This is a genomic window from Actinomadura miaoliensis (assembly GCF_039536785.1).
Taxonomy (GTDB): domain Bacteria; phylum Actinomycetota; class Actinomycetes; order Streptosporangiales; family Streptosporangiaceae; genus Spirillospora; species Spirillospora miaoliensis.
The window spans coordinates 337-55988 of the sequence record NZ_BAAAZG010000011.1 but is presented as its reverse complement, the minus strand read 5'-3'; the positions used below and the strand labels follow the sequence as shown (position 1 = coordinate 55988).

Sequence of the window (55652 nt, the reverse complement as noted above, 5' to 3'; positions counted from 1 at the left end):
CCGGCGGCGCCGCGGCGGCCGTCGCACGACCCGAACGACCCCGAGGTGCAGCGCGAGCGCGAGCTTTTGAAGCTGGCGGTGCAGCGGCCGGCCGTGCTCGGCCCGCAGTTCGACCAGATCCCCGCCGAGGACTTCCTGGCGCCGCCGCACGCGGCGGTGCGGCAGGTCATCGCGGCCGCGGGCGGCGTGACCGCGCCGGTGAGCGCCGCCGAATGGGTCGGTCTGCTGCGCGAGCACGCGCCGAACGAGCAGGTCAGGGAGCTGGTCACCCGGCTGGCGGTGGAACCTGTTCTCTTCGCCGGTGATTCGGACGACCGATACGCCGCAGACCTCCTGGCCCGAATCCAGGAACGCCAGGTCACGCGCATGATCGCCGATGCCAAATCTAAACTCGCGCGGCTGAATCCGGCCGAGCAGGTCGAGGAGTACAACCGGCTGTTCGGCGATCTTGTCGCGCTTGAGCAGCAGAGACGGGAGTTGCGCGAGCGCGGCCTTGGCTCCCAGTGAGTCACGGGACCGCAAAAATGGGTCCTGTGATCTAGGCCCTTCGTACCGCAGACTGTCACCGTGGGCCCTTCGGTGCTGCCAAGCGAGGCGCCATCGGTTGACCAGGTGGCGGACCTCGTCGCGCGCGGCAGAGAGCGCGGCGGTGTGACGGTCGACGACGTCGCCGCCGCTCTCGATCGCTCGGACTTGCCGGACGACTCCCTGGAACGGGTCGTCCGGATGCTCGCAGAGCAGGGGGTAGAGGTCCTCGAGTCTCCGCAGGAGACCGAGGACGTCACGCGAGCGGATGAGGGAGACCTCGGCAAGCGGGCGCCGACGAGCGACCTGGTTCGGATCTACCTGCGGGAAATCGGTCGCGTACCGCTGCTCACGGCAGAAGATGAAGTCGAACTCGCGAAATCGATCGAGGCGGGCCTGTTCGCCGAGGAGAAGCTGCGGCACACCGCCATCCTCTCCCCGATGGAACGGCTCGATCTCGAACTGCTCGCCCGCGAGGGGGCGCGGGCGAAGCAACGCCTGATCGAGGCCAACCTGCGCCTGGTGGTGTCCATCGCCAAGCGCTACGTCGGCCGGGGCATGCTGTTCCTCGACCTGATCCAGGAGGGAAATCTCGGACTGATCCGCGCGGTCGAGAAATTCGACTACACAAAGGGGTTCAAGTTCTCGACCTACGCCACCTGGTGGATCCGCCAGGCGATCACCCGCGCCATCGCCGACCAGGCCCGGACCATCCGGATCCCGGTGCACATGGTGGAGACCATCAACAAGCTGGTCCGCGTGCAGCGCCAGCTGCACCAGGACCTCGGCCGCGAACCCGCCCCCGAGGAGATCGGCCGGGAGATGGGGCTGCCGCCCGCCCGCGTGGTGGAGATCCAGCGCATCGCCCAGGAGCCGGTGTCCCTGCAGTCGCCCATCGGGGAGGAGGACTCCGACCTCGGCGACTTCATCGAGGACGCCGACGCCGTGGTGCCGATCGAGGCCGCGGCGTTCATCCTGCTGCAGGACCAGCTGGAGGACATCCTGGGCACGCTGTCGGACCGCGAGCAGCGCATCATCCAGCTGCGCTTCGGGCTGACCGACGGCCATCCCCGCACCCTTGAGGAGGTCGGCCGCGAGTTCGGCGTGACCCGGGAACGGATCCGGCAGATCGAGTCCAAGACCCTGGCCAAGCTGCGCCATCCCTCGCGCGCCCAGATGCTCCGCGAGTACCTGGACTGACCGGCCGGCGTCCGGGGCCGGGGCGGCGCCTCCGGCCCCGGGCACCGGCCCGCCGGGGCAAGGGATGTGACGGAACGGTCGTAACCTCCCACTCTTCCGTCTCGTGGATTACGGTGGGAGCCATGCTGATCGTGACGACTGACGGGCTGGCCGGGCATGAGATCCGCGGTGCGCTCGGCGAGGTCATGGGGGTCGCCGTCCAGACCGATCAGGGCCGTGCCGCGGCGCCCGGCGGGGCCAGCGCCACCTTCCGCGTGACGGGCGAGCAGCCGGGCGCGGGCCTGGCCGGGCTGCGCCGCCAGGCGATGGAGCGTCTGGGCGAGGACGCGCGCCGCAAGGGCGCCAACGCGGTGGTGGGCATGCGGATGGACTCCGTCGCGCTGGCCGGAGGCGGTCACGAGGTGTGCGCCTACGGCACCGCCGTGTGGGCCGAGCCCGCCGCGGGCGCCCCGCGCGACCAGGCCGCCGCGCAGCAGTCCCCGGCCATGCCGCACATGCCGCCGTACGGGGACCCGCAGCCGGGCGGACCGCCCATGGCCGCCCGCAACCTCACCATCGGCGTCCACGACCGTCCCCGCTGACCCACGGCGCCGCGCAGGCTCAGCCGCTGCTTCAGGCGTCGGGTCAGGCGCCGGCGGCGCGTTCGGCGCGGATGCGGGTGACGACGTCGCCGGCCGCGGTCTTGATCGAGTCCAGTTCCCGCAGGTATCCCCAGTAGTCGGGGTGGGCGCCGGTCAGCAGGCCGGGGGCCTTCTCCAGACGCTCGACCAGGGCGTCCAGCGCGCGGGCGTGGTGCGGCGCCGGGCCGCCCGGCGCGGCGACGGCCAGCCGCTGGGCGTCCCGGACGGCGAACCGCACCGCGTCGGCGGGCTTGCCGGGGTCGGCGGCGGCCTCCTCCAGCTGCGTCACCCGTCCCGTCACCTGCCCGGCGCGGCGGTCGGCGGCGTTCAGCTCGGTGCGGGCGGCGGTGAGCGCCTGCTGCGCCTGCCTCCACTCGGCGCGGCCCGCGTGCGCCGACGCCTCGGCGAGCCGTTCGCGGGCCCGCTCCACGGCCGCCTCGACCGCCTCCGGCGCGCCCCGCAGGTCCTGCCAGCAGGCCTGCGAGTAACCGCGCAGCAACTGCCGCATGGCCTGCCGCACCGCCTCCACCCGGCCCGCCACCACGTCCACCCGGGTGCGCACCGAGGTGATGCCGTTGCGCACCTTCTCGGCCTGCCGGGGCAGCTCCTCGGCGGCCTCGCGGGCGCGGTCGGCGATCTCCCGCACCTCCTCGGCCTTCTCCATCGCCCCGGCCAGGCCGAGCCCGCCCAGCCCCTGCGAGCCCACCAGCGCCAGCGCCTCGCGGGCCCGCGCCAGCTCCGCCTCCGGCTCGGCGGCGTCGAACCCCGCCTCGCGCGCCCGCGCCACGGCCGCGTCGGCGGCGGCGACCGCGTCGCGGGCAGCCGTCAGCCGCGGCGGCAACTGGTCGAGCGCGGCCTCCAGGCGCCGCATCCGCGGCGCGAGCCGCTCGGCGAACCCGTTGAGCCGGCCGGTGACCTCCCTGAGCCGGTCGGTGACGGCCAGGAACGCGCGGCGGGCCGCGTCGTACTCGGCGGGCGTGCGGTCCTCGGTCAGGTCGTGCGCGTCCACGACGCCGATGTAGGCGACGGCGGCGGCGTCGGCGTTCTGGCTCAGCCCCTCGAACTCCGCCCGGACCGGGGCGGCCGCCGCCCCGTCCAGGTCCGCGAACAGCGTCACGCGGCCCTCGACGTACTTCTGCGCCTGGTCCATGTCGTAGAACGCCGTGGCGGCCGCGTCCCTGGCCTCCGCCGCCGCGTCCGCCGCCTGCGCGCCCCGGCCTCGCCGGCGGGCGTCCCCCGCTCCCAGCAACGGTGCCCTCCCTTCGCTCCGCTCCAGTCTCGCCCAGCCGCCCGTCCCGTACACCTTCCGCCCGTTGTGTTCCCACCGGAACCTGGGGGCCGACCGGCGTACGGGGAACGGATAGCATCGCTCCAACGTCGGTATAGCGAAGCGTCGAGACGGCGCGGCGCGCATCGGCGCCGGCAGCCAGCGATCATGGAGGCACCGTGGGCGTCAGTCGCAGCGGGGGCGGCAGCGCGTTCTCGAGCGGTCTCCCGGCGGCCACGGTGTCCGGCGAGCCCCTCCGGGCCGCGGCGGACCACGGGTCGCGCACGGCCGGGCGGGCGCTTGCGCGGCGGCCGGCAGCGCCATGGAATTCGGCGTGAAATCTGATCAACGAGTCTCCGAGGGAGTGGACCGACCATGGGTGTGTCACTCGCCAAAGGCGGCAACGTCTCGCTGACCAAGGCCGCGCCGAGCCTGACCGCCGTCGCCGTGGGCCTGGGCTGGGACGTGCGGGCCACCACCGGCGCCGACTTCGACCTGGACGCCAGCGCGCTGATGCTGGGGCCCGACGGCAAGGTGCTGTCCGACCAGCACTTCGTCTTCTTCAACAACCTGCGCAGCCCCGACGGCTCGGTGGAGCACACGGGGGACAACCTGACCGGTGAGGGGGAGGGCGACGACGAGGTCATCAACGTCGACCTGTCGGCCGTCCCGGCGGGCTGCGAGCGGATCGTGTTCCCGGTGTCGATCTACGAGGCCGACGCGCGGGGGCAGAGCTTCGGGCAGGTCCGCAACGCCTTCATCCGCATCGTCAACCGCGCCGACGGCAACGAGCTGGCGCGGTTCGACCTCAGCGAGGACGCCTCCACCGAGACCGCCATGGTCTTCGGCGAGCTGTACCGCCGCGGCGGCGAGTGGAAGTTCCGCGCCGTCGGTCAGGGGTACGCCTCCGGCCTGGCCGGGATCGCCATGGACTTCGGTGTCAATGTCGGCTGAGCCGCCGGCCGCGGCCGGCCCGGCTCCGATCGTCGGTTCCCCCCAACGAGCAGAAATACGCGCATGATTCTTCGCACCTTCGGGTGGTCCTTCGCCGTCACGATCCTCGGCCTGATCGTCGCCTTCCTGTACGACGGCGGCGTGGGCCTGGCGCTGGTGGCCGTGCTGGCCGTACTCGAGATCTCGCTGTCCTTCGACAACGCCGTCGTCAACGCCAAGGTGCTGGAACGGATGAGCCCGTTCTGGCAGAAGATCTTCCTGACCGTCGGCATCGCCATCGCCGTGTTCGGCATGCGGCTGGTGTTCCCGCTGGTCATCGTGGGGATCACCGCCTCGCTCGGCCCGATCGAGGCGTTCGACCTGGCGCTGAACGACTCGCACCGCTACCACGAGCTGATGCGCGACGCCTACCCGACGATCGCGGCGTTCGGCGGCATGTTCCTCATGATGCTCTTCCTGGAGTTCGTCTTCGAGGAGCGGTCCGAGAAGTGGCTGCCGTGGCTGGAGGCCCCGCTGGCCCGCATCGGCAAGCTGAACCAGCTCGCGGTCGTCGTGGCGGGCGGCGCGCTGGTGGTGGTCGCCAACTACTTCGCCGACGACCCGGGCGACGTGATGATCGCCGGAGTGCTCGGCATGCTGACCTACATCCTGGTCAACGGGCTGGGCGAGCTGTTCTCCGAGGCCGGCGGCGTCGACGACGATGACGACGAGGACGACGAGGCCGGGGAGCGGGCGGCCGAGCCCGCGCGCCGCGGCGGCCCGAGCGAGCTCGCCCTGGCCACCGGCAAGGCGGGCTTCTTCCTGTTCCTCTACCTGGAGGTGCTGGACGCCTCGTTCTCCTTCGACGGCGTCATCGGCGCGTTCGCCATCAGCACCGACCCGATCGTGATCGCGCTGGGCCTGGGCATCGGCGCCATGTACATCCGGTCGCTGACGGTGTTCCTGGTCCGCAAGGGCACCCTGCACGAGTACGTCTACCTGGAGCACGGCGCGCACTGGGCGATCGGCGCGCTGGCGGTGTGCATGCTGGTCGGCATCGGCCACCACGTGCCCGAGTGGATCACCGGCGGCCTGGGCGCCGGACTGATCATCGCCGCGTTCCTGTCCTCGATCCTGCGCAACCGGCGCGAGGAGTCGGGCGCCGCGCCCGGCGGCCCGAGCGGGGACAAGGAGCTGCACTCCAGCCAGGTCTGACCACCAGCTCCGTCCACCCAGGGGCCGATCAACAGATCCGATCAACAGGTCCGAGCCGCACCCCGCACCGCTCACGCGAAGGAGCCGATGATGTCGATTTCGCTGCAGAAGGGGCAGAAGGTCTCCCTGACCAAACCCGGGGGAGGCGGTCTGACCCGCGTCAAGATGGGGCTGGGCTGGGACGCGGCGCCCCGCAAGGGGCTGTTCGGCCGCGCCAAGCCGCAGTCCATCGACCTGGACGCCTCCTGCCTGCTGTTCGACGCCGCCGGGAACCTGGCCGACTCGGTCTGGTTCCGGCAGCTGCGCAGCAAGGACGGCTCGGTGCTGCACACGGGCGACAACCTGACCGGTGAGGGGGAGGGCGACGACGAGGTCATCAACGTCGACCTGACCGCCGTCCCGGCGAACGTCACCCAGCTGGTGTTCACCGTCAACTCCTTCACCGGCCAGGACTTCTCGCAGATCCAGAACGCCTTCTGCCGCCTGGTCGACGAGACCACCGGCCAGGAGATCGCCCGCTACGAGCTGAGCGGCTCCGGGCAGCACAACGCCCAGATCATGGCCAAGGTCTCCCGGGACGGCGGCGGCTGGGCGATGACCGCGATCGGTGCCACCGCCACCGGCCGCACCTTCCAGCACCTCCTCCCGGCGGTCTCCGCCCACCTGTGACGGACGGGCACACCGACGGGCACACCAACGGGCCGGGCGCGCGCCGTCTCACGGCGGCCGCGCCCGGCCGTTGTGTTCGATGCGCGCGGCCGCGCCGAGAGCGCGTTTCACGCCCGCGCCGGGACGGACGGGAACGTATCGGCGGTTCCGCTCGTTAGCGGACATACTCTGAAGTGTCCGTGGGCGTCCGAAACGGCGGCGGCCCAAGGCCCGGCCGCCGGCGCCCATGCGGCGGCGTGGTACGGCGAGGGCGGGGCCCTTTCGGCGATGGGGAAGGACCCGGCGTGCGTCATTTCGACCACATCGACATCGGGCATCGCAAGCACCTGTTCTACCGGCACCCCCGGCCCTTCGGCCGGCACGACGACCCCGACGTGCTGGCGGTCGCGCTCGGCGCCACGCTGTACTGCCCGGCCACGCGCCCGTCCCTGGCGCGCGACATCGTCAAGGCGGCCCGGCGCGGCGTGGCGAGCATGGTGGTCTGCCTGGAGGACGCCATCGCCGACGCCGACGTGGCCGCGGCGGAGGCCAACGCCGTCCGGGCCTTCCGGGAGCTGTACGACCGCGACCCGGGCGCGGCCGACGACGAGCCCGGAGACGCCGCCCACGGCCGCGGCAACGGCCGGCCGCGCCGCGGCCCCGACATCCCGCTGCTGTTCGTCCGGGTGCGCACGGCCGAGCAGATCGGCGACCTGGTCGACCGGCTGGGCCCCGCCGCGGACCTGGTGAGCGGGTTCGTCCTGCCGAAGTTCACCGCGGCCGCCGGCGGCGCGTTCCTGGACGCGCTGGAGGACACCGCGGCCCGCACCGGGCGGCGGCTGCTGGCCATGCCGGTGATCGAGAGCCGTGAGGCGATCCACCGCGAGACGCGCGCCGACATGCTGCAGGACGTGGCGCGGCTGCTGGCCAAGCACCGCGACCGGGTGCTGGCGGTACGGCTGGGCGCGACCGACCTGTCGGCGGCCTACGGGCTGCGCCGGCCCCCGGACCTGACCATCTACGACATCCGCCCGGTCGCGGACGTCATCTCCGACGTCGTCAACATCCTGGGCCGCGCCGACGGCACCGGGTACGTGGTGACCGGCCCGGTGTGGGAGTACTTCTCGGCGGGCGAGCGCATGTTCAAGCCGCAGCTGCGGCAGTCGCCGTTCGAGCGGCAGCGCGCGGCCCCGCTGCGGGAGCGGCTCATCACCTCCGACCTGGACGGGCTCATCCGCGAGGTGCACCTGGACAAGGCCAACGGGCTGCTCGGCAAGACCGTCATCCATCCCAGCCATGTCGCGGCGGTGCACGCGCTGTCGGTCGTCACCCACGAGGAGTACTGCGACGCCGCCGACATCCTCGGGGTGGCCGGGGGCGGCGCGATGGCCAGCGCCTACGCCAACAAGATGAACGAGGCCAAACCGCACCGGGCGTGGGCCGAACGGCTCATGCTGCGGGCGCGTGTTTTCGGGGTGGCGGCCGAGGGCGTCACGTTCGTGGAACTGCTGGAAGCGGCGGGCCGCCGGTGAGCCCCGGGGGCGAGGGCCCCGGGCGCGTCTGGCCCGGGGAGTGGGTCGCTGCGCGCCTGGGCGTGCGGCTCGTCGACGGGGAGCGGCCGGCCGGAGTGGGGCTGGCTGACCTGGTGGGGTTGGCGGTACGCCGCAATCCGCGTCGCGCGCATCTGCTGGTGTCGTCCGTCCTGGGCAAGCACGTGCCCACCGATCCGCGACTGGTGTACGGGGCCGGGCTGCTGCTGGGACGCCTCGTGCGCGCGCGCCTGCGGCCCGAGCCGTTGGGCGCCGCCCTGCTCGCGGAGGCGCTCTCCCAGCAGGACGGGGCCGCCGCGGCGTTGCGGGACGCGCACAAGGGGCCGCATGCGCCCGTGCAGGCCGTGGTGTTCGGATACGCCGAAACGGCCACGGCCCTGGGGCACGCGGTCGCGGACGCCCTGGGCGACGCGTACTACCTGCACTCGACGCGGCGTCTCGTCCCCGGCTTCACCCCCTACGGCGCGTTCGAGGAGGAGCACAGCCACGCCACCAGCCACCTGATGCTGCCCGGGGATCCCGACGCGTTCGGCCGTGAGGCCCCCGTGGTCCTGGTCGACGACGAGCTGTCCACCGGCACGACGGCGCTCAACACCATCCGCGCGCTGCACGCCGTACGGCCCCGGCGGCACTACATCGTCGCCGCGCTGGTCGACCTGCGGGACGACCGCGCGCGGGCGAGGACGCGAGAGCTCGCCGCCGACCTGGACGCCCGCATCGAGACCGTCTCACTGGCCGCAGGACGCGTCGAACTGCCCGCGGGCATCCTCCCGGCGGGGCAGCGCCTCGTCGCCTCGCTGTCGCACGATGCGCGCCGTACAGGAGGCGCCGCGCACGCCGTGCGGCGCGTCGACATCGGCTGGCCGGACGACCTGCCCGACGGCGGGCGGCACGGCTTCGGGCCCGACGACGGCCGGCGGCTCGCCAAGGAGCTGCCCGCCATGGCCGGCCGCCTGTCCCGCGCCCTGCCCGCCGGGCGGCGCCGCGTGCTGGTGCTGGGCTTCGAGGAACTGATGTACGCGCCGCTGCGGCTGGCCGAGGCCCTCGCCGACGCCCGGCCCGACCTGAGCGTCCGCTACTCGACCACGACGCGCTCGCCCGTGCTGGCCGTCGACGACCCCGGCTACGCCATCCGCACCCGGCTGGTGTTCCCCGCCCACGACGACCCGTCCGACGGCCCCGGGGAACGCTACGCCTACAACGTCGCGCGCGGCTTCGACGCGATCGTCCTGGTCGTCGACGACGCCGGCGACACCCCCGCTCTGGCCGCCGGGCTGCTGCGCCGCCTCGCCGAGATCGCCGACGTGCTGCTGGTGACCGTCCCCGCCCATCGGAGGCAGAGCAGATGACCCCCGCGCCCCTGTACGGCCCGGACTTCGGCAGCTACCCGGCCGAGGACGTGGCCTGGCTGCTGAAGGACCTGTCCGGCGTCCGCCTGGAGGCCCCCACCGAGGAACGCGAGGCCGCGATCCAGGCGGGCCGCGCCCACTACGCCGAGTCGCTGCCGGTGGAGTACCAGCCCGGCCCCGAGTACCGGCGGCTGTTCCACCGTGCCCTGGAGGAGTCGGCCGAGCGCGTCGCCCACGCCGTCGGGCTGGTCACCGAGCTGGTGCTGGCCGCGCGCGGACCCGACGCGGTACTGGTGTCGCTGGCCCGCGCGGGCACCCCGGTCGGGATCCTGGCGCGGCGCTGGGCGCGGTTCGCGCACGGCCTGGACCTGCCGCACTACGCGATCAGCATCGTCCGCGGCCGCGGCATCGACACCGTCGCCCTGCGCCACCTGGCCGCGCACCACGACCCGGCGCGGATCATGTTCGTGGACGGCTGGACGGGCAAGGGCGCGATCCTCCGCGAGCTGACCGCCGCGCTCGACGGGCACGCCGCCGCCACCGGCGTCCGCTTCCCCGCCGACCTGGCCGTGCTCGCCGACCCCGGCCGCTGCACGCCCCTGCACGGCACCCGCGACGACTTCCTCGTCCCCTCGGCCTGCCTGAACTCCACCGTGTCCGGCCTGGTCAGCCGGACCGTCCTCAACGACCGGCTGATCGGCCCCGGCGACTACCACGGCGCCAAGTTCTACGCCGAGCTCGCCGCCGACGACGTGTCGGCGGTGTTCCTGGACGCGGTGTGCGCCCGCTTCCCCGACGTCGCCGAACGCGTGGCCAAGGACGCCGCCGAGGCGCTCGCCGCCGACCGCGCGGCCGGCCGCGCCGCCGACTGGTCGGGCTGGGAGGCGGTCCGCCGCGTCGGCGCCGAGCACGGCGTCGACGACCTCAACCTCGTCAAGCCGGGCGTGGGGGAGACCACGCGGGTGCTGCTGCGCCGCGTCCCGTGGAAGGTCCTGGCGCGCGCCGACGCCGGAGCCGAGCTGGACCACATCCGGCTGCTGGCCGCCGAACGCGGCGTCCCCGTGGCCGAGGTCGACCCGGCGGCCCTCCCGTACGCCTGCGTCGGCCTCATCCACCCCCGCTTCGCGAAGGGACGCGCCCAGTGAACGACGTCCTGGTGTGCTCCGACCTGGACCGCACCCTGATCTACTCGGCGGCCGCGCTCGGCCTGCGGGGCCGCGACGCGGACATGCCGCGCCTGCTGTGCGTGGAGCTCTACCAGGGCGCCCCGCTGTCCTACGTCACCGAGACCGCCGCCCGCGACCTGGAGGCGCTGGCGGACGCGGCCGCCCTCGTCCCGGTGACGACCCGCACGCCCGAGCAGTACGCCCGCGTCCACCTGCTGGACAAGCCGCCCGCGTACGCGATCTGCGCCAACGGCGGCCACATCCTCGTGGACGGCGTGGACGACGCCGACTGGGCCGCCGCCGTACGGGCCCGCGTCGCCGACGGACGCGCCCCGCTGGCGGAGATCCGCGCCCACCTCGCCGCCACCGCCGGCGACTTCGTGCTGAAACGGCGCGTCGCCTCCGACCTGTTCGCCTACCTGGTGGTGGACCGGGCCGCCCTGCCGCCCGGCTGGTTCGACGACCTCACCGGCTGGTGCGCCGGACGCGGCTGGCGCACGTCCCTGCAGGGCCGCAAGATCTACTGCCTGCCCGAGCCGCTCACCAAGGCCGCCGCGGCCGCCGAGGTCGCCCGCCGCGTCGGCGCCGGGACGATGCTGGCCGCCGGCGACTCCCTCCTGGACACCGAACTGCTGGACGCCGCCGACGCCGCGATCCGCCCCGCCCACGGCGAACTCCACGACACCGGCTGGACGGCCCCCCACGCCACCGTGACCGCCGCCCAGGGCATCGCCGCGGGCGAGGAGATCGCCGCCTGGCTCCTGGCCCGCGCCACGGCCGGCCCGCAGCCCCGGCCGTCCGCTCCCTGGCGCACCTTGTGATCGTTCACCGTGCACTCCGCCGGAATGGGGGGAAACTTCATCCGTCCGGGGGTCGCCGTGACGGCGTTGGAGGTTCACAATCGCGGTATCCCTCGATGCGTTGAGGCGCGGCGGCCCCTTCGCGGGTGGCCAGAACGCGATCGGGAGGTCACGCTTAGCTCATGGGCACCCGGTTGACCGGCGACGAGACGACGCTGTGGAAGGCGGCGGCCCGGGTGCTGGACGCCAACTGGACGGGGACGGGCACCATCCCGTCACCCGCCCTGTACCCGCACCAGTGGGCCTGGGACTCGGCGTTCGTCAGCATGGGCCTGGCCAGGCACCGCCGCGACCGCGCCGAACGCGAACTCCTGTCGTTGTTCCGCGGCCAGTGGGCCACGGGGCTGCTGCCGCACATCGTCTTCAACACCCGGATGCCCCGGCACGCCTACTTCCCCGGGCCCGACCTGTGGCGCAGCGACCTGCAGGACGCCGCGCCCCGGGACGTCCCCACGTCCGGCCTCACACACCCCCCGCTGCACGCCCTGGCCGCCCTGCGCCTGCACGAGTGCGCGGGCCCCGCCGACGCCGACCGCAGCCGCGCCTTCCTCGCCCGCCTCTACCCGATGCTCGTCGCCCAGCACCGCTATCTGGCCCGCTGCCGCGACCTGGGGGCCGGAGGGCTCGTCGCCATCTGCCACCCCTGGGAATCGGGCCTGGACAACAGCCCCGCCTGGGACGGGCCCCTCGGCGCCCTGCAACTGCCGCCCGTCGCGTACGCGCCCGAGCACGTCCCCCGCACCCTGCCCACCGGCGAGGACTACGACCGCTACGTACGGCTCGTCACCCTGCTGCGCGGCGCCGGATACTGCGACGAATACCTGCGCGACACCCACCCCTTCGCCGTCGAGGACCCCCTCGTCAACGCCACCTACCTGGCCTCCACCCACGCCCTCGCCGAGATGGCCGAGATCATCGGCGGGGACCCGGTGCCGCACCGCGAGACCGCCCAGCGCGTCCACCACGCCCTGCTCGACCGCCTGTGGGACGGCGACACCGGCTGCTTCCGCGCCCGCGACCTGCGCGGCGGCCGGCTGCTGCCCGCCGTCACCGTCGCCTCGTTCGGCCCCCTGCTCGACCCCGACCTGCCCGGCCCCGTCGTCCGCGACCTGGTCGACCTGCTGCTGTCGGCCCGCTTCGCCGGGGCCGCCGGGTACCCCGTGCCGACCTGCGACATCCAGGCGCCCTCCTTCGACCGCGGCGGCTACTGGCGCGGCCCCACCTGGATCAACACCAACTGGCTGCTGTGGCACGGCGCCCTCGGCCACGGCCTCACGGTCGTCGCCGACCTGCTCTACGGCGCCACCATGCGGCTGGTGCGCCAGTCCGGCTTCCGCGAGTACTTCGACCCGTTCGACGGCACCGGCCGCGGCAGCCACGACTGCAGCTGGTCGGCCGCCCTCGTCCTGGACCTCCTGGGCGCCCGCCGCGCACCCCGCGCCGCCTGAGCCGCTGATCGCCTACCGTGGGATCATGCGCCTACGCCGCACGGCCGCCGCCCTCCGCCCGGGCCGCCTCCCCGCCGAGATCCGCGACGCCCTCACCCTGGAACGCGGCGAACGACCCCTCGCCTCAGCGGCCACCCGGGGCGGCTCGTACGTCGTCGCCACGTCCGCGGCCCTGCACCTGCCGACCGCCTCCGGCGGCTTCCACCGGCTGCCGTGGGAGCGCATCGACCAGGCGTCCTGGCAGGACGGCCACCTCCACGTCCACACCACCGGCGGCGGCCCCGAGTACCGCGTCCGGCTGCCCGACCCCGGATCGGTGCCCGAGACCGTCCGCGAACGCGTCACCGCCACCATCGTGGTCAGCCGACACGCCCGGCTGCCCGGCGGCGGATCCGTCCGCATCGCCGGACGGCGCCCGCCCGGCGGCGGCGACGTGCGCTGGTCCATGGTCTTCGAGGCCGGACTCGACCCCTCCGACCCGGGCCTGCGCGCCCAAGCCGAGCAGATCCTGGAGGACCTGCGCCGCCAGACGGGCCTGTGACGCCCCCGGCGCCGTCACTGCGACGCCGACGTCTCCTGCCGCGGATCGCGGTACTCCACCGGCGTCTCGGCGCCGTGATGCTGCCCCGGAATCCGCTTCTGCGCGGCCCCGGCCAGCTCCCCGGCCTTGCCCTTGGCCGCCCCGGCCAGCTCCTCGCCGCGCGCCCGCAGCACCCCCGCCGTCTCCTGCACGGTCGGGTTCTCCATCAGCCGCCGCGACATCCGCTTGATCTGCTCGTACCGCTCGCGCCCAGCCCTGGTGCCCAGGACGTAGCCGACCGCGGCACCCGCGATGAAGGTCGCTCGGTACTTCATGCCCACCCCCGGTGTAGAGGATCGTGTGGCACGACATACCCGCCCACGGCCGCCCCAGTCTCCCCACCGGATATGCCTGCGCGAACAGGTCCCCGAATGCGCTAACCTAGACGCGCCGACCAGGGGAGCCCCCTGGAAGGCAGGACGATCCCGCGTAGCTCAATCGGCAGAGCGTCCGGCTGTTAACCGGCAGGTTACTGGTTCGAGTCCAGTCGCGGGAGCTGGGGCACCCCTACTCAGTGCGGCTTCGCTGCACTTTCGCTCGGGGTGCTCCCTTCGTATCCCCCGGGGGGCGACCCCCCGGAACCCCCCGCTGCGGCTCGCGTAGAACGCTCGCCGCGTGTGGCTGATCCCCCCTGCGGCTCCACCGCAGGATCCCTTTACTCGTCGCGGCTTCGCCGCAACTTCGCTCAGGCCCGTCAATCTCCCGGGTGAGCGGCTCGCGGAACCTCCCGGCTGCGGCTCGCGTGGAACGCTCGCCACGCCCGGCTGATCTTCTCCCTGCGGCTCCAGCGCAGGATCCCCTTGCTCGTCGTGGCTTTGTCGCAACTTCGCCCGGGCCGGTCAATCTTTCGGGTGAGCGGCTCGCGGAGCGCCCCGGGTGCGGCTCGCGTGGAGCGCTCGTCGCGTGTGGCTGATCTTCTCCCTGCGGCTCGACCACAGGATCCCCTTGCTCGTCGTGGCTTTGTCGCAACTTCGCTCAGGCCGGTCAATCTTTCGGGTGAGCGGCTCGCGGAGCGCCCCGGGTGCGGCTCGCGTGGAGCGCTCGTCGCGTGTGGCTGAATCTTCTCCCTGCGGCTCCACTGGGATTTTCTGCTTGTTGCGGCTTTGCTGGGGTTCGTTGATTTTCCGGGGAATGGGTGCGGAGAGGGGAGCGGTGGCGTGCCTCGGTGGGGGAGGCGCGGCCGCGTTGGTGGGTGTGGCGGTGGGGTCAGGTGTTGCGGTGTTGTACGAAGCGGAGCATGTTGCCGGCGGGGTCGCGGAAGGCGCAGTCGCGGACGCCGTACGGCTGGTCGATCGGCTCCTGCAGGACCTCGGCGCCTGAGGCCTGGATGTGCTCGAACGCGGCGTCGCAGTCGTCGGTCGAGAAGATCACGCCGTGCAGCATGCCCTTGGCCAGCAGCTCGGCCATGGCCTGCTTGTCGCTCGGCGAGGCGTTCGGGTTGGCGATGGGCGGCTCCAGCACGATCTCCACGTCGGGCTGCGACGGCGAGCCGACGGTCACCCAGCGCATCCCCTCGAAACCGACGTCGTTGCGGACCTCGAACCCGAGCACGTCCCGGTAGAAGGCGAGCGCCTTGTCGTGGTCGTCCACGGCGATGAAGCACTGTGACAGCTTGATGTCCATGTGTTCACGCTACGGGCGGGCGGCCCGTCCCGCTTCTCCGTTCCTGATCGGCCGCGTGAAGATCTTCGCGACGCACGCCGGAATGGCCGCACCCTGGTCGTGGGCGCGGGCCCGGTACGCGCTCGGGCTCTCGCCCACCAGCTCGGTGAACCGCGTGCTGAACGACCCCAGCGACGTGCACCCGACCGCGAAGCAGACCTCCGTCACCGACATGTCGCCGCGCCGCAGCAGCGCCTTGGCCCGCTCGATCCGGCGCGTCATCAGGTAGCTGTACGGCGTTTCGCCGAAGGCGGCGCGGAAGCTGCGCGAGAAGTGGCCCGGCGACATGTGGGCCGCCCGCGCCAGCGCCGGGACGTCGAGGGGCTCGGCGTAGTCGCGGTCCATCAGGTCGCGGGCCCGGCGGAGCCGGACCAGGTCTTCGAGCGTCACCTGACCAGCATGGCACGGCCTGGGTGCCGTGCTCGGGATCGGGCTTGTTTGGGGGGTGGTGGGCGGCTTTGGGCTGGTCGGGGTGGGTATGCGAGTTGAGAAGGGTGGCGTTCCGCGGCGGCGGGGCGGTCTGTGCGGGGGGTCGTGATGAAGGCCAAGCACTGGAACGTCGACATCTTCATCGGGGAGAGCGACGACGACACCGAGACGCGGGCTCGGGCCGTGTTGAACGCGGGGGGCAGCGTCACCGTGACGGGGTACGGGCAGGCGCGGCGCAACCCGATCGACCGGCCGGTGCCCGAGATCGGGGACGAGCTGGCCGCCAGCCGGGCGCTGACCGACCTGGCGGACCGGCTGCGCGGGGTGGCCGGCGAGGACATCGCCCGGATGGCGGGCCCCGCGTATCCCACCACCTAGGCGGCGGGTTCGGGGAGGATCTGGCGGGTGCCGGGGGTGCCCGTGCCACGCGGCCGCCATTCCCGAGGGTAGCCGACCGAGACCTCCTCGAACCGCACGCCGTCGTGCCACATCGTCCGGGGGATGTGCAGGTGGCCGTAGACGACGGCGGCGGCACGGAACCGGACGTGCCAGTCGGCCGTGCGCTCGGTGCCGCACCACAGGGCGAACTCGGGGTACCACAGGACGCGGGTGGGGTGGCGGGTCAGCGGCCAGTGGTTGATCAGGACGGTGGGGTGGTCCAGGCCGGTCAGCCGCCTCTCGGTCGCGGCCAGGCGGGCGTGGCACCAGGCGTCCAGGGTGGGGTACGGGTCCGGGTGCAGCAGCTTCTCGTCGGTGCAGACGACCCCCGCCTCGTAGGCCGCCTTGAGGGCCTGCAGTTTGGTGGACGTGCCCTCCGGGCGGAAGGTGTAGTCGTACAGCAGGAACAGCGGCGCGACGATCACCGGGCCGCCCTCGCCCCGCCAGAGGGGGTAGGGGTCCTCGGGGGTGGTCACGTCGAGTTCGCGGCACATGTCGACGAGGGCGTGGTAGCGCTCCTCGCCGCGCAGCCCGACGGGGTCGCCCGGCGGCGTCCACAGCTCGTGGTTGCCGGGGCACCAGATGACCTTGGCGAAGCGGTCGCGGAGGGTGGCCAGGGCCCAGCGCACGTCGGCGAAGCGGTCGGCGACGTCGCCCGCGACGATCAGCCAGTCGTCGGGGGACCCGGGACGCAGGCCGTCGACCAGTTCGCGGTTCTCCGGATGCCCCACGTGCACGTCGCTGATGGCGAGCAGTCTGCCGGTCATGGATTCCATCTCACGGGGTCGCGGCGCGCCGATCAAGTCCCGCCCGCTGGCCGTACGGATCGGGCCGCTGGGCGGACGGCGCGCGGCCACTGGCCGACCGGGCGGGTCCGCTGGCCGCATCCGCCCGCCGAACCGGATGACGCGGCGCGGCGGGTCGGCCTAGATGGCATGCGGGACGGGCGATTCGGGGGCACCCCGCCCAGGCCCCGCCCCGAGAGAGGATCCCGAGATGCTCACCACGTTCCTGCTACCGGCGTCGGTCGGCGGCAAGCCGTCCGACGTGCGGCTCGGCCACGACCTGATCGGCGCATGGCGGCGCGACGGGGTCGTCCAGGTCGCCGTCGACCCCGTCCAGGCCCAGCGGACCGTCACCGCGATCACGGCGGCGCGGCGGTTCTTCTCCATGCCGCTGGAGTACAAGGCGCGGCACGTCAGCCCGCTCAGCTACAGCGGCTACGTCACCTCGGGGGACGACGGCGCCGAGGTGTTCACCGTCTGCAAGGACGTGCCGGAGGGCGACGTCCGGGTGCGCGAGCGCTGGCCCTGCCACGGTCCGGTGCCGTGGCCCGACCTGGAGTACCGGCTGGCCATGCGGGCGTTCATGGACGAGCTCGGCGGCATCGGCGACCGGCTGCTGCGGCTGGCCGCGCTGGGTCTCGGCCTGCCGTGCGCCGACGAGCTGACCCGGCTGACCGCCGACGGCTGGCACCACATGCGGGCGCTGCGCCTGCCCGCCCGCGCCGGGGGCGGCCCGGCCGCCCATCCGGTGCACGGCCTGCTGGTGATGGCGGCGCTGGACGAGACGGGCGGGCTGTACGTGCGGCGGCCCATGGACGGGCGCGCCGAGGCGTGGTCGTTCGTGCGGCCCGAGCCGTACACGCTGGCCGTGTTCCCCGGCGAGGTCATGGGGTTCCTCACCGGGGGCGTGCTGCCGTCCACGTGGCACCGGGTCGCGTCGGCGGAGCGGGACCGGTACGCGCTGACCTACTTCCACGAGCCCAGCTTCGAGGCCGAGCTGCGCCCCCTTAAGGGCGGTGGCCGCCTGCACTACGGGACGCACCTGACCAAGACGTTCATGCGCTCCTACCCCGAGCGGGAGGCGACGCGGCGGATCCGCGAGGACGGCCGCCTGGAGGTGCTCGGACGGCTGCGCGACGCCGCGTCGGTGCCGTGAGCCGGGCTAGCGTTGCGCCATGGACGTCGTCATCGCGGTGGTCGCGGCTCTCACGCTCACCTGGGCGCCGGTGCTGCTGTGGTGGCGGGCCCGGGGACGCCGCGGCGACCTGGGCGGCCCGGCGCAGCGCGCCACGTTCGAGACCCTGCACACCGCCTCGCGCGCGGCCCCCGAGCTGCGCGCGGGGCTGACCGGGCAGGGCGCGCAGAAGGCGGCGCGGCATCTGCGCGCCCTGCTCGGCTCGGCCGCGCTGGCGATCACCGACGGGGAGCGGGTGCTGGCCTGGGACGGGGCGGGCGAGCACCACGCCGAGCAGGCGCTCGACCACGCGTCCGGCACCCTGGACGGCGGGCGGGTGCGGGTGCTCGGCCCGGACGGCGTGGACTGCGGCCGCCTGGACTGCCCGGTGCGGCGCGCGGCGGTGGTGCCGCTGACCACCGACGACCGGGTGGTGGGCACGCTGGCCGTCTACGGGGAGGAGGTGCCCGCCGGGCTGATCCGCGCCGCCGAGGAGGTGGCGCGGTGGGTGGACGCCCAGCTGGAGCTGGCCGAGCTGGACCGGTCGCGGACGCTGCTGATGGAGGCGGAGATGCGGGCGCTGCGGGCGCAGATCTCCCCGCACTTCATCTACAACTCGCTGACCACGATCGCCGCGTTCGTGCGCAGCGACCCCGAGCGGGCCCGCGAGCTGCTGCTGGAGTTCGCCGACTTCACCCGCTACTCCTTCCGGCGGCACGGCGACTTCACCACGCTGGCCGAGGAGCTGCGCTCGATCGACCGGTACCTGCTGCTGCAGCGCGCCCGGTTCGGCGACGACCTGCGGGTGACGCTGCGCATCGCGCAGGAGGTGCTGCCGGTGGCGGTGCCGTTCCTGTGCCTGCAGCCGCTGGTGGAGAACGCCGTCCGGCACGGCCTGCAGGACCGGTCCGGGCCGGGACGGATCACGATCGTGGCCGAGGACGCCGGGTCGGACTGCGTGATCAGCGTGGAGGACGACGGCGTCGGCATGGACCCCGAGGCGCTGCGCCGCGTCCTGGCCGGGGAACGCGGGACGGGCGCCGTGGACGGGGAGGCGCCGGACGCGGCGGGCATCGGGCTGGCCAACGTCGACGCGCGGCTCCGCCAGGTGTACGGGGACGGCTACGGCCTGGAGGTCGACACAGGCATCGGCGCCGGGACGAAGGTCACGGTGCGGGTGCCCAAGTACGCGCCGGGCGTCACGGCCCCCTGGCAGGGACAGACCCGGCCGAAGCCCGCCGAAGCGGGTTGACAGGGCGTTCTACGATATCGCCGAGATGTGACGTGCGACACCGGGGAGGCTGAGTGCCGGGCGGCCTGCGCGTCCTGGCGGTGGACGACGAGGCGCCCGCCCTGGACGATCTGGTTCATCTGCTTCGGGCCGACCCGCGCATCGGCACCGTGCACACCGCCCGGGACGGGGCGGGCGCGCTGCGCTGCCTCGACAGGGCGCTGGCCGAGGGCCGTCCCGTCGACGCGGTGTTCCTCGACATCCGCATGCCCGGGCTGGACGGCACGGTGCTGGGGCGGGTGCTGGCGCAGTTCGCCCGCGCCCCGCACATCGTGTTCGTCACAGCGTTCGAGGAGCACGCGGTCGACGCGTTCGAGATCAAGGCGACCGACTACATCCTCAAGCCGGTGCGGCCGGAGCGGCTCGCCGAGGCGATCCGCCGCGTCTCGCAGAGCGGCGGCCCGGCCGGCGCGGGCGGCCCGGGGGCGCCCGCGGGCGGCGAGGGGCACGCGCCGCGTCCCGAGCCGGAGCCGATGCCGGTGGAGCTGGCGGGGGTGACCAGGTTCGTCGCGCCCGCCGAGGTGCTGTACGTGGAGGCGCAGGGAGACTACGCGCGCCTGCACACCCCGAACGGCAGCCACCTGGTGCGCATCCCGCTGGCGGCGCTGGAGGAGCGGTGGCGGGACGCGGGGTTCGTGCGCGTGCACCGCAGCCACCTGGTGGCGCTGGCGGGCATCGAGGAGCTGCGGCTGGACTCGGGCCGCTGCACGATCCTGGTCGGCGGCACCGAGCTGCCGGTGAGCCGCAGGCACGTGCGCGAGCTGCGCGACCTGCTCGTCCGCAACGCCCGGCGGCCCACATGACCGAGCCGGACGGGCGCGGCGCGGCCCGGACCGACGAGCGCGAGACGACGCCTCCCCGACCCGCGGGCGAGGCGGAGGGCGACGCGCCCGCGCCGGGGCGGACGCGGGTGACCGGGCCGCGCGCCCGGGCCTCGCGGCGGCTGCGGCATCCGGTGACGCGCGAGATCGACGAGCAGACCGGGCTCGGCGAGGCGTACATGCGCTCGCTGGTGCAGGCGCAGCTGCGGCTCGCGGTGCGGCTGTGCACGGTGCTGGCGGTCGTGGTCGGCGGGCTCCCCGCGCTGTTCGCGCTGTTCCCGGAGCTGCGCGACCAGCGGGTGGCGGGCCTGCCGCTGGCGTGGGTGCTGCTGGGCGGTCTGGTCTACCCGTGGTTCGTGGCGTGCGGCTGGTGGTACGTCCGGCAGGCCGAACGCAACGAGCGCGACTTCGCCGACCTGGTCGACAACCCCTGGGCCGACCGGAATCCGTGATGAATCCCGCCTACGGCCTGGCCGGGATCGCGGTGGTGGTCGCGGCCACCGTGCTCATCGGCACGCTCGGCCTGCGCATCTCCCGCACCACCTCCGACTTCTACGTGGCGTCCCGCACGGTGACGCCGCTGCGCAACGCCTCGGCGATCGGCGGGGAGTACCTGTCGGCGGCCTCGTTCCTGGGCGTGGCCGGGCTGATCCTGGCGTTCGGCGCCGACATGCTGTGGCTGCCGGTCGGCTGGACCGGCGGCTACCTGGTGCTGCTGGTGCTGGTGTCGGCGCCGCTGCGCCGGTCGGGCGCCTACACCCTGCCCGACTTCGCCGAGGCGCGGCTGGAGTCGATGGCGGTGCGCCGCGTCACCAGCGTGCTGGTGGTGCTGATCGGCTGGCTGTACATGATGCCGCAGTTCCAGAGCGCCGGGCTGGTGCTGCGGACGGTGGCGGGCGCGCCGGTGTGGGCCGGCCCGCTGCTGATCACCGTCGTCGTCGCGGTGAACGTGCTGGCGGGCGGCATGCGCAGCATCACGCTCGTCCAGGCGTTCCAATACTGGCTGAAACTGACCGCGCTGGCCGTGCCGCTGGTGTTCCTGCTGCTGGCGTGGCGGTTCGACGGCGCGCCCGGCCTGGACCGCGACGCCGCGCCGCGTTTTCCCGAGCGCACCACCGTGACCGTCGGCGCCGCCGTCACCGTCGAGGTGGCCGCGCCGGTGACGGTGACGGCCACCGGGCGGGTGGACGGCCGGTCCCACGACGGCGCCGCGGTGACGCTGACGCCGGGGCCGCACGCGGTCGGCCGCGACACCACGCTGACGTTCCCGCGCGGCGCCGTGGTGCCGCACGTGGAGGACATCCCCGCGCGCACCGACCGGCAGTGGGCGATGCCGCTGGACGGCCGCGAGCACTCGCTGTACGCGACGTACTCGCTGATCCTGGCCACGTTCCTCGGCACGATGGGCCTGCCGCACGTGCTGGTGCGCTTCTACACCAACCCCGACGGGCGGACGGCGCGCCGCACCACCGTCATGGTGCTGTCGCTGCTCGGCGCGTTCTACCTGCTGCCCGGGGTGTACGGGGCGCTGGGCCGTCTCTACACGCCCGAGCTGCTCATGACCGGCCGAACCGACGCGGTGGTGCTGACGCTGCCCGGACGGGTGTTCGGCGGGCCGGCGGGCGACCTGCTGGGCGCGCTGGTGACCGGCGGGGCGGTGGCGGCGTTCCTGTCGACCTCGTCCGGGCTGACGGTGTCGGTGGCCGGGGTGCTCGGGCAGGACATCCTGCGCGGCGGCGTGCGCTCGTTCCGGGCGGCGACGCTGCTGGCGCTGGCCGTGCCGCTGGCGCTGTCGGTCGCGGCGCGGTCGCTGGCGGTGGCGGACGTGGTGGGGCTGGCGTTCGCGGTCGCGGCGTCCACGTTCTGCCCGCTGCTGGTGCTGGGCATCTGGTGGCGGCGGCTGACGGTGGCGGGCGCGCTGGCCGGGCTGGTCACCGGGGGAGTGCTGGCGGGCACGGCGGTGGTCGTCACGGTCGCCGGGGGCGCGCCGGAGGGGCTGGCGGGCGCGCTGCTGTCGCAGCCCGCCGCCTGGACGGTGCCGATCGCGTTCGCCGTCATGATCGGGGTGTCGCTGGCCACGCCGCGGGGCGTCCCGCCGGGCGTGGCGCGCATGATGGTGCGGCTGCACACCCCCGAGTCGCTGAACGTCGACCGCGGCACCTGGCGGCCCAAGCGCGTCTGAGGGCCCGCGCTCCCGGGCGTCCGAACGGACATGACCGGAGGAGACGGGCGAACAAGCGCTCGGCGGGTGGCGCGGCCGGGATGCCGTTCGTCGCGCCAAATCGACCGTTCACCGACGAGGACGGACGGGTCGTCGCGCACGAGCGGCAGCTGACCGCACGGTGGCGCGCACCGTCTCGTCCGATCGCCGGACGACCTCTAGCGTGACGTGACCGACGTCACAGCCGAGGAGGATCAGTGGCCGTAGAGCACCATCCCACTTCCACGGTCTACGAACGCGTCCAGCAGGGCCCGGACTTCCAGGAGCTGCGGCGCCGGTTCCGCGCGTTCGCCTTCCCGGCGACCGCCGCGTTCCTCGCCTGGTACCTGCTGTACGTGGTGCTGTCGGGCTGGGCGCGCGACTTCATGGGCACCAAGGTCGTCGGGTTCATCAACATCGCGCTGATCTTCGGCCTGCTGCAGTTCGTGTCGACGTTCCTGATCGCCTGGCAGTACTCCCGGCACGCCGAGCGCAAGCTCGACCCGCTGGCCGACCGGCTGCGCGCCGAGGTGGAGGGCGACCGCGACGCCGGCGCCGCCGCCACGGCCGCCGACGGCGACGCGGGGAAGGAGAACCGATGAGCCACGAGACCCTCGCCGTCATCCTGTTCCTGACGTTCGTCGCCGGGACGCTGGCGATCACCGTCTGGGCCAGCCGCAACACCAAGGACGCCACCGACTACTACGCGGGCGGACGCTCGTTCTCCGGCGTCCAGAACGGCCTGGCCATCGGCGGCGACTACATGTCGGCCGCCTCGTTCCTCGGCATCGCCGGCCTGATCGCGCTGTACGGGTACGACGGGTTCCTGTACTCGATCGGGTTCCTGGTGGCCTGGCTGGTGGCGCTGCTGCTGGTGGCCGAGCTGCTGCGCAACTCGGGCCGGTTCACCATGGCCGACGTGCTGGCGTTCCGGATGAGCCCGCGGCCGGTGCGCACCGCGGCGGGCGTGTCCACGATCGCGGTGTCGATCTTCTACCTGCTGGCGCAGATGGTGGGCGCGGGCGCGCTGGTGGCGCTGCTGTTCGGGTTCACCAGCGACTTCGCCAAGAACGCCACGATCGTGCTGGTCGGCGCGCTGATGATCATCTACGTGACGGTCGGCGGCATGAAGGGCACCACCTGGGTGCAGATCGTCAAGGCCGTGCTGCTGATGGGCGGCGCCACCCTGGTCACCCTGCTGGTGCTGGGCAAGTTCGGGTTCAACCTGTCGACGCTGCTGCGCGACGCCGCCGACCAGAGCGGCAAGGGCGAGGCGTTCCTGGAGCCCGGCCTGCGCTACGCCACCGAGGCGTCCGGCCTGACCGGCAAGCTCGACCTCATCAGCCTGGGCCTGGCGCTGGTGCTGGGCACCGCGGGCCTGCCGCACATCCTCATCCGCTTCTACACCGTCCCGACCTCCCGCGACGCCCGCAAGTCGGTGCTGTGGGGCATCGGCCTCATCGGCGTGTTCTACCTGCTGACGCTGGTGCTGGGCTTCGGCGCCGCCGCGCTGGTGGGCAGCGACGCCATCCGCAAGGAGAACCCGGCGGGCAACACCGCCGCGCCCCAGCTGGCCCAGGAGATCGGCAACCGGGTGTTCGGCGACGCGGGCGGCACGATCCTGCTGGCGGTCATCGCGGCGGTGGCGTTCGCGACGATCCTGGCGGTGGTGGCCGGGCTGACGCTGGCGTCCTCGTCGTCCTTCGCCCACGACCTGTACGCCCACGTGTTCAAGCGGGGCAAGGCCACCGAGCGCGAGGAGGTGCGGGTCGCCCGCATCGCCGCCCTGGTCATCGGCGCGGTGTCGATCGTGCTCGGCATCTACGCGCAGCGGCTGAACGTGGCGTTCCTGGTGGCGCTGGCGTTCGCGGTCGCCGCGTCCGGCAACCTGCCCGCCATCCTCTACAGCCTGTTCTGGAAGCGGTTCAACACCTCCGGCGCGGTCGCGGCGATCTACGGCGGGCTCGGCTCGGCGGTGTTCCTGGTGACGTTCTCGCCGGTGGTGTCCGGCAAGGAGACCGCGCTGTTCACCGGCGCCGACTTCGCCTGGTTCCCGCTGGAGAACCCGGGGATCGTGTCCATCCCGTTCGGGTTCCTGTGCGGCTGGCTCGGCACGGTGCTGAGCAAGGAGTACAACAACGCCAAGTACGCCGAGATCGAGGTGCGTTCACTGACCGGGGCGGGCGCGGAAGGCGCCGTACACCACTGAGCGTCCGCCCCTCCGAACTCCGGGGACGCAGGGGCCGGCTCCCCCCCGCCCGAGCACCGGCCCCGCCCCGCCCCGCCGCCCCGGAGACAGGTCCCGGCCCCGTCCTTACCGCCCCCAAGGACGGGGCCGGGCCATGCTCGGGGCAGGGCACGTGCGGGGCCGGGGCGTGCGCGGGGCCGGCGTTCGCGCGGGGACGATTGACCCGGCGCCGGTGGGTAGAGGACCTGCATGGCGGTCACGGTGGCGCTGGCCGGGGACACGATGCTCGGCCGTGGTGTGGCGGAGCGTCTCGCCGAGACCGGTCCGCACGCGCTGTTCTCCGACGGGGTGCGCGAGGCCTTCGCCGAGGCGGACCTGGCGGTGCTGAACCTGGAGTGCTGCGTGTCCGCGCGCGGACGGCCGTGGCCCGCGCCCGGCAAGGCGTTCCACTTCCGCGCGCCCCCGATCGCCGTGGAGTCGCTGACCGATCTCGGCGTCGACTGCGTCAACCTCGCCAACAACCACGCGCTGGACTTCGGCGCCGACGCGCTCGCCGACACCCGCGAGCACCTGGCCGCGGCGGGCATCGCCGCGGTCGGTGCCGGCGAGGACGAGGCGCACGCCCGCGCCCCGGTGTTCCTGGAGGCCCGGGACGCGCGGATCGCCGTCATCGGCGTCACCGACCACCCGGCCGACTTCGCGGCGGGGCCGCACCGCCCCGGCGTGGCGTACGCCGACCTGGCCGCCGGGACGCCGGGCCGGCTGGTCGACACGGTCCGCGCGCTGCGCGAGGAGGCCGACGCTGTGCTGGTGATGCCGCACTGGGGGCCGAACATGCTGCCCGAGCCGCTGCGGTACGTGCGGCGCGCGGCCGACGCGCTGGCCGGAGCGGGCGCCACCCTGGTCGCCGGGACGTCCGCGCACGTCTTCCAGGGCGTCGCGGGCCCCGTGCTGTTCGACCTCGGCGACTTCATCGACGACTACGTGGTCGACCGGCTGCTGCGCAACGACCTGGGGCTGCTGTTCCTGGTGACGCTGGAACGCCGCGGCGAGCCGGCGAGGCTGACGCCCGTGCGGCTGGAGGCGGTGCCGCTGCGGCTGTACTTCGCGCGCACGCGGCTGGCCGCGGGCGCCGACCGCAGGTGGATCGGCGGCCGGTTCACCGAGGCGTGCCGCGAGTTCGGCACCCCGGTCGCCGAGGACGGCGGCCGGCTCGTGGTGCGCATGGGCTGATCATGGAGCTGACGCTGCTGGGAGCGGGGGCGGCGAAGCCGCCCCGCATCGGCGCCGTCGACGCCGGCGAGGGGCCGCCGTCCGGAGAGCGGGGCGTCGAGGGCCGCGTCCACCGGATGTGAGGAGAGCGCGATGGCGATGCTTGTGGGCTGTTCGGGCTGGCAGTACGCGCACTGGCGCGGCGTGCTGTACCCGCAGGGCGTGCCGCAGCGGCTGTGGCTGGAGCGGTACGCCGAATGCTTCGAGACGGTGGAGAGCAACGCCGCGTTCTACCGGCTGCCCAAGCGGGAGACGTTCGAGAACTGGGCCGCCCGCACGCCCGACGGGTTCGTCATGGCGGTGAAGGCCAGCCGGTTCCTCACCCACATCAAACGGCTGCAGGAGCCCGCCGAGCCCGTCGCCCGCCTGATGGAGGCGGCGCAGGGGCTCGGCGGCAAGCTCGGCCCGATCCTGCTGCAGCTCCCCCCGACCCTGCACGCCGACGCCGACCGGCTCGCCGCGTGCCTGGCCCGCTTCCCGGCCGGGGTGCGCGTCGCCGTCGAGCCGCGGCACCCGAGCTGGTGGACCGACGAGATCCGCGCCGTGCTGGAACGGCACGGCGCGGCCCTGTGCTGGGCGGACGTCCTCAGCCGCCCCGTCACCCCGCTGTGGCGCACGGCCGACTGGGGATACGTGCGGCTGCACCAGGGGGCGGCCGTGCCGTGGCCCGCGTACGGCGACCAGGCCCTCACGTCCTGGATCCGGCGCGTCGGCGGCGCCTGGGAGCCCGGCGCCGACGTCTACGTCTACTTCAACAACGACCCCGGCGGGGCGGCCGTCCGCAACGCCCTGCGCTTCACCGAGCTGGCACGGCGGGCCCGGGTTTCGGACGCGGTCAGGTGATCTTTTTGGCGGCCTTGAGGGTCTGCGCGAGCGTCTCCAGGATCGGCGCGCAGCCGGTGTAGGAGAAGACCGGTTCGGGCTGCCAGCCGATGACCTGGTTCGCCTTGACGGCGGGCAGGTCCTTCCAGGACGGCCTGGAACCGAGGTCCTTGGGCTGCAGGGCCTGCGTACGGCTGTCCAGCATGATCACGTCGGCCCGGTACTTGTCGGCGTTCTCCCAGCTCAGGCTCTCGAAGTAACCGTCCTTGTCGATCTTGTCGGGGACGATGACGTCGACGCCGAGCTCGCGGAAGTACATCAGGTCGCTGTTCTTGCCGGGGTTGGAGGCGTAGAACAGGTCGGGGCTGGCGGAGGCGGCCAGCACCTTGATGCCCTTGTTGGCGCCCACCGCGTCGCGCACCGCCTGCGCCGCCTTGTCGAACCGGGCCTTGGCCTGGGTGACCTGCGCGCTCCTGGTGTCGGCGCCGAGCGCGGCGGCCAGCTGGGCGAAGCGCTCGATCGGCTTGGGCAGCGCGGCCGAGCCGGTGGACACGGCGATGCTGGGCGCCAGCGCGAAGATCTTCTCCTTGCTCTCGGCGGGCACGTAGAACAGCTCGCCAGGCACGAACATGTTGTCGATCAGCAGCTCGGGCCGCAGCGCGGCGTACTTCTCCAGGTTGAACTCGCCGTAGGCGTTGCCGATGATCGTCACCTTGTCGACCGGGACCCGGCCCGCCTGCGGGTCGGGACGCCCGTCCTTGAGCTTGGTCGGCCCGTACACGCCCACGATCTGGTCGGTGACGCCGAAGTCGTGCAGGGCGGCGGCGGAGCCGATGTAGGCGACCACCCGCCGCGGCCGGGACTTCAGCGAGACCTTGGTGCCGCGGTCGTCGGTGAACGTCCAGGCGCCCGAGCCCGATCCGGAGCCGTCCGCGGACGAGTCGCCGCCTCCGCAGGCGGCCAGCAGCGCGCCGAGGGCGGCCGCGCCGCCCGCGCCGAGCACGGTACGGCGGGTGAGCAGGGGCAGACGGGCTGTGTCAGACATCGCGCATCGTTCTTTCCGTTACTGGAGGGACCCATGTCCGAATTGTGGCTTAGGTTAACCTAACCTAATATCTTGTCCAGAGCCGGGCGCCGTCCCCCTCCCCGCCGGAGCACCGAGTTGTCGCTGACCACCTCCCCGCCCGTCCCCGAGGCCCGGGCGCCCGCCGCCGGACGCCGGATGACGCGCGCCGCCGGGCTGGCGGCGGCCGCGGGCGTACTGCTCGTCCTCGTGCTGCTGAGCCTGGCCGTCGGCGCCAAACCGCTGTCGCCCGGTGAGGTGTGGCGCGGGCTCGTCGACGAGGCGTCGTCCGGCTACCCGGTCGTCCACCAGATGCGGCTGCCGCGCACGCTGCTCGGGCTGCTCGTGGGCATGGCGCTGGGCCTGGCCGGCGCCGTCATGCAGTCGCTCACCCGCAACCCGATCGCCGACCCCGGGCTGCTGGGCATCAGCGCGGGCGCGGCCGCGGCGGTGGTGTCGGCCATCTCCTTCCTCGGGATCGTGTCGTTCCTGGGCTTCGTGTGGTTCGCGTTGGCGGGGGCCGGCGCGGTGGCCGTCGTGCTGTACGCGGTGGGCGGCGGACGCAACGCCACCCCGGCCCGGCTCGCCCTCGCCGGGGCCGCCCTCAACGCGGCGCTCTACTCCTACGTCAACGCCGTGCAGCTGCTCGACACCGTGTCGCTCGACCGCATGCGGTTCTGGACGGTCGGGTCGCTGGCCGCGGCACAAGGCGACACAGTCGTGCGCGTCGCGCCGTTCATCGCCCTCGGGCTGGTGCTGGCGCTCGCGCTGGCGCGCCCCCTGAACGCCCTCACCATGGGCGACGACGCGGCGCGCGCGCTGGGCACGTCCCCGGGCCGCACCCGCGCCGTGGGGATCGTCACCGTGACCCTGCTGTGCGGGGCGGCCACGGCGGCGTGCGGGCCGATCGTGTTCGTCGGCCTCATGGTGCCGCACCTGGTGCGCGCCCTGACCGGCCCCGACCTGCGCTGGCTGCTGCCGTACTGCGCCGTGCTGTCGCCCGCCATCATGCTCGGCGCCGACGTGCTGGGACGCGTCCTGGCACGGCCCTCCGAGGTTCAGGTCGGCATCGTCACCGCCGTGTTGGGAGGGCCGGTGTTCCTGCACTTCATCCGCCGCCGCCGGGCGGTGAACTCATGAGCGTGGCGCGGTACGGCGTCGTCCGGACGGGCACGGGCGGCGGGCTGTCCCTGCGGTTCCGGACGCGCGCGCTCGTCGTCGCGGCGGCGTGCCTGCTGGTCGCGCTGGCGGTCGGCGTGCTGGCCATCGGCAGCGGCGACTACCCCATGGGCCCCGCCGAGGTGGTGCGCACGCTGCTCGGCGGCGGCGGCCCCGCCGAGACGTTCATCGTCCGCGAGCTGCGCCTGCCGCGCGCCGCGACCGCGCTGGCCGTCGGCGCCGCCCTCGGCCTGGCCGGCGCGATCTTCCAGTCGCTGGTGCGCAACCCGCTGGGCAGCCCCGACATCCTCGGCTTCACCCAGGGCGCGTCCGCCGGCGTGCTCGTCATGATCGCGGTGACCGGCGGGTCCGGCGTCGCGGTGGCGGGCGGCGCGGTCGCCGGCGGCGTGGTCACCGGCGTGGCGATCTACCTGCTGGCCGGACGGCACGGCGCGCACGGCCAGCGGCTGGTGCTCGTCGGCATCGGCGTGGCCGCCATGCTCACCGGCGTCAACGGCTACCTGCTCACCCGGGCGCAGATCACCGACGCCGCCCGGGCCGTGCTGTGGCTGACCGGCAGCCTGGACGGCCGCGACTGGGCCGACGCCGCGCCGCTGCTGGTCGCGCTGGCGGTGCTGGTGCCGCTGGTGGTGGTCGGCTGCGGCCGCCAGCTACGCATGCTGGAACTCGGTGACGACGCCGCGCACGGCCTGGGCGTGCCGGTCCACCGCGTCCGGACGCTGCTGCTGGCCACGGCGGTGCTGCTGGCCGCGTTCGCCGCCGCCGCGGCCGGGCCGGTGTCGTTCGTCGCGCTCACCGCGCCGCAGCTGGCGCGGCGCCTGACCCGCACCCCCGGCCCCAACCTGCTGCCGTCGCTGTGCATGGGCGCGGCGCTGCTGGTGACCGCCGACTTCGCGGGACAACGCACCTTCCCCGGCCACCAGCTGCCCGTGGGCGTGGTGACCGGGCTCCTGGGCGGCGCCTACCTGGTATGGCTGCTGGTGACCGAACGCAGAAACGGACGAATTTGACTTCCCCCCCACTCCTGAAGCCGGGGGATTCCAAACCTCACGGGTCTCGGATACCCGGCGCGTCCGGCGAAGAAGTTGGCGAACCCCGCTTGCAGGTGCCGCAGCGCCTGCTGGAGCGGGACGCTGGACACCTCGGAAAGAAACGCCAGTTCTTCGCTGCGTTTCCAGGCTGTCAGCCACGCGGAAGTCTCCACATACGAGACTCGGCGGCGCTCTCCTGTGTAGGCGCAGGTGCGTTCCTGCAGTGCCTTGTTGTAGACCAGGCGCACGCAGCCGAACGTCCGGGCGAGCACCCGAGCCTGCTCGGGGGTCGGGTAAAAGCGGTACTTGTAGGCCCGCTTCGCGATCTGCGCCATGGCTCAGGCCCAAACACAAGATCAGTCAACCCTGGCTTGGATTCATGGTGCCGCGTGGTGAGTGTTTGCTCTCCAGGGCGCAAGCCCGGGGTCGCCATGTTGAAGGAGGATCGATGAGCGTTGGCCTGTCCGAGGGACACGGAGGGGCGTCCGCCGGTGACGACGCCGGGGCGCGGTTGCGGGGGACGGAGCTGACGCTGGCCTACGAGCGGCGCACGATCGCCGAGGGGCTGAGCGTCGCGGTGCCCGACCGGTCGTTCACCGTGATCGTGGGGCCGAACGCGTGCGGCAAGTCGACGCTGCTGCGGGCACTGGCGCGCATTCTCAAGCCCGCCGCCGGCACCGTCGTCCTGGACGGGCGGAGCATCGCCGACTGGCCCGCCAAACGCCTGGCCCGCACCCTCGGGCTGCTGCCGCAGTCGTCCGTCGCCCCCGACGGCATCACCGTCGCCGACCTGGTGGCGCGCGGCCGCTACCCGCACCAGAGCCTCCTGCGGCAGTGGTCGAAGGAGGACGAACGGGTCATCGCCGAGTCCATGGCCGCCACCGGCGTGGCCGACCTGGCCGACCGTCCGGTCGACGAGCTGTCGGGCGGGCAGCGCCAGCGCGTGTGGATCGCCATGGTGCTGGCCCAGCAGACCCCGCTGCTGCTGCTGGACGAGCCCACCACCTACCTCGACATCGCCCACCAGATCGAGGTGCTGGACCTGTGCGCCCGCCTGCACGACGAGGGACGCACCGTCGTCGCCGTCCTGCACGATCTCAACCACGCCGCCCGCTACGCCACCCACCTGATCGCCATGCGCGGCGGGCGGATCGTCGCCGAGGGCGCGCCCGGCGACGTGGTCACGGCCGAACTCGTCGAGGAGGTGTTCCGCCTGCCCTGCCGCGTGATCGACGACCCGGAGACCGGCACGCCGCTGGTCGTCCCGGCCGCGCGTCACCGCGTCCGCGTCTGAGGCCGCGCGGCGCAGTGGTGGCGGCCCAGGGGGCGCTCAGGAGGGGCGGTTGTGGCCCGCGTCGGTGTCCATGCGGGCCCAGGCGGCGTCCCACATCCGGTCGCGGTGCCGGTCGCACCGGCGGCGGACGACCACGTAGGCCAGCAGCACCGGGGCGCCGACGCCCAGCGCCGCCGCGCCGCCCGCGTACACCGCGTCGGTGACCGTCCGGCTGTGCGGCCGCGGCCGCACGGCCAGCCTGCCGTCGCGGTCCACCCAGATCTGCTTGCGGGCGCCGACCGCGGCGCCCTTCCAGCTCGGCAGCGTTCCGGTGCGCGTCCTGCCGTCGGCGGGCCGCGGCCAGGTGGCCTGCACCGTCTCGTGGACGTACCGGTCGCCGGCCGACCCGATGCCGCCGGTGGCGACCACCGTCGCCCAGACCTCCTGCCGCTGCGCGTGCTCGTGCCGCTCGGCCCGCAGCCCCGCCTCGTAGGCCAGGCCGCCGCACCACGCGGCGACCGGGGGCGCGGCGGCGAGCAGCAGGACCAGCAACGCCAGCGCGATCGCGCGCTGGACACGGTCGACGCGCCGGCGCAGCTCGTTGCGTTCCATGCCCAGCCGCCGACGGAGCCGTCGCATCGGCGGCGCCGCGCCGCCCACGCCGGACCTGCGCATCGTCGTCACCTCCCCGGGGCGACCACTCCCGGCAAGGGGCTTTTAGCCATCTTTTCTCAGGATATTCCGGTGCAGGATGATCAGCACGACCCCGAGGCGGTGTTTTCCCGGCTTTTCACGAACGCGTCCCGGGCACCGTCTCGGCCACGGCCTCCCCGGCCCCGCCGGACACCCGGCCCCCGTCCCGCACCGCCAGCGCCAGCACCGCGCCCACCAGGCACAACACGGCGGTGATCCAGAAGATCTCCTGGTACTCGGTGCGCAGCGCGTCCCGCACCGCCTCCTGGTACTCGGCGAGCCGCCGCGCGAACTCCTGCCGCGACATCAGGAACGGCAGCGGCGTCTGCAGGTCGGCGGTCAGCGAGTGGAACCGGTGGAACCCCCAGGCCGACAGCGCCGCGATCCCCAGCAGCATGCCCATCATGCGCGCCACCACCACGGCCGCCGACGCGATGCCGTACCGGGCCGCCGGGACCGTCCGCAGCACCGCCGACGACACCGGCGCGATCACCAGCCCCAGGCCGGCGCCGGTCACGACCAGATCGACGTCCATGCGCGGCAGCGGCCCGTACGCCGCGTCCCGCAGCCCCTCGGGCCACATGGCGATCAGCGCGTACCCCAGGGCCGCGATCGCCATCCCCGCCACCAGCGGCGGCCGCTCACCGAACCGCCAGGCCGCCAGCCCGCCCAGGAACGCCGCGACCAGCAGCGCCACCAGGAACCGCGCCAGGATCAGCGCGCCGCCCATCGTGTCCTCGCCCAGCAGCGTCTGCGCCACGAGCTGCACGTCCACCAGCGTCACCATCAGCGCGGCGCCCGACAGCAGGCTCACCCCGAGCGTGGCGAACAGCGGGCCGCGCCGCGTCCCCTCCAGATCGAGCAGCCGGGTCCGCGACCGCGTCTCCCACAGCACGAACGCCGCCGTGACCGCGACCCCCGCGGCGAGCACGGGCAGCCCCCACGGCGGCAGCGCCGACTCCTCCGGCTCGGGGTTGTAGACGCCCACCACGACCAACGCCAGCCCCGCCGCCAGCAGCACCCCGCCCACCACGTCGATGCCCGGCCGCTCGCGCGGCCGCCCGCCCGGCACGCAGAAGTGCACCGCCACCATGGCCGCCGCGGTCAGCGGGATGTTGATCCAGAAGATCGCGCGCCAGTCCAGCGCGGCCGCCAGCGCCGCCCCGTACAGCGGCCCCACCGCGCTGCCCAGCTCCTGCGCCGAGCCCACCACGCCCAGTACCACCGGGCGCCTGCGCTCCTCCCACAGGTCGGCCGCCAGCGCCATCGTCACCGGCAGCAGCGCGCCGCCCGCCAGGCCCTGCACCAGCCGCCCGGCCGTCAGCGTGACGATCCCGTCGGCCCACTGCGTGCCCTCGGCGCACGCCGTGACCGCCGACCCCGCCGCGAACGCGACCAGGCACAGCTGGATGACCGGCCGCCGCCCGAACCGGTCCGACAGCCGCCCCAGCAGCGGCATCCCCGCCACGTACCCCAGCAGGAACCCGGTGACGACCGGCGTCACCCGCTCCAGCCGGTTGATCGGGATCCCCAGGTCCCCGACGACCGTCACCAGGATCGTGGTGACGACGTAGGCGTCCAGCGCGGCCAGCAGCACCACCGCGCCGCCGACCCCGATCGCGATGCGGCGCCGGGTCATGCCGGGGCGCTGATCTTGTACGGCGCGTCGAACTCGGTGAACCTGACCGTGACCGTGCCGTCGTTGACGTCACCCCTGACCTTCAGCAGCCGGTGGTCGGCGGTGCCCACCCACACATGGCCCTTGACGTCCCCGTTCAGCCCGGGGATGAGCCCGGCGATGACGTCCTTGGGCAGCGTGCCCCGCACCTTGTAGGCGTCCTTGCCGTCCACCTTCTCGGTCTTCTCCGCCTGCGGCTGCGCCACCGACGTCAGCAGCTTGGCGATGCCCCGGTCCGGGTCCAGCACGGCCGACGGGTCGTACATCGCCGCGGCCAGTTGCTTGGGGAACCGCCGCCACCCGCCCGTCACGCCCTTGACGTAGAACGTCTCGCCCACCGCGACGATCTTCATCTCGACCGCCTGCCCGGACTGCTCCAGGTTGATCGTCCCCTCGGCGTCCCCGCCGCGCAGCAACCGCATGTCCCCGCCCTTGAGGGGCACCCCCGGGTTCCCCTCGGTCGCCACGCTGAACGCCACGCTCCGCAGATCCCGCATGGCCTGCGAAGCCTGCCGCAACGTGTCCTGCGGCGGCGGCTGCTTCGCGCCCTCGTCGCCTCCGCCGCCCCCGCCCGAGCAGGCCGTCCCCGCGACCAGCACGACCCCCAGAGCGATGACTCCGCGCTTCAACATAGGCGGACCCTACCGACCGGTCACCACCCCCGTCACTCGGTACGAGGTATGACATCATGCCCCCCTCAAGGTGGACCCCGGCCTTTCCCGGTGGCCCCCCGCAACCCCCCGCCGCTATCATTGCCGCGGCAAGCCCCTCCGTAGTCGGCACTTCACGGAGGACACCCCGGGGCGGTAGCTCAGCCGGTCAGAGCAGGGGACTCATAATCCTTTGGTCGCGGGTTCGAGTCCCGCCCGCCCCACGAGTCGGGCCCTGCTGCTCGGCGGTTTTCGGCCGCCTTCGCCAGGGCCCGCTGTGTTTCCCGGGGGGACGACCCCCCGGAGCCCCCCGACCGGGCTCTGCTGCTCGGCGGCTTTGGCCGCCTTCGCCAGGGCCCGCTGTGTTTCCCGGGGGGACGACCCCCCGGAGCCCCCCGACCGGGCTCTGCTGCTCGGCGGCTCTGGCCGCCTTCGCCAGGGCCCGCTGTGTTTCCCGGGGGGACGACCCCCCGGAGCCCCCCGACCGGGCCCTGCTGCTCGGCGGCTATCGGCCGCCTTCGCCAGGGGCCGCGTGTTTTCTGGGCGCGCCCCCGAGGGGGTTCTGCTGGTCGGTGGCTGTGGTCGTTTTCGGTGTCGGGGGCGTGTCCTCGGGGTGTCCGGCGGCGGTGAGGGGGCGCCGCTTTATGTTGCCGGTGGTCACGAATTCGGTCGTCGTGGTTGGCGAGGCGCTTCGTTCCGCGCGGCTGTGTGTTCGTCGGCTTGGGGGAGTGTGGGGCGTCGATGTGGTGTGCGCGATTTTGGGGCTGTGCGCAGCGTTGGGTCGGAGTGGAGCGGCTGGTCGTTCTGTGGCTGTAGGGGCTGGTATTTCGCCTGGTCGTTGAGGTTTTTGAGTGGGTGTCGTGGAGATGTTTCCTGGGCATCGGGGTGTTCGGCGGATGGAGTGTGGGGGCCATGGATCTCCGGCAACGGGGTGTGCTGGGCGGTGCCGTGGTGATTCTTCTGGGTTGCACGCTGGCCGCGGGGTGCGGGGGAGAGCGGAAGGTGCGCCTGGCGACGACGCCGCTGCCGTTGCAGCCGAGCGGGCTGGCCGTCGGCGGGGACGTGCAGGCGCATTCCTCCAACGTCGCCCAGGCGCGGCTCAGCGAGGACCAGGTGCGGCAGATCGCCGACGCGTGCCGCGCGGCGACCGATCTTCCGCAGGTGGGCAGCGACTGCTCGGAGAAGATCAAGGAGGCGTTTCGCCGCAGTGGGAAGACGCCCTGCCGGGCCAAGCGGGATCCATGCCTTGTCGCCAAGGTCGCCCCGGGCGCGCCCACCACGGCGCCGGGGGCTCAGGTGGTCAAGTACTTCGAGATCACCGATCCGCGGCCGCCCGGTGAGTCGCTGTGCGGGCCCACCCAGGTGTGCCTGCGCGTCGGGGCGAGCAGTTCCGAGGTGTTCAACAAGATCGTCGGGACGGCGGGGCGTCCCGCCGGGCCTTCGGAGACGGGCGGGCCCTCGGTGTCGCCGTCGGCCACGGTGAGTTCGCCTCCAGGGCAGCAGACGACCGTCCCCGCGCCCGCCCCCAGTGAGACCGGGTCCACGGCGCCGCAAACGCCGGAGCCGGGTCCGCCCCAGCCGCCGCAGCCGGGGCCGAGCGGGAGTCCCTGATCGGTGGCCGGGGACGAGGCCGGCCCGGGGTTCCGGGGGATCGGTTCGTTGCTGGGGTTCGCCACGAAGGTGCTGGCGCCCGCCGGCGTGCTGACCGCGGTGCTGTACTACTTCGGGTACACCCGCGAACGGGCGCGGTACGGCTACTTCGGCGTGGACCTCGGCACCGTCGGGTTGACGACGACCGACTACCTGGTGCGTAGCGCCGGGCCGCTGTTCGCGCCGCTGGCGGCGCTGCTCGTCACCGGGGTCGCCGTGATCATCGTGCACCATCTGCTCGCCCTTCTTCTCGATCGGCTGGCCTTGCGGTGGCGGCGGGTCGCGTGCGGCGTGCTGGCGGCCGTCGCGCTCATCACGCTCGCCATCGGCGCGATCGGCCTGCAGCGCCGTGCGGAGGTGCTCGCCGGGCCGCTCGTCTCCCCGGTGGCCCTCGCCGCCGGGGCGCTGCTTCTCGACTACGCGGCGGAGAACTCGCGGATCCGCGCGGCGCTGCCCGGCCGGGTCGCGGCGGTCCTCGACTCCAACGCCGCCCTGCGCCGGGGTCTGGTCGCCGGACTCCTGCTGATCGCGGCCTTCTGGGCGACGGCCAGCGTGGCGCAGAGCCAGGGCGAGACCGACGCCCGGGCGATCGAGGTGTCGCTGATGTTCCAGCCGAAGGCGACCGTGTACAGCCGTCAGCGGCTGCAGATCAGGGCGCCGGGCGTCGGCATGGCGCGGCTCAGCGACGGCAAGGACTCGGCGTACGCCTTCCGCTACGACGGGCTGCGCACCCTCGCGCACTCGCAGGGACGCTGGTTCCTGCTCCCCGCCGGCTGGACGCGGGACAACGGAGCGTCGGTCATCCTGCTGCCGGACTCCGGCGACGACATCAGGGTCGATCTGGCGCCGTGAGGTGGCAGGCGGCCGCGGGCGGGTCAGGCGTCCGCTGAGGACGAGCCCTCGACGGAGGCGGTGACGAGTTCGGCGACGTGCTCGACGGTCGTGACGCCCTCGGACATGGACGCGTTGCCGGACGACAGGACGGCGATCAGAAGGTCGTGACCGCCGCCGCGCACCCGGCCGATGCTGTTGATCGTCCAGCGGCCCGCGTCGGCCTTGCGCGGCAGCCAGCCGTTCTTGAGGGCGACGCGGTCGCCGCGTCCGGCCGCCGCGCTGACCCCCCACGCCTGCGTGGGCGTCACGTCCGCCATCAGGTCCAGGACGTACTTGCGGTTGCGGGCGGTGAGCGGGCCGCGTGTGGAGGCCAGCGCGGCGAGGACGCGGAGCTGATCGGCGGCGCTGGTGACGGTGCTGCCCCAGAAGTCGCCGGGGCCGGGACGCGTGTGGCGCAGGCCAAGCCTCCTGTTGGCGGCGGCGGCCAGCCCGGCGCCGCCGCCGATGAGATGCCACAGTTCGGTCGTCGCGGCGTTGTCGCTGAACCTGATCGCCCGTTCGGCGAGGGCCCGCTCGGTCCCGGTCAGGGCGCGGTGCCGGCGCTGAGCCCTGAGCAGCAGGGCGATCACGATGTCGACTTTGACGGTGCTGGCCGTCACCGGTCGCAGCTTCGGGTTGTAGGCGAAGGCCGCGCGGCTGGCGGCGAGGTCGGTCACCGCCACCGTCACGCTCCCGGACCTGCCTTTCAGGTAGCGGTCGAGCGCGCGTGACAGGCGCTTGCGCTCCGCCTTGCCGAACGAGGGACGCGGCTCGCGGGACGGTGTTTTAGACCGAGGCGGCGGTGCGGCGGTTTCCGGTGCCGACACGATGAGCGGTGTCATGGGCACCTGGACGTGGACCGCCGGCAGGGACGCGGACGAGGACGCGAGCGTGGCCGCCCCCACGAGGACGGCCGCGCCGGCACGCAGGACCCGCGCGACGCGGAACGGCCGCGCGTGCTCGGCACGCCTCACCATGACGGCGCCCCGCGCGACGACAGGAAGGATCTTCCGGACATGGCGGCATCCTGGCGACGCCGCCGTTTCCTCCGCGTAACGGCCGCGGCATGATCCCGGGGCCGTGGCGTGAGGTTGGGGGTGGGGCGTGAGGGTGGGGGTGGGGCGGGTAGCTCAGCGGCATGGGCACGATCGTTAAGGGACTCATCGCGGGGGCCGTCGGTACGGGGGCTCTCAACGTCGCCACCTACCTGGACATGGCCGCGCGCGCCCGGCCCGCCAGCAGCACGCCGGAGCAGGTGGTGCAGCGGCTGGCCGAGGCCGCCGACGTCGGTCTCGGCGAGGGCGAGCAGGCCGAGAACCGCAAGGCCGGGCTGGGGCCGCTACTCGGGTACGCGACCGGGCTCGGCGCCGCCGTGGCCTACGGGCCGCTCGCCCGGCGCCTGCCGTGGCCGGTCGGCGTGGTCGCGCTGACGGCGCTGGCCATGGCCGGGTCGAACGCGCCGATGGCCGCGCTGGGCATCAGCGACCCGCGCCGCTGGTCGGCGACGGACTGGGTGTCGGACCTGGTGCCGCACCTGGCGTACGGGATCGCCGCGGCGGCCGCGTTCCGCCGCCTCGGCTGAGACCGCGGGGGCCGCCGGGCGGACGCGCGCCTCAGCCCTCCGGGTGGGCCGACGGGAAGCGCGGCTCGCGCTTCTCGCGCAGCGCGGCCAGCCCCTCCAGCACGTCCGGGCCCATGAAGGTGAGCATCTCGTACGCGGCGGACTGGTCGAAGATCGGCCCCGCCGTCCTGAGCCAGTTGTTCAGGGCGCGCCTGGTCAGCCGGATCGCCTGCTGCGGCCCGGTGGCCAGCACCCGTGCCACGCGCATCGCCTCGTCCAGCACCTGCTCGCGCGGCACCGCGCGGCTGACCAGGCCGATGCGCTCCGCCTCCGCGCCGTCGACCATCTCGCCGGTGAGCAGGTGGTAGCGGGCCTTGGCCATGCCCGCCAGCAGCGGCCAGATCATCGCCGCGTGGTCCCCGGCGGCCACGCCCAGGCGCACGTGGCCGTCGCCCAGGCGGGCGTCCTCGGCGCAGACGGAGATGTCGGCCAGCAGCGCGACGACCAGCCCGGCGCCGACCGCCACCCCGTTGATCGCCGACACGATCGGCTTGGCGCAGTCGACCATGTTGTAGACCAGGTCGCCCATCTCGGTGAGCATGTGCGACACCCGGTCGTGGTCGCCCGCCATGCGCTCGACCATGGCCAGGTCGCCGCCCGCGGAGAACGCCCTGCCCGCGCCGGTCACCACGGCCACCCGGGTCTGCGGGTCGGCGGACACGTCCCGCCACACCCGGGCCATCTCGGTGTGCATCCGCTCGTCGGCCGCGTTGTACTTGTCAGGACGGTCGAGCGTGATGAGCAGCACGCCGTGCTCGTGCCGTTCGAACCGCAGCCGCTCGTAGTCGGACCAGGCCATCCGGTGGCGCTCCTCCCTGGTGGCCCCATGTACGAGACAAGGGGCCTTCATATAAACATGTCCGGGCGCGGCCCGGGGCCGGGACGGGCCGAACGGCGCTCGGTGAACCTGCCGGTGCGCGCGCCGCGTACTCCGAAGCGATGGAGAATCGGTGCCGGCCTCGCCTCTCCCCATGACGACGCCTGAACCCCCGGACGCCTCCGCCGAGCAGTGGGCCCGGTTCCTCGCCGCGCTCGAGTGCGCCTGCGGCGAGTGCGGCGGGACGGGCCTGGTGCGCAGCGTGCGGTGGCGCGCCTGGCACGAGCGCGCCGGCGAGCTGATCCGCGTGGCGCAGGCCGCGCACCGCGCCGCGGACCTGTCGCACGCCGCGCAGGCCCCGGACGCCGAGACCGAGGTGCCCACCGTCGTGCTGGCCATCGAGCGGGCCATCGACGAGCACATGCGGACCCGCCCCGACGAACCCGAGCAGCAGCCGTGCCGGACCTGCCGGGGCACCGGCCGTGTCCTGACCGGACTCGGCCTGCGGCTGTCGGAGTTTTTGACGCGCCACGGGTTTGTCCGCCAGAGCGGCCCCTGACCCGTACCTCACGCGGACGCCACGCTTCCCTCGATTTCACGGCGGGCCACTCGTTGATTTGTAATCGCCCGGGTACGCAGCGTTACATCCGCTGCGTCCGTCACCCGGAGGAGGCCCGATGCCGCGCCGCACCGTCCGCCGCAGAACCCGTTCGCGAACCGTCCGCCGAATTGTCGCCGCCGCGGTCGCCGCGGCGGTCTCGGCCGTCGGCGCGCCCCCCGCCGCCGCCGACCCCGCCCCGCCGACCGACCCGCTGCCCAGGAAGCTGCGGCCCGCCCTGGCCAAGCCGTCGGCCCACCCCAAGGGACGGGCGAAGGGCCTGGTGATCGGCGGCGACCAGGCCCGGCGCCGGCTCGTCGTGCTGGACGCGAGCAAACGCTCCTGGGTGGGGAAACGCGCCGTGAGATGGAGCTGGAAGCCCACGGCCGCACGCGGATACCGGGACGTCGCCGGCGCGTGGGGCGGCGCGTCGGACGTGCGGGTGCGGCGCTGGCACGGCCGGACCTACGTGGTCACCGCACAGGGCGCCGGCTTCGTCGGGGCCATCCAGTACCCCACCGGCAGGCGCCTGTGGGCCGTCAACGCCGGCCGGCGCAGCGGCCTGCACGCCGCCGAGCTGCTGCCCAACGGCAACGTCGCGGTGGCCGCGGCCAACGGCGACTGGGTGCGCGTCTACGCCGCCTCGCGCGGACGCGCCGCCCGCAAGCACGCGCAGGTCCACCTCACCGGCGCGCACGGCGTGCTGTGGGACCCGTCCCGCCGGCTTCTGTGGGCCCTCGGCGAGAACCACCTCATCGCCCTGCGGGTGCGCGGCAAGGCGCACCGCCCGTCCCTGCGGGTCGTCAAGCGCAAGCGGCTGCCGTCGGCCAGCGGCCACGACCTCGCCCCCGTCTACGGCAACCGCAACCGGCTGTGGATCACCACCCACTACGGCGTCTACCAGTACGACAAGCGCAGGGGCGCCTTCACCACCCGCTACCGGCTCGCCAGGCGGGTCAACAAGCGCATCGTCAAGGCCGTGGGCAACAACCCGTGGACCGGGCAGGTGCTGCTGACCCGGCCCAAGAAGGGATGCGCCACGTCCTGGTGCACCGACACCCTGGAGTTCTTCGGTCCGAGGCACAGGAAGGCCACGCGTGTACTGGGCGGCGCCCAGTTCTACCGGGCCCGCTGGTTCGTGCCCCGGTACCAGTGACCGCCGGACGCTAGGCGGGCCACTCCGGAGGCCGCTTGTCCAGGAAGGCGCGCATGCCCTCCTGCGCCTCCGGGGTCTGGCTGGAGGCGGCCATCACCTCGATGGCGTAGGTGTAGGCGTCGTGCTCGGGACGGTCCAGCTGGGCGTACATGGCCTGCTTGCCCAGGGCCTTGCTGCGCGGGCTGCCCTTGGTGGCCCGTTCCAGCAGCTCCAGGGCGGCCTTGTCCAGGTCGGCGTCCGGGACGACCCGGTTGACCAGGCCCCACTCGCAGGCCGTGCGCGCGTCGATCACGTCGCCGGTGAGGGCCATCTCCATGGCCCGCTTGCGGCCGATGTCGCGCGCGATCGCGACCATCGGGGTGTGGCAGAACCAGCCGCCCTTGCCGCCGGGCGCGGCGAACCCCGCGCTCTCGCCCGCCACGACCAGGTCGCAGCTGGCCACCAGCTGGCAGCCCGCCGCCGTCGCCAGGCCGTGCACCCGCGCCACCACGACCTGCGGCACCGACTGGATCGTCCGCATCAGCTCGGTGCACGTCCGCAGCAGGGAGCGGACGTCGGCGTGGGACGCCCCGGCCATGTCGGCGAAGTCGTGACCGGCCGAGAACACCGGACCGTTCGCCGCCAGCACCACGCCGCGGGCGTCGGTGTCGCCGACCTGCCGGAACGTCTCGCTCAGCGCGAGCAGGAACTCCCGGGACAACGCGTTACGGCGCCGTGGCCGGTTCATCGTGATCGTCGTGAACGGGCCTTCGCGCTCGACCAGGACATCGTTCATGACCTCGACGCTACGCCACCGGCCCGCGTTCCGGGAGACGCCGGGTCCCGAACCCCATGGGATGTCGGACCCGCGTCGTACGGTTGGGCCGGGTCGTTCGGACGGGCCGGAAGGATCCGCATTGAAGCTGCTCACCGCCACCAACGTCACGCAGGGCTACCGCGACAACGACTTCCACTGGTGCGTCGAGGGGGAGCTGGTGCACATCGGCGTCGTGTGCGCCAGCGACCGCGGCGACCCCGACGGCGACTGCGGCTGCGGCCGCGCGTTCGCCGGGCTCAACTCCCACCGCGCCACCACCACCGCGATGGTCCGGGACGTCGCCGGCTTCACCGAGGCCGACTACGTGGAGGCGCTGCGCTCCAGCCTGGAGCAGCGCGGCTACGACGCCACGTTCGCCGAGCACGAGGCCGCCGAGCTGCGCTGCCTGGTCCGCGACTGGCCGGTCGGCGCGATCGTGGAGCGCCGCCTCGACGACATCGTGGTCCGCGAGGTGGTGCAGCCCTAGGATCACGGCAGCTTCTGAAGATCGACCCAGGGAGGTGCTGTCGTGCTGGTCGCGTTCTCGGTGACCCCGCTCGGCGTCGGGGAGAACGTCGGTGAACTGGTGGCGGAGGCCGTCCGCGTGGTGCGGGCCAGCGGCCTGCCCAACCGCACCGACGCCATGTTCACCACGGTCGAGGGGGAGTGGGACGAGGTGATGGCGGTGGTCAAGGCCGCCACCGACGCCGTCGCCGCCCGCGCGCCCCGGGTCAGCCTGGTGATCAAGGCCGACCTGCGTCCCGGCGTCACCGGCGCCCTGGACGCCAAGGTCGAAAGCGTCGAACGCCACCTCGCCGAAGACCAAACCTGAGCGTGAACGGCCTGGGCGCAGTGTGCCCGCGGAAGGCGCGAGCCGTTCGCCGCTCGTTGGTGTCTTCCAGGGGGGCGACCCCCTGGAACCCCCGTGAGCGGGGATGGGGCCCGTCCGCTCCCGGGGGCGGTGTGTGCGGCGGCGGGGGTCAGGTGTGCGGTGTGCGGCGGACGACCAGGGCGTCCAGCGCCTCGATTCGCGAGCCGCACACCCATAGCGGGTTGATCTCCAGTGACTCCAGGTCGGGTCCCAGCGCGGCGGCCAGCCGCCCGACGGCGGCGACCACCTCGGCGAGGCGGTCCAGGTCGGCGGCGGGCGCGCCGCGGAAGCCGCGCAGGACCGCCGCGCCCCGCAGTCCGGTCAGCATCGCCCGCGCCCGCGCGGGCGTGACCGGCAGCGGCGACAGCACGGCGTCGTCCAGCACCTCCACCAGGACGCCGCCGAGCGCCACCGCCAGCAGCAGCCCCCAGTCGGGGTCGCGGGTCACGCCCACCAGCAGCTCGGGCGCCTCGGCGCGCATGGGCGACACCAGCACCCCGTCCAGCCGCGCCCCCTTGGCGGCAGGGCTCTGGGCCGCGGCCACGATCTCGTCGTGCACCGCCGCCGCCTCGGCCGCGGTCACGCCGAGGCGCACGCACCCCAGGTCGGACTTGTGGGCGATGTCCGGCGAGACGATCTTCATCGCCACCGGCCCGCCGAACTCCGCGGCGGCCCGTCCGGCCTCCTCGGCCGAACGGACGTGCCGTGCCGGGACGACCGGTATCCCGGCGGCCTCGAGCAGGGCCCGCGCGTCCACCTCGGAGAAGGCGTCGCCCTCCGGAAGCGCGACCCGGGGCGCCGGGGCGGCGTGCTCCCGGAGGGCCGTCTCGTCCTCGGCGCGATGCGCGGACCAGCGGGCCAGCCGCGCGATCGCCTCCACCCCGAGCCGCAGCCCGGGGACGGCGTGGGCGACCCCGCCGGCGTCCAGGACGGCGCGCGCCCGCCGTCCCACCGGCTGGGTGACCTGGGTCAGGTAGAGGGCGGGCGCCCTGCTCTCGGCCATGCCCGCGCCGATGGCGTCGACGAACCTCTGACCGTAGAAGGGCCCGTCGTCCTCGCGCCACGGCAGGCTGTTGACGGCGACGACGACGCCGACGGACGGGTCGTCGCCGACCGCCGCCACGGCCTTCCGCCAGATCTCCGGGTTCATGATCGCGGCACCGGTGATGTCGAGCGGGTTGTGCGCCGCGCCGTAGGCGGGCAGGACCTCCGCCAGCCGCCGCACGGTGCCCTCGGCCAGCTCGGGAAGATGCGCGCCCGCGCCGTCGGCCAGGTCGGCGATGATGTCGCAGGCGCCCCCGGAGATCGACACGATTCCCGCGCCCGGCCGGTCCAGCGGCCCGGTGTGCGCGGCGACGCCCGCCGTGACCAGCATGTCCTCGATCGTGTCGACCCGGATGACGCCGAGCCGCTCGAACACCGCGTCGATCACACGGTCGTCGCCCACCAGCGCGCCGGTGTGCGAGGCGGCGGCACGCGCGGCCAGCGCGCTGCGGCCCGCCTTGAGGATCACCAGCGCCTTGCCCGCCCGCGCCGCCCGGCGGGCCGCCGCGGCGAAGACCTCCGGGTCGCGCACGGCCTCCATGAACACCGCGATCGCCTTGGTGGCCGGGTCGTCCACCAGGTAGTCGACGAGATGGCCCACGGTGACCATCGCCTCGTTGCCGACCGTGATGACGTGCGAGAGCCCGACCCCGGCCAGGGCCGCGAAGTCCTTCATCGCGCCGCAGCTCGCGCCGGACTGGGAGATCAGCGCGACGTCGCCGGGGCCGCTCGGCGGATCGGCCAGCGCCATCGCCGGCACGCCCGCCGCGACGTTGACGAAGCCGAGGACGTTGGGGCCCATCAGGACGACGCCGAGCTCCTCGGCGAGGCCGGCCAGCTCCTCCTGCCGCCGCCGCCCCTCCGCGCCGGTCTCGGCGTACCCGGAGCTGAGCACCAGGACGCCGCGCGCCCCGGCCGCCGCCGCGTCCCGCACCGCGTCGGGCGCCGCGGCGGCGGGCACCATGACGAACGCCAGGTCGACGGGCCTGCCGATCGCCGCGCACGTGCGGTGGGCGGGCCGTCCGTGCACCTCGGGGCTGCGCCGGTTCACCAGGTGGGTGGCGTCGGCGTGGCCCGCGGCGGTCAGGTTGCCGTAGACCAGCCGGGAGAACGCCGACCTGTCGCTGGCACCGATGAGCGCGAAGGAACGCGGTGCGAAGAACGCCCGGAGTCGTTCGGGGGTCACCATGGGGAGGTGCGGCCTTCCTTCAGGGGGCGACGGCTATGAACTTGGTCTCCAGACAGCACCGGAACCCCTCCGGGCCCATCTCCCGGCCCGCCCCCGATGTGCCGATCAGTGCACTCGCGCCCCGCACTCGGCCGAGTACAGTGCCGCGCCGGCCCTGATCCGATCGAGTTCCACGGCGGTGAGACGCAGGAACCCCTCGCGGGTGTCCTCATCGGGTGGGTGCTCGACGGTGGCGTCGGCGACCGCGGTGATCCTGCCCGCGACATGCAGTTCGGCTCGGAAGCGGCCGCTGGGCAGGACGCCGTCGGCGGTGCCGAACGCCACGACGTCGGCCGCCTCGACGAACAGCTCGTCGACCCGGAACCGCCAATGCGGGTCCGCCTCGGCGAGCAGGAGCCGACCATCCGTGCCATGGCCGATCAGCAGGTCCCTGCGTGCCCGTATCTGTTCCGCGATCGCGCAGCAGAGCGGAACCTGGGCGACTTCGGCGGTGTCGATCCGCGTGTACCCGGCGTGCGGGGCGTAGCGCAGCCCCAACTCCAGAAGGTAGATCGCGGCGTCCTTGGCGCGCGGGTGGGCGTGCGCGACGATGTCCAGCAGCAGGGGCGCGGCGACCACCGCGGCGGGGAACACCGCACCGCTGTGACCGTTGTAGAGGGCCATGCTCTGCAGCCGGCCGACTGCGTCCGTGACCTGGAACAGCGTCGTCGCCGCGGCGAGCTCCCGCAACCCGCGGACCGCTCGTTCAGGCTCGTACCAGCCCTCGGGCCCGGGAACCGCCGCCCAATCCACGGCGTCGAGCGCGCGGCCCACAGCGGAATCCGACATGCCAGGCATCCTGACATGGCGATCGCCCGCGCCCGCTCCTCAACCGGCGTCCGCGCCTGCACCGGACCGCCGTCCCGCACCGGAACCCAGCGGTGCCCGACGAACAGTTCCGTCCGCTCGCTCGCCGTTCCGGGCAAACCGACCTCCGCTCCCGGCCGCGCGCCGTGCCGGAGAAGGTGTTGACGATCAGAATCGATGATAATGAAACATACGATGATGCTGATCTGAAGGTCAAGGATTCCCCTGGTGACCTGGCGGAACCGCCGGACGGCTCCGCAGGGACACGCCCGGGAGAGGCCGCGGCCGTGCGCGATGACGCCGCGCTGGATGTCGTTGGCGACGCCGCCGATCACGAACATCGGCGTCAGCCGTAAGGCGCGCTCGGACGGGCCGCCGCCGGGCGTGTCGGGGCCGAGCAGATCTCCCCGGACAGCGCCGCGAGCCGCTGGACCTCGATGCAGGGGGTGTCAATCGGAGCCAGGAGGATCGTGATCCCGGCGCCCGCGGGCGGTGTGCGGGACGGGGTTACACGGCGCGGTGGCGTGGGGGAGCGGCCAGGTCGAGGATCTCGCGGGCGGCGCGGACCAGGGACGCGTTGTCGGGCGCGGGCGACCCGTCGGGCAGCAGCAGGCAGTCCTCCAGGCCGATGCGGGTGTCCAGGCCGAGCGCGGCGGCCATGCGCAGCACCGGCCAGGCGCCGCCGTCCTCGCCGTGCAGCAGGACGGGACGGCCGCGCGCGGCGCCCAGCTCCTCCAGCAGGGCGGCGGCCGTGCGCGGCGCGGTGTCGGGGTCGGTGTCGGTCACCTCGGCCAGCACCCGCAGCACGCAGTGCGCGGACGGCCAGGCCAGGAACCGGCGGGCCGCGTCGGTGCCGGAGAACACGCCCGCCTCGATCTCCACGCCCAGGTCGAGCAGCGCGTCGGCGACCAGCTCGGCGCCGTCCTCGTGCCAGTTGACCGAGGCGTGGTCGGGCAGCACCTTCCACGAGCGCACCAGCTCGGCGCGGGCGCGCGGGTCGGGCGCGGCCCACGCGCCCGTGGTGACGCCGACGCGGATGCCCGGCACGGCCGCGCGCACGGCGGTCACCGCCTCGGCGACCGCGTCCGGCTCCAGCGAGTCGGCGCCGGAGGCGTCCTTGGGGTGCAGGTGGACGTCCTCGGCGCCCGCGATCACGGCGCCGCGGACGGCGGCGGCGAGCTCGTGCGGGTTCAGCGGCAGGTGGGCGGCGTCGGAGCGGGTGCGGGGACCGTTGGGGCAGACCTGCAGCATGCGGAGATCATCCCAGATCGTCGCGCCGCGTGGTGCCGAGGTCACCGGAACCTGGCCCGTCGGGAGGGGGCGTGCGGCCCGCCCGCGGTGCCGTCATCCGCTCGCGCCGGGGGCGATGACGCAGGGACCGCCGCCGCAGACGTCGACGACCTCGCCGGTCTTCAGGAACACCGCCTTCTGCCGGCGCGCGTCGGGCGAGTTGCGCGGGTCGGAGTGCGGGTCGCGGCCCTCGGTCGGAGGCGTGTTGGTGAGCGGCGGCGCGGGCGAGCCGCTGTCCCACATCACCATCGCCGATCCGGCGTACGGGGTGGAGCCGATCGCGGGGATGCCCCAGAACGGCACGCGGTCGGGGCTGCGTCCGGGGCGCAGCGCGGGCGCGTGCAGCCGCGCCCCGACCGTGCGGGCCTGGACCTCGGCCGCCAGCGGCGCCACCTGGTGGTCGCCGAACGCCACGTGCATGAGCACCCGGTGCGACGGTGTGCGTGGCAGCGGACGGTCGGTCATGTGGGCGGCGTAGCCGTTGGCCTCGCCGCGGTCCCACAGCATCTGGATCAGCGCCAGGGCGATCTGCTGGTCGAGCTTGTCGGGGTAGAAGACGTCCAGCACGCGGGCGTAGGTGGGGAAGTCGGCGCTGCGGTTGAGCAGCGTGCTGTAGTTCATGGCGGGGACGCCCAGCACGGCGCGCCGCACGTCCGGCGACACGGCGGTCAGCGCGCCGCCCATGATGCCGCCCTGGCTGTTGCCGTCGAACACCACGCCCGCGGCGGCGTCGATGAGCGGCCTGCCCTCGGCGGTGCGGAACGCCTTGTCGCGGGGGAAGCCGCGCGTCATCGCCCGGCCGAGCAGGATCTGGTTGAGCATGCCCTGCTGGAGCCGGTCGGCGACGGTGTTGAAGCGGCTGAGATCGGCCAGCACGGTGACGACGTTGGGGATGTCCTCGTTGGCCATGCCGGCCCACTTGGTGGCGCAGAACGCGAAGCCGTGCTCGGACGCCATCGCCTTGACGTTGCCCGCCGCCACCTCGCTCTCGCTGCCCAGCAGTCCGTGCCCGTACAGGGAAGCCCGCGCGGGCGTGGTGAACGCCGACCGCGGGATCTCGCACTGGAACGGCACCACCTGGGTGTTGGCGGGCAGCCGCGCGGGCAGCCCGTCGCGTGCGTAGTGGAACGACGAGCCGGGCGGGCCGCCGGGCAGGTTGAGGTAGCTGGGGGCGAACAGCACGCCCTTGACCTCGCGTCCGATCCGCTCGTCCACGTCGTCGGTGACCTGCGTGACCAGGAACGGCGGGGAGCCGGTGGAGCCCAGGTTCCGCAGCGCGTCGTCGCGGATGTGCAGCATGCGCTCGGACAGGCCGCGGCGGCTGGCGACGGTGAAGTCCCACGCCAGGTACAGGTCCCGGGCGTCGACGCCGTGGCGCGACAGGTCCGCCAGGACGCGTTTGGTGGAGCGTTGCCGTTCGCGCAGCGGGTCGCCCGGCGGCAGCGTCCGCCCGAGGATCCTGCCGAACGTCGCGTTGGGCCTGATGACGGTTCCGTCGGCGTCGCGCAGGCCGCGCAGCGCCACCACGTAGCGGTGGCCTTCGCGGAAGTTGCGCGCCGGACGGACGATGAGGGCGCGGCGGTCGTCGCGTGTGGCGTTGGCGTCCAGCTCGGCCCAGTACGGCCAGCGTTCCCCGGTCGCGGTGTCGACGATGACGATCGGGGCGTCGCGGCGCAGGGAAGCGCCGATGTCGGTGACGGGCGCCGCGCCGCTGCGGGTCAGGTCCACGCCGGGGACGTGCGCCAGCAGCATGGAGCCGGGGGAGAAGCCGTCGGACCGGTTCCACTCGTCCGGGCGGATCGGCGCGCCCAGCGAGTTGCGCAGCGTCGTGCGCATGTGGACGCGGCGGCCGGTGTCGGTACGGGCGTCGCGCACCGTGTACCAGTCGTTGGGGAACGGCAGCAGGCAGGACGCCGGGTCGATCGGGTCGCACCCGTCGTCCGCGGGTGCCGCCACGGCGATGGACGGGGCGGACAGGAGCGCACCCGTGAGGACGAGCGCGGCGAAGGTCGCGAGCAGTGCGCGCAAGGCTGGCCTCCCAGAGGCATCGCACGATCCGCGCGAGCGCCGCCCCCGAGCCAGGCGTCGTGCGTCCTCAGGATCAGACCGCAGGAGGGCGGCGCGGTCAATGCCAGTCCCGCCCGGGTGGGGGTTTTGTTCCATTCTTGTTAAATCTGGCTGTCCGGCCGTTGCTTCGTGGTTTCGGGTGTCGTCAGGACGTCCGCTTCGGGGGGATAGTGGGCGCGTACCTGCGCCCCTGCGGAAAGGACCGTTCCATGGACGCCGTTCCGACCATCGACCTGGCCCCCTGGTTCCACGGCGACGAGCCCGCCCGGGCCGAGGTGGCGGCGCGGGTGGACGCCGCGCTGCGCGAGATCGGCTTCCTGGTGATCACCGGTCACGGGGTCCCGGCCGCGCTGCGCGCCGACATCCGCGCCGCGGCCAGGCGCTTCTTCGCGCTGCCCGAGGAGACCAAGCGGGCCTACGCGGTCACGATCGGGGAGCGCGGCTGGCTGCCGCCCGGCGTGGAGGCCAACGGGTACGCCGAGGGCACCCCGACCCCGCCCGACCTGAAGGAGACCTTCGCGGTCGGTGCGCATGAGCCGGTCGGCGACCCCGAGATCGACGCCGAGTGGTTCCTGCCCAACGTGTGGCCCGGCGAGGTGCCCGAGCTGGAGCGGCTGCTCACCGAGTACCTGGAGCGCATGCGGGCGCTGTCGAACGGGCTGCTGGAGCTGTGCGCGGCCGCGCTCGGCCTGGCGCCCGGATTCTTCACCTCGCGGGCCGACCACCCGTCCTACACCCTGAACATCAACCGGTACCCGCCGCTGTCGCAGGTCGGGCCGCCCGAGCCCGGCCAGTTCCGCATCGGCCCGCACACCGACTTCGGCACCGTGACGGTGCTGGACCGCCAGGACGGCGTCGGCGGCCTGCAGGTGTACTCGGAGAAGGCGGGCTGGGTGAACACCCCCTACGTCGAGGACTCCTTCACCATCAACGTCGGCGACCTGCTCGCCCGCTGGACCGGCGACCGCTGGAAGTCCAACCGGCACCGCGTCCTGCCGCCCGACCCCAGCGCCCCCGACGAGGAGCTGGTGTCGCTCATCTTCTTCTACGAGTGCAACCCCGACGCCGTCATCTCCTCGGTCCCGGCGCCGGTCGGCCGCGTCGAGCACGAGCCGGTGCGCGCCCACGACTACCTGCTCGGCAAGCTCAACGCGATCACCGTCGGCTGAGCCCCCCTCCCCCTGTCACAGCCCCCGCAGGAAAGGCCCCGTATGACAACCCTCCGGGACAGCCAGCCCGCCCAGGAACCGCCCGCCGGAGTCGTCGTCCGCGAGGGCGTGTACGGCGGGAAGGTCGCCGCCATCGAACCCGGCGGCGCCGACTTCATCCCGCTCGGCGAGCGGCACGGCCGCCCGCGCGGCCTGCTGTGGACGTGGACGTCCCCGAACCTGGAGTTCGCCACCATCTTCCTCGGCGTGCTCGCGGTCGCCGGGTTCGGGCTGACGTTCTGGCAGGCCGTCGCGGCGATCGCGCTCGGCAGCGGGCTGGGCGCGCTCGCGCACGGCGTGCTGTCGGCGGGCGGGCCGCGGCACGGCGTGGCGCAGATGGTGCTCGGCCGCCTGGCGTTCGGCCACCGCGGCAACGCCCTGCCCGCCGCGCTCAACACGGTCGCGGGCGGCATCGGCTGGTTCGCCGTCAACAGCGTCAGCGCCACGCTCGCGCTGTCCACGCTGACCGGCCTGCCCAAGCCGCTGTGCCTGGCGGTCGTGGTGGCCGCGCAGGTCGGCGTGGCGTTCTTCGGGCACAACCTGGTGCACGCCTTCGAGCGGTACGCCTTCCCGGTGCTGGCGGTGGTGTTCGCCGTCGCGTCGGCGTTCATCCTGAGCAAGGCCGACTTCGGGGCGGCGGCGCCCGACGGGAGCGGCCCCGGCGGGCTCGGCGGCTTCCTCATCGCGACGGCCGCCTCGTTCGGGTACGCGGCGGGCTGGAACCCCTACGCCGCCGACTACACCCGCTACCTGCCGCCCGACACCGACCGCCGCGCCGTCGGCCTGTACGCGGGGCTGGGCGTCTTCCTCGGCTGCACGCTCCTGCAGATCGTGGGCGCCGCGGCGGTCACCATCGGCGGCGACGCGCTCGGCGACCCGACGGGGACGTTCACCGGGCACATGCCGGCCCTGGTCGGCGACCTGACGCTGCTGGCCATCACGCTCGGCGCCGTCAGCGCCAACGCCATCAACATCTACTCGGGGTCGATGTCGTTCCTCACCCTCGGGCTGCGGCTGCCGCTGCCGGTCAGGTTGCAGCGCGCGTTCGTGGCGCTGGTGTTCGGCGTGGTCGGCCTGGTGGTGGCGTACTTCGGGCTGGCCGACGCGGGGCACAGCTACGAGGCGTTCCTGCTGGTCATCGCGTACTGGATCGCGCCGTGGCTGGGCGTGATGTTCGCCGACATGTTCCTGCGCCGCGGCGCGGACGCCGGCGCCCCCGCGGACGCCCGGATGTTCGACCCCGGTCACCGCAACCCGGCGGGCCCCATCGCGATGGCCGTGGCGATGGTGGTGTCGATCACGCTGTTCTCCAACCAGGAGAAGTACGTGGGGTTCGTACCCGAGCATGTGCCGGCGGTCGGCGACATCACGTTCGTGGTGGGCTTCGTGCTCGCCGCCGCCGGCTACGCGGTGCTGCGGCGCGTCCCCGCGCTCGCCCCGCGCCCGGCGGCGTCGGCCCCCGCGTCCGGCTGACGTGGCGGGAGGACGTGTCGGGGTGAGGCCCGGCACGTCCCGTGACCGCCGTCACATCGGGTTGAACGTCCCGTCTGTCACTGATTTGTCGATTTGATCGCCGGTCCCTTACGCTCCCCTTGTCTTAGGTATGCCTTACCTATCTGATTGATCGGCGGGGGTGGACGGCGGGTGACCGGGATGCGCGGCCGGCGGCTCGCCGTGGTGGCGGGATGCGCGGTGCTGCTGGCGGCCGCGGCGCTGGCCAGCCTGGCCGTGGGCAGCCGGGGCATCGCCCCCGGGCACGTCGTGGACGCGCTGTTGCGGCCCGACGGCGGCGAGGAGAGCACGATCGTGCGGTCGATGCGCCTGCCGCGCACCGTGACCGGCCTGGCCGTCGGCGCCGGGCTGGCCCTGGCCGGGGTGCTGATGCAGGCGCTGACCCGCAACCCGCTGGCCGAGCCGCGCCTGATGGGCGTCACCTCCGGCGCGTCCCTCGGCGTGGTCGTCGCGATCAGCGTGTTCGGGCTGACCACGCTGCCCGCCTACGTGTGGTTCGGCATCGCGGGCGCGGCCGTGTCCGGCACGTTCGTGTACGCGCTGGCGGCCCGCACCCGCGACGGCGCGTCCCCGGTCACGCTGGCGCTGGCGGGCACCGCGCTGGACGCCTCGCTCACCGGCGTGGTCGTCGGCGTGCTCACCGTCAACGCGCAGACCTTCGACAGCTACCGCTTCTGGGCGGTGGGCTCGCTGGCCGGACGGCCCGCTGAGGTGGCGCTGTGGGTGCTGCCGTTCGTCGCCGCCGGGACGGTGCTGGCCTTCGCCGCCGCGCGCGGCCTGGACGCCCTGGCCCTCGGCGACGACGTGGCGCGCGGCCTCGGCCGCGACGTCGGCCGGGTGCGGCTGCTGGCCGCCGTCGCGGCCGTCCTGCTCACCGGCGCCGCCGTCGCCGCGGCCGGGCCCATCGGGTTCGTCGGGCTGGCGGTGCCGCACCTGGCGCGCGGCCTGGTCGGCGCCGACCACCGCTGGGTACTGGTGGTGTCGCTGCTGCTCGGGCCCGCGCTGCTGCTGGTCGCCGACGTGCTCGGCCGGCTGGTCGTCCCGCCCGCCGAGGTCCGCGCCGGCGTCGTCACCGCGCTGCTGGGCGCCCCGTTCCTCATCCTCCTGGTCCGCCGCGGACGGACGGTGACCTCGTGAACATGGTGAAGGGCGCGCATCCGGTGGCGGGGCGGCTCCTCGTCGGCCGCGGGACGGTCGCGTTCGTCGTGCGGCGGCGTTCGGCCGTGGTCGGCGCGGTGCTGGTGGTGCTGACCGCCGTGGCCGCGGTCGTCTCGCTCGGCGTGGGCAGCACGTTCGTGGCGCCGCCGGACGTGGTGCGGGCGCTGGCGGGCGACGGCCCGTTCACCGTCGTCGTGCAGAACCTGCGGCTGCCGCGCATCACGGTCGGGCTCGCCGTCGGGGCGCTGCTCGGCCTGTCCGGCGCGCTGCTGCAGTCGATCAGCCGCAACCCGCTGGCCAGCCCCGACGTCGTCGGCGTCACCCAGGGCGCCGGGCTGGCCGCCACGTTCGCGATGACCGCGGGCCTGGGCACGCTCTGGCTGGGCGCGGGCGCGCTGCTGGGCGGGCTGGCCGCCGCGGCGGCGGTGTTCGCGCTGTCGTTCCGGTACGGGCTGGCCGCGCACCGGTTCGTGCTGTGCGGGATCGCCGTGGCGCTGGCGGTCCGGGCGCTCACCGAAGTGATCATCGTCAGCGGCGACCCGATGGAGGGGCAGCGGGCGCAGGTGTGGCTGGCGGGCAGCCTGGCCGGGCTCGGCTACGCCGAGGCGCGCGTGCTGCTGGTGCCGCTGCTGGTGCTGCTTCCCGTGCTGCTGTGGGCGGGACGCGCCATGGACACCACCGCCCTCGACGACGACGTGGCCCGCGGACTCGGCGTGCGCGTGGTGGGACGCCGCGTCGCGCTCGGCGCCGTCGCGGTGCTGCTGGCCGCCCTGGCGACCTCGCAGGCGGGCGCCGTCGACTTCGTCGCGCTGGCCGCGCCGCAGCTGGCCCGCCGCCTGGTGCGCGCCGAGCGTCCGCCGCTGGCCTGCGCCGCCCTCACCGGCGCGCTGCTCACCGTCGTGGCCGACCTGGTCGCCCGCACCGCGTTCGCGCCCGTGCAGCTGCCGGTCGGGGTGCTCACCGCGGCCCTCGGCGGCCCCTACCTGCTGTGGCTGCTGGTACGGAGGAAGAAGGCATGACCACCGAGCACGTCCCGCCGTCGTCCGGCTCGGCCACCGCCGACGCCACCGCCGACGCCGCCGACGAGGACGCCCGGCCCCCGGTGCGGCTGGAGGCCCGCGGGCTCAGCGTCGGCTACGGCGACCGGCTCGTCATCGAGGACCTGGACCTGGAGCTGCCCGGCGGCGCGTTCACCGTGATCATCGGGCCGAACGCGTGCGGCAAGTCGACGCTGCTGCGCACGCTGGCCCGGCTGCTGTCGCCGCGCGGCGGTGCCGCCCTCATCGACGGCGCCGACGTGCACGCGATGCCGACCCGCGAGCTGGCGCGCCGCCTGGGCGTGCTGCCGCAGAGCCCGGTCACCCCCGAGGGGCTGACCGTGGCCGACCTGGTGGCGCGCGGCCGCCAGCCGCACCAGCGGTGGTTCCGGCAGTGGAGCGCCGCCGACACCGCCGCCGTCGAGCGCGCCCTGCGCCTGACGGGGCTGACCGACCTGCGCGACCGTCCGGTGGACGCGCTGTCGGGCGGCCAGCGGCAACGCGTGTGGATCGCCATGACGCTCGCCCAGGACACCGACGCGCTCCTGCTGGACGAGCCCACCACGTTCCTGGACCTGGCGCACCAGATCGAGGTGCTCGACCTTCTGCGCCGCCTGAACCGCGGCTCCACCGGGCGGACGGTGGTGGCGGTGCTGCACGACCTCAACCAGGCGTGCCGGTACGCCGACCACCTGGTGGTCATGAAGGACGGCCGGGTCGTCGCCCAGGGACCGCCCGGCGAGGTGATGAACGCCGACCGTCTCGGAGAGGTGTTCGGCCTGGGCGGCGTCGTCGTCCCCTGCCCGGTGACGGGGGCTCCGCTGGTGGTGCCGGACGCTCCCGCCTGACCAGGGGCGCGGGGCCGGCCCCCGGCGACCGCGAAGCCTGACGCAGAGAAAGTAGGTATGCACGTGAAGTTCCACGGACTCGGCCGGAGGCTGGGCGGGGTGGTCGCCGGTGTCGTGGCGGCCGGTCTGGCGCTGACGGCCTGCGGCGGCGGCGACGCGGAGTCGTCCGGCGCCACCCGCGTCGTCAAGCACGCCATGGGCGAGTCGAAGGTGCCCGACAAGCCCGAGCGCATCGTCGTCCTGGACACCGACAAGCTCGACACCCTCTACAGCCTGGGGCTCACCCCCGTCGGCAGCACCCTGCCGGACCAGGCGGCGGGCATGCCCAAGTACCTCGGCGACGGGTACGCCAAGGTCAAGACGGTCGGCACCACCCAGGAGCCGGACATGGAGGCGATCGCCGCGCTGCGGCCCGACCTGATCCTCGGCTCCAAGTTCCGGCAGGAGAAGTTCTACGGCGAGCTGTCCAAGATCGCCCCGACGGTGTTCACCGAGCAGGTCGGCATCACCTGGAAGCAGAACTTCCTGCTGGACGCCGAGGCGGTCGGCAAGAAGGCCGAGGGGCGGCAGCGGCTGCAGGCGTACGAGGCGCGCGCCAAGGAGCTGGGCGGCAAGCTCGGCGACCCGGCCAAGCTCAAGGTCAGCGTGATCCGGTTCATGCCGGACGAGATCCGCCAGTACGGGCCCGACTCGTTCTCCGGGATCGTGCTGCGCGACGTGGGCCTCGGCCGGCCCGAGCCGCAGCTGCTCAAGGACAAGGCCGACAAGCGGTTCGCGCCGCTCAGCCCCGAGCGCGTCGCCGAGGCGGACGGCGACATGATCTTCGTCGCGGCCTACGGGGAGAAGGCCGCGCAGGAGCAGGCCAAGGTCACCGCCGGGCCGCTGTGGAGCAAGCTCGGCGCGGTCAAGGCCGGGCGCGCCGAGGTGGTCGACGACGAGACCTGGATGACCGGCATCGGCGTGACCGCCGCCGGGAAGGTGCTGGACGACCTGCAGAAGTACCTGACGCCGCTGGCGAACAAGTAGGCGTGCGAACCGGGCGCCGCCACCCCCGCGCGCGG

General features: G+C 73.8%; 54 protein-coding genes, 2 tRNA genes and 2 pseudogenes. 41 read left to right on the top strand and 17 right to left on the bottom strand.

What is annotated here, in order from left to right:
• From ABD811_RS10675 to ABD811_RS10665, 3 genes and pseudogenes are all read left to right on the top strand, one after another.
• Window positions 1-507, top strand: a pseudogene (locus tag ABD811_RS10675) (DNA primase); the annotation flags it as partial.
• 105 nt (window positions 508-612) lie between these two features.
• The gene (gene rpoD / locus ABD811_RS10670; protein ID WP_344944636.1) at window positions 613-1725 is read left to right on the top strand and encodes an RNA polymerase sigma factor RpoD; all 1113 of its coding nucleotides are present in this window, start codon (window positions 613-615) and stop codon (window positions 1723-1725) included.
• Between the two features lie 122 nt (window positions 1726-1847).
• On the top strand, window positions 1848-2306 hold the full coding sequence (locus ABD811_RS10665; protein WP_344944634.1) for a YbjQ family protein: 459 nt from the start codon (window positions 1848-1850) through the stop codon (window positions 2304-2306).
• Window positions 2307-2349: 43 nt separating this feature from the next.
• Here ABD811_RS10665 and ABD811_RS10660 read toward each other — a convergent pair whose 3' ends face one another.
• On the bottom strand, window positions 2350-3594 hold the full coding sequence (locus tag ABD811_RS10660; protein WP_344944631.1) for a coiled-coil domain-containing protein: 1245 nt from the start codon (window positions 3592-3594) through the stop codon (window positions 2350-2352).
• A gap of 393 nt (window positions 3595-3987) precedes the next feature.
• Between ABD811_RS10660 and ABD811_RS10655 the strand changes: the two genes are divergently transcribed.
• The 9 genes from ABD811_RS10655 (at window position 3988) to ABD811_RS10615 (ending at window position 13322) form a co-directional block, all read left to right on the top strand.
• Window positions 3988-4566 carry a TerD family protein gene (locus tag ABD811_RS10655; RefSeq protein WP_344944628.1) on the top strand — a complete coding sequence of 193 codons (579 nt, stop codon included), beginning with the start codon at window positions 3988-3990 and terminating at the stop codon, window positions 4564-4566.
• A 63-nt stretch (window positions 4567-4629) separates the two neighbouring features.
• Window positions 4630-5760, top strand: coding sequence for a DUF475 domain-containing protein (locus ABD811_RS10650; RefSeq protein WP_344944625.1), 1131 nt, complete (start codon window positions 4630-4632; stop codon window positions 5758-5760).
• A 90-nt stretch (window positions 5761-5850) separates the two neighbouring features.
• A complete protein-coding gene (locus ABD811_RS10645; RefSeq protein ID WP_344944622.1) occupies window positions 5851-6429 on the top strand; it encodes a TerD family protein in 579 nt (192 codons plus the stop codon).
• Window positions 6430-6713: 284 nt separating this feature from the next.
• On the top strand, window positions 6714-7940 hold the full coding sequence (locus ABD811_RS10640) for an HpcH/HpaI aldolase/citrate lyase family protein (protein ID WP_344944619.1): 1227 nt from the start codon (window positions 6714-6716) through the stop codon (window positions 7938-7940).
• A gap of 95 nt (window positions 7941-8035) precedes the next feature.
• Window positions 8036-9307 (top strand): phosphoribosyltransferase family protein, encoded by a 1272-nt coding sequence (locus tag ABD811_RS10635; RefSeq protein ID WP_344944616.1) that lies wholly within the window; start codon window positions 8036-8038, stop codon window positions 9305-9307.
• Complete coding sequence (locus tag ABD811_RS10630) at window positions 9304-10452, top strand: cysteine protease StiP family protein (RefSeq protein ID WP_344944613.1); 1149 nt, start codon at window positions 9304-9306, stop codon at window positions 10450-10452. The genes ABD811_RS10635 and ABD811_RS10630 overlap by 4 nt, the downstream gene beginning before the upstream one ends.
• A complete protein-coding gene (locus ABD811_RS10625) occupies window positions 10449-11294 on the top strand; it encodes an HAD family hydrolase (RefSeq protein WP_344944610.1) in 846 nt (281 codons plus the stop codon). Before ABD811_RS10630 ends, ABD811_RS10625 begins: the two co-directional genes overlap by 4 nt.
• Window positions 11295-11455: 161 nt before the next feature.
• The gene (locus tag ABD811_RS10620) at window positions 11456-12781 is read left to right on the top strand and encodes an MGH1-like glycoside hydrolase domain-containing protein (RefSeq protein WP_344944608.1); all 1326 of its coding nucleotides are present in this window, start codon (window positions 11456-11458) and stop codon (window positions 12779-12781) included.
• A 25-nt stretch (window positions 12782-12806) separates the two neighbouring features.
• Window positions 12807-13322 (top strand): hypothetical protein, encoded by a 516-nt coding sequence (locus ABD811_RS10615; protein WP_344944605.1) that lies wholly within the window; start codon window positions 12807-12809, stop codon window positions 13320-13322.
• A gap of 14 nt (window positions 13323-13336) precedes the next feature.
• On the opposite strand, the gene ABD811_RS10610 is transcribed toward ABD811_RS10615, so the two are convergent.
• Window positions 13337-13636: a YtxH domain-containing protein gene (locus tag ABD811_RS10610; protein WP_344944602.1), complete on the bottom strand. Its 300-nt coding sequence runs from the start codon at window positions 13634-13636 to the stop codon at window positions 13337-13339.
• A 148-nt stretch (window positions 13637-13784) separates the two neighbouring features.
• Between ABD811_RS10610 and ABD811_RS10605 the strand changes: the two genes are divergently transcribed.
• Window positions 13785-13857: transfer RNA gene (locus ABD811_RS10605), tRNA-Asn, on the top strand.
• Window positions 13858-14567: 710 nt separating this feature from the next.
• Here ABD811_RS10605 and ABD811_RS10600 read toward each other — a convergent pair.
• Together ABD811_RS10600 and ABD811_RS10595 are read right to left on the bottom strand one after the other, a co-directional pair.
• Window positions 14568-14984, bottom strand: a complete 417-nt coding sequence (locus tag ABD811_RS10600; RefSeq protein ID WP_344944600.1) for a VOC family protein — start codon at window positions 14982-14984, stop codon at window positions 14568-14570.
• 9 nt (window positions 14985-14993) lie between these two features.
• On the bottom strand, window positions 14994-15368 hold the full coding sequence (locus ABD811_RS10595) for a helix-turn-helix transcriptional regulator (RefSeq protein WP_344944645.1): 375 nt from the start codon (window positions 15366-15368) through the stop codon (window positions 14994-14996).
• A gap of 192 nt (window positions 15369-15560) precedes the next feature.
• On the opposite strand from ABD811_RS10595, the gene ABD811_RS10590 reads away from it, so the two are divergent.
• On the top strand, window positions 15561-15830 hold the full coding sequence (locus ABD811_RS10590) for a DUF1876 domain-containing protein (protein WP_344944598.1): 270 nt from the start codon (window positions 15561-15563) through the stop codon (window positions 15828-15830).
• Here the strand turns inward: ABD811_RS10590 and ABD811_RS10585 are convergent.
• Window positions 15827-16657, bottom strand: a complete 831-nt coding sequence (locus ABD811_RS10585; protein ID WP_344944596.1) for a metallophosphoesterase family protein — start codon at window positions 16655-16657, stop codon at window positions 15827-15829. The genes ABD811_RS10590 and ABD811_RS10585 overlap by 4 nt on opposite strands.
• Window positions 16658-16886: 229 nt before the next feature.
• On the opposite strand from ABD811_RS10585, the gene ABD811_RS10580 reads away from it, so the two are divergent.
• From ABD811_RS10580 to ABD811_RS10540, 9 genes are all read left to right on the top strand, one after another.
• Entirely contained in the window at window positions 16887-17831 is a 945-nt protein-coding gene (locus ABD811_RS10580; RefSeq protein ID WP_344944593.1) for a 2OG-Fe(II) oxygenase family protein, read from the top strand.
• Between the two features lie 19 nt (window positions 17832-17850).
• Entirely contained in the window at window positions 17851-19101 is a 1251-nt protein-coding gene (locus ABD811_RS10575) for a sensor histidine kinase (RefSeq protein ID WP_344944590.1), read from the top strand.
• 53 nt (window positions 19102-19154) lie between these two features.
• Window positions 19155-19943, top strand: coding sequence for a LytR/AlgR family response regulator transcription factor (locus ABD811_RS10570; RefSeq protein WP_344944587.1), 789 nt, complete (start codon window positions 19155-19157; stop codon window positions 19941-19943).
• Window positions 19940-20413 (top strand): DUF485 domain-containing protein, encoded by a 474-nt coding sequence (locus ABD811_RS10565; protein ID WP_344944584.1) that lies wholly within the window; start codon window positions 19940-19942, stop codon window positions 20411-20413. Before ABD811_RS10570 ends, ABD811_RS10565 begins: the two co-directional genes overlap by 4 nt.
• Complete coding sequence (locus tag ABD811_RS10560; protein WP_344944581.1) at window positions 20413-22143, top strand: sodium/solute symporter; 1731 nt, start codon at window positions 20413-20415, stop codon at window positions 22141-22143. The genes ABD811_RS10565 and ABD811_RS10560 overlap by 1 nt, the downstream gene beginning before the upstream one ends.
• Window positions 22144-22379: 236 nt before the next feature.
• Window positions 22380-22763 carry a DUF485 domain-containing protein gene (locus ABD811_RS10555; RefSeq protein WP_344944578.1) on the top strand — a complete coding sequence of 128 codons (384 nt, stop codon included), beginning with the start codon at window positions 22380-22382 and terminating at the stop codon, window positions 22761-22763.
• Window positions 22760-24370 (top strand): solute symporter family protein, encoded by a 1611-nt coding sequence (locus tag ABD811_RS10550; RefSeq protein ID WP_344944575.1) that lies wholly within the window; start codon window positions 22760-22762, stop codon window positions 24368-24370. The genes ABD811_RS10555 and ABD811_RS10550 overlap by 4 nt, the downstream gene beginning before the upstream one ends.
• A gap of 228 nt (window positions 24371-24598) precedes the next feature.
• A complete protein-coding gene (locus tag ABD811_RS10545; protein ID WP_344944572.1) occupies window positions 24599-25582 on the top strand; it encodes a CapA family protein in 984 nt (327 codons plus the stop codon).
• Window positions 25583-25714: 132 nt separating this feature from the next.
• Entirely contained in the window at window positions 25715-26464 is a 750-nt protein-coding gene (locus tag ABD811_RS10540) for a DUF72 domain-containing protein (RefSeq protein WP_344944569.1), read from the top strand.
• Here ABD811_RS10540 and ABD811_RS10535 read toward each other — a convergent pair.
• Window positions 26457-27488 (bottom strand): ABC transporter substrate-binding protein, encoded by a 1032-nt coding sequence (locus ABD811_RS10535; protein ID WP_344944566.1) that lies wholly within the window; start codon window positions 27486-27488, stop codon window positions 26457-26459. The genes ABD811_RS10540 and ABD811_RS10535 overlap by 8 nt on opposite strands.
• 72 nt (window positions 27489-27560) lie before the next feature.
• Here ABD811_RS10535 and ABD811_RS10530 point away from each other — a divergent pair, with 72 nt between their 5' ends.
• Together ABD811_RS10530 and ABD811_RS10525 are read left to right on the top strand one after the other, a co-directional pair.
• A complete protein-coding gene (locus ABD811_RS10530) occupies window positions 27561-28646 on the top strand; it encodes a FecCD family ABC transporter permease (protein WP_344944563.1) in 1086 nt (361 codons plus the stop codon).
• Window positions 28643-29695: a FecCD family ABC transporter permease gene (locus ABD811_RS10525; protein ID WP_344944560.1), complete on the top strand. Its 1053-nt coding sequence runs from the start codon at window positions 28643-28645 to the stop codon at window positions 29693-29695. Before ABD811_RS10530 ends, ABD811_RS10525 begins: the two co-directional genes overlap by 4 nt.
• A gap of 44 nt (window positions 29696-29739) precedes the next feature.
• Here ABD811_RS10525 and ABD811_RS10520 read toward each other — a convergent pair.
• Window positions 29740-30051 (bottom strand): annotated as a pseudogene (locus ABD811_RS10520) (RNA-guided endonuclease InsQ/TnpB family protein); the annotation flags it as partial.
• 113 nt (window positions 30052-30164) lie between these two features.
• On the opposite strand from ABD811_RS10520, the gene ABD811_RS10515 reads away from it, so the two are divergent.
• Entirely contained in the window at window positions 30165-31010 is an 846-nt protein-coding gene (locus tag ABD811_RS10515) for an ABC transporter ATP-binding protein (RefSeq protein WP_344944557.1), read from the top strand.
• Between the two features lie 36 nt (window positions 31011-31046).
• Here ABD811_RS10515 and ABD811_RS10510 read toward each other — a convergent pair whose 3' ends face one another.
• The 3 genes from ABD811_RS10510 to ABD811_RS10500 form a co-directional block, all read right to left on the bottom strand.
• Window positions 31047-31664, bottom strand: a complete 618-nt coding sequence (locus ABD811_RS10510; RefSeq protein WP_344944554.1) for an Rv1733c family protein — start codon at window positions 31662-31664, stop codon at window positions 31047-31049.
• A 115-nt stretch (window positions 31665-31779) separates the two neighbouring features.
• A complete protein-coding gene (locus ABD811_RS10505; RefSeq protein ID WP_344944551.1) occupies window positions 31780-33321 on the bottom strand; it encodes an MFS transporter in 1542 nt (513 codons plus the stop codon).
• On the bottom strand, window positions 33318-33992 hold the full coding sequence (locus tag ABD811_RS10500; protein ID WP_344944548.1) for an LppX_LprAFG lipoprotein: 675 nt from the start codon (window positions 33990-33992) through the stop codon (window positions 33318-33320). The genes ABD811_RS10505 and ABD811_RS10500 overlap by 4 nt, the downstream gene beginning before the upstream one ends.
• Window positions 33993-34160: 168 nt before the next feature.
• Here ABD811_RS10500 and ABD811_RS10495 point away from each other — a divergent pair.
• From ABD811_RS10495 to ABD811_RS10485, 3 genes are all read left to right on the top strand, one after another.
• Window positions 34161-34234, top strand: a tRNA-Ile gene (locus tag ABD811_RS10495).
• Between the two features lie 688 nt (window positions 34235-34922).
• Window positions 34923-35621 (top strand): hypothetical protein, encoded by a 699-nt coding sequence (locus tag ABD811_RS10490; RefSeq protein ID WP_344944545.1) that lies wholly within the window; start codon window positions 34923-34925, stop codon window positions 35619-35621.
• 3 nt (window positions 35622-35624) lie between these two features.
• Window positions 35625-36512: a hypothetical protein gene (locus ABD811_RS10485; RefSeq protein WP_344944543.1), complete on the top strand. Its 888-nt coding sequence runs from the start codon at window positions 35625-35627 to the stop codon at window positions 36510-36512.
• Between the two features lie 23 nt (window positions 36513-36535).
• On the opposite strand, the gene ABD811_RS10480 is transcribed toward ABD811_RS10485, so the two are convergent.
• Entirely contained in the window at window positions 36536-37510 is a 975-nt protein-coding gene (locus tag ABD811_RS10480; RefSeq protein WP_344944540.1) for a serine hydrolase, read from the bottom strand.
• Window positions 37511-37671: 161 nt separating this feature from the next.
• On the opposite strand from ABD811_RS10480, the gene ABD811_RS10475 reads away from it, so the two are divergent.
• Window positions 37672-38115, top strand: coding sequence for a hypothetical protein (locus ABD811_RS10475; protein WP_344944537.1), 444 nt, complete (start codon window positions 37672-37674; stop codon window positions 38113-38115).
• Window positions 38116-38146: 31 nt separating this feature from the next.
• On the opposite strand, the gene ABD811_RS10470 is transcribed toward ABD811_RS10475, so the two are convergent.
• A complete protein-coding gene (locus ABD811_RS10470; RefSeq protein WP_344944534.1) occupies window positions 38147-38953 on the bottom strand; it encodes an enoyl-CoA hydratase/isomerase family protein in 807 nt (268 codons plus the stop codon).
• A gap of 172 nt (window positions 38954-39125) precedes the next feature.
• On the opposite strand from ABD811_RS10470, the gene ABD811_RS10465 reads away from it, so the two are divergent.
• A complete protein-coding gene (locus ABD811_RS10465) occupies window positions 39126-39530 on the top strand; it encodes a hypothetical protein (RefSeq protein WP_344944531.1) in 405 nt (134 codons plus the stop codon).
• A 118-nt stretch (window positions 39531-39648) separates the two neighbouring features.
• Window positions 39649-40725 carry a DUF6528 family protein gene (locus tag ABD811_RS10460; RefSeq protein WP_344944528.1) on the top strand — a complete coding sequence of 359 codons (1077 nt, stop codon included), beginning with the start codon at window positions 39649-39651 and terminating at the stop codon, window positions 40723-40725.
• A gap of 10 nt (window positions 40726-40735) precedes the next feature.
• Here the strand turns inward: ABD811_RS10460 and ABD811_RS10455 are convergent, their stop codons facing one another.
• Window positions 40736-41500, bottom strand: coding sequence for an enoyl-CoA hydratase-related protein (locus tag ABD811_RS10455; RefSeq protein ID WP_344944526.1), 765 nt, complete (start codon window positions 41498-41500; stop codon window positions 40736-40738).
• A gap of 121 nt (window positions 41501-41621) precedes the next feature.
• Here ABD811_RS10455 and ABD811_RS10450 point away from each other — a divergent pair, with 121 nt between their 5' ends.
• Together ABD811_RS10450 and ABD811_RS10445 are read left to right on the top strand one after the other, a co-directional pair.
• Window positions 41622-42008, top strand: coding sequence for a DUF7715 family protein (locus tag ABD811_RS10450; protein WP_344944523.1), 387 nt, complete (start codon window positions 41622-41624; stop codon window positions 42006-42008).
• Between the two features lie 42 nt (window positions 42009-42050).
• Window positions 42051-42353, top strand: a complete 303-nt coding sequence (locus ABD811_RS10445; RefSeq protein ID WP_344944520.1) for an MTH1187 family thiamine-binding protein — start codon at window positions 42051-42053, stop codon at window positions 42351-42353.
• Window positions 42354-42501: 148 nt separating this feature from the next.
• Here ABD811_RS10445 and ABD811_RS10440 read toward each other — a convergent pair whose 3' ends face one another.
• On the bottom strand, window positions 42502-44625 hold the full coding sequence (locus ABD811_RS10440) for an acetate--CoA ligase family protein (protein WP_344944517.1): 2124 nt from the start codon (window positions 44623-44625) through the stop codon (window positions 42502-42504).
• Between the two features lie 105 nt (window positions 44626-44730).
• Window positions 44731-45453, bottom strand: coding sequence for a hypothetical protein (locus tag ABD811_RS10435; RefSeq protein ID WP_344944514.1), 723 nt, complete (start codon window positions 45451-45453; stop codon window positions 44731-44733).
• Window positions 45454-45545: 92 nt separating this feature from the next.
• Between ABD811_RS10435 and ABD811_RS10430 the strand changes: the two genes are divergently transcribed.
• Entirely contained in the window at window positions 45546-45827 is a 282-nt protein-coding gene (locus ABD811_RS10430; protein WP_344944511.1) for a hypothetical protein, read from the top strand.
• 151 nt (window positions 45828-45978) lie between these two features.
• Here ABD811_RS10430 and ABD811_RS10425 read toward each other — a convergent pair whose 3' ends face one another.
• Together ABD811_RS10425 and ABD811_RS10420 are read right to left on the bottom strand one after the other, a co-directional pair.
• Complete coding sequence (locus ABD811_RS10425; protein ID WP_344944508.1) at window positions 45979-46722, bottom strand: 3-keto-5-aminohexanoate cleavage protein; 744 nt, start codon at window positions 46720-46722, stop codon at window positions 45979-45981.
• A 93-nt stretch (window positions 46723-46815) separates the two neighbouring features.
• Window positions 46816-48789 (bottom strand): hypothetical protein, encoded by a 1974-nt coding sequence (locus ABD811_RS10420; RefSeq protein ID WP_344944506.1) that lies wholly within the window; start codon window positions 48787-48789, stop codon window positions 46816-46818.
• Window positions 48790-49037: 248 nt separating this feature from the next.
• Here ABD811_RS10420 and ABD811_RS10415 point away from each other — a divergent pair, with 248 nt between their 5' ends.
• The 6 genes from ABD811_RS10415 (at window position 49038) to ABD811_RS10390 (ending at window position 55617) form a co-directional block, all read left to right on the top strand.
• On the top strand, window positions 49038-49997 hold the full coding sequence (locus ABD811_RS10415) for an isopenicillin N synthase family dioxygenase (protein ID WP_344944503.1): 960 nt from the start codon (window positions 49038-49040) through the stop codon (window positions 49995-49997).
• 42 nt (window positions 49998-50039) lie between these two features.
• Complete coding sequence (locus ABD811_RS10410) at window positions 50040-51509, top strand: purine-cytosine permease family protein (protein ID WP_344944500.1); 1470 nt, start codon at window positions 50040-50042, stop codon at window positions 51507-51509.
• Between the two features lie 180 nt (window positions 51510-51689).
• The gene (locus ABD811_RS10405) at window positions 51690-52685 is read left to right on the top strand and encodes a FecCD family ABC transporter permease (RefSeq protein ID WP_344944642.1); all 996 of its coding nucleotides are present in this window, start codon (window positions 51690-51692) and stop codon (window positions 52683-52685) included.
• A gap of 2 nt (window positions 52686-52687) precedes the next feature.
• Window positions 52688-53725 carry a FecCD family ABC transporter permease gene (locus ABD811_RS10400; RefSeq protein WP_344944639.1) on the top strand — a complete coding sequence of 346 codons (1038 nt, stop codon included), beginning with the start codon at window positions 52688-52690 and terminating at the stop codon, window positions 53723-53725.
• Window positions 53722-54591, top strand: coding sequence for an ABC transporter ATP-binding protein (locus ABD811_RS10395; RefSeq protein WP_344944497.1), 870 nt, complete (start codon window positions 53722-53724; stop codon window positions 54589-54591). The genes ABD811_RS10400 and ABD811_RS10395 overlap by 4 nt, the downstream gene beginning before the upstream one ends.
• A 63-nt stretch (window positions 54592-54654) precedes the next feature.
• Window positions 54655-55617: an ABC transporter substrate-binding protein gene (locus ABD811_RS10390; RefSeq protein ID WP_344944494.1), complete on the top strand. Its 963-nt coding sequence runs from the start codon at window positions 54655-54657 to the stop codon at window positions 55615-55617.
• Window positions 55618-55652 lie beyond the last annotated feature (35 nt).

Coding starts and splice junctions, on each gene's coding strand:
- ABD811_RS10600 (WP_344944600.1), bottom strand. CDS start 14,984: ATGGACATCAAGCTGTCACAGTGCTTCATCGCCGTGGACGACCACGAC.
- ABD811_RS10620 (WP_344944608.1), top strand. CDS start 11,456: ATGGGCACCCGGTTGACCGGCGACGAGACGACGCTGTGGAAGGCGGCG.
- ABD811_RS10440 (WP_344944517.1), bottom strand. CDS start 44,625: ATGGTGACCCCCGAACGACTCCGGGCGTTCTTCGCACCGCGTTCCTTC.
- ABD811_RS10580 (WP_344944593.1), top strand. CDS start 16,887: ATGCTCACCACGTTCCTGCTACCGGCGTCGGTCGGCGGCAAGCCGTCC.
- ABD811_RS10415 (WP_344944503.1), top strand. CDS start 49,038: ATGGACGCCGTTCCGACCATCGACCTGGCCCCCTGGTTCCACGGCGAC.
- ABD811_RS10515 (WP_344944557.1), top strand. CDS start 30,165: ATGAGCGTTGGCCTGTCCGAGGGACACGGAGGGGCGTCCGCCGGTGAC.
- ABD811_RS10545 (WP_344944572.1), top strand. CDS start 24,599: ATGGCGGTCACGGTGGCGCTGGCCGGGGACACGATGCTCGGCCGTGGT.
- ABD811_RS10455 (WP_344944526.1), bottom strand. CDS start 41,500: ATGAACGATGTCCTGGTCGAGCGCGAAGGCCCGTTCACGACGATCACG.
- ABD811_RS10435 (WP_344944514.1), bottom strand. CDS start 45,453: ATGTCGGATTCCGCTGTGGGCCGCGCGCTCGACGCCGTGGATTGGGCG.
- ABD811_RS10585 (WP_344944596.1), bottom strand. CDS start 16,657: ATGACCGGCAGACTGCTCGCCATCAGCGACGTGCACGTGGGGCATCCG.
- ABD811_RS10655 (WP_344944628.1), top strand. CDS start 3,988: ATGGGTGTGTCACTCGCCAAAGGCGGCAACGTCTCGCTGACCAAGGCC.
- ABD811_RS10425 (WP_344944508.1), bottom strand. CDS start 46,722: ATGCTGCAGGTCTGCCCCAACGGTCCCCGCACCCGCTCCGACGCCGCC.
- ABD811_RS10400 (WP_344944639.1), top strand. CDS start 52,688: ATGGTGAAGGGCGCGCATCCGGTGGCGGGGCGGCTCCTCGTCGGCCGC.
- ABD811_RS10535 (WP_344944566.1), bottom strand. CDS start 27,488: ATGTCTGACACAGCCCGTCTGCCCCTGCTCACCCGCCGTACCGTGCTC.
- ABD811_RS10630 (WP_344944613.1), top strand. CDS start 9,304: ATGACCCCCGCGCCCCTGTACGGCCCGGACTTCGGCAGCTACCCGGCC.
- ABD811_RS10480 (WP_344944540.1), bottom strand. CDS start 37,510: ATGGTGAGGCGTGCCGAGCACGCGCGGCCGTTCCGCGTCGCGCGGGTC.
- ABD811_RS10590 (WP_344944598.1), top strand. CDS start 15,561: ATGAAGGCCAAGCACTGGAACGTCGACATCTTCATCGGGGAGAGCGAC.
- ABD811_RS10500 (WP_344944548.1), bottom strand. CDS start 33,992: ATGTTGAAGCGCGGAGTCATCGCTCTGGGGGTCGTGCTGGTCGCGGGG.
- ABD811_RS10475 (WP_344944537.1), top strand. CDS start 37,672: ATGGGCACGATCGTTAAGGGACTCATCGCGGGGGCCGTCGGTACGGGG.
- ABD811_RS10525 (WP_344944560.1), top strand. CDS start 28,643: ATGAGCGTGGCGCGGTACGGCGTCGTCCGGACGGGCACGGGCGGCGGG.
- ABD811_RS10395 (WP_344944497.1), top strand. CDS start 53,722: ATGACCACCGAGCACGTCCCGCCGTCGTCCGGCTCGGCCACCGCCGAC.
- ABD811_RS10540 (WP_344944569.1), top strand. CDS start 25,715: ATGGCGATGCTTGTGGGCTGTTCGGGCTGGCAGTACGCGCACTGGCGC.
- ABD811_RS10645 (WP_344944622.1), top strand. CDS start 5,851: ATGTCGATTTCGCTGCAGAAGGGGCAGAAGGTCTCCCTGACCAAACCC.
- ABD811_RS10595 (WP_344944645.1), bottom strand. CDS start 15,368: ATGGACCGCGACTACGCCGAGCCCCTCGACGTCCCGGCGCTGGCGCGG.
- ABD811_RS10470 (WP_344944534.1), bottom strand. CDS start 38,953: ATGGCCTGGTCCGACTACGAGCGGCTGCGGTTCGAACGGCACGAGCAC.
- ABD811_RS10565 (WP_344944584.1), top strand. CDS start 19,940: ATGACCGAGCCGGACGGGCGCGGCGCGGCCCGGACCGACGAGCGCGAG.
- ABD811_RS10610 (WP_344944602.1), bottom strand. CDS start 13,636: ATGAAGTACCGAGCGACCTTCATCGCGGGTGCCGCGGTCGGCTACGTC.
- ABD811_RS10665 (WP_344944634.1), top strand. CDS start 1,848: ATGCTGATCGTGACGACTGACGGGCTGGCCGGGCATGAGATCCGCGGT.
- ABD811_RS10410 (WP_344944500.1), top strand. CDS start 50,040: ATGACAACCCTCCGGGACAGCCAGCCCGCCCAGGAACCGCCCGCCGGA.
- ABD811_RS10615 (WP_344944605.1), top strand. CDS start 12,807: ATGCGCCTACGCCGCACGGCCGCCGCCCTCCGCCCGGGCCGCCTCCCC.
- ABD811_RS10510 (WP_344944554.1), bottom strand. CDS start 31,664: ATGCGCAGGTCCGGCGTGGGCGGCGCGGCGCCGCCGATGCGACGGCTC.
- ABD811_RS10460 (WP_344944528.1), top strand. CDS start 39,649: ATGCCGCGCCGCACCGTCCGCCGCAGAACCCGTTCGCGAACCGTCCGC.
- ABD811_RS10560 (WP_344944581.1), top strand. CDS start 20,413: ATGAATCCCGCCTACGGCCTGGCCGGGATCGCGGTGGTGGTCGCGGCC.
- ABD811_RS10505 (WP_344944551.1), bottom strand. CDS start 33,321: ATGACCCGGCGCCGCATCGCGATCGGGGTCGGCGGCGCGGTGGTGCTG.
- ABD811_RS10575 (WP_344944590.1), top strand. CDS start 17,851: ATGGACGTCGTCATCGCGGTGGTCGCGGCTCTCACGCTCACCTGGGCG.
- ABD811_RS10465 (WP_344944531.1), top strand. CDS start 39,126: ATGACGACGCCTGAACCCCCGGACGCCTCCGCCGAGCAGTGGGCCCGG.
- ABD811_RS10650 (WP_344944625.1), top strand. CDS start 4,630: ATGATTCTTCGCACCTTCGGGTGGTCCTTCGCCGTCACGATCCTCGGC.
- ABD811_RS10490 (WP_344944545.1), top strand. CDS start 34,923: ATGGATCTCCGGCAACGGGGTGTGCTGGGCGGTGCCGTGGTGATTCTT.
- ABD811_RS10550 (WP_344944575.1), top strand. CDS start 22,760: ATGAGCCACGAGACCCTCGCCGTCATCCTGTTCCTGACGTTCGTCGCC.
- ABD811_RS10405 (WP_344944642.1), top strand. CDS start 51,690: ATGCGCGGCCGGCGGCTCGCCGTGGTGGCGGGATGCGCGGTGCTGCTG.